Source organism: Bacteroides neonati, assembly GCF_000499785.1.
Taxonomy (GTDB): Bacteria; Bacteroidota; Bacteroidia; order Bacteroidales; family Bacteroidaceae; genus Bacteroides; species Bacteroides neonati.
In genome coordinates this window covers 173,015-215,275 of the sequence record NZ_HG726024.1, presented here as the reverse complement: position 1 = coordinate 215,275, position 42,261 = coordinate 173,015, and the positions used below count along the sequence as shown (strand labels likewise).

The following is a 42,261-nucleotide window of genomic DNA, read 5'->3' as shown; positions in this document are numbered from 1 at the left end:
TATAGTATTATCAATCTCTACTTCCAACTCTTCTACCCTTTTTGTTGTTGTGGTTAGCATCTTCTCTATTCTTTTCAAACGGCTATTGCTTCGCATGTTTCTACTGATCAATAGTGCATCTACGAATAAAGAAACAAACAAAACACCAAGCACAGTGTTTTTAAAAAACGCTCTATCCTCATTGGCCAATTCATCCTTTTCCTTCAGGATACCTTCTAAAATGGAATCAATTAATAATGTGTTGTGTCGTTCAAGTGAATCATTTAATTGGGTGTACTTTTTTAGATACAGCTTGGCTTTATCTAATTCAACATTGTTGTCCAACAAATAGTCACCCAGCTTCTTGTAAAGTTCACACGATACGCTGGTTGCACCTAGAGCAAGACTGTTTTCTAAAGCTTTTTTGTAATACGAGATGGATTTCTCACTGTTTCCTTTTAAAGCCTCTAAGTCGCCACAAATTTGCAACGTATAATATTGATAAGGCGAGTTGTATTTTCTTAGCAGAGATATAGATTTAAGAAGGTATTCTTCGGCTTCATCAAACTTCCCACTGTTTGCATATAGCCTGCCCTTGCTCGCATAGAGTGTGCTGATGTTGAAAAAAGCCTCCTCTTCTTTGAAGTGAATCAATTGGCTTTCTTGTAGATCTTGATATGCTTCTATAGAATCGTTAATGCCTTGCATCGAATAGAGATGCTCTATGTTCTGATAGGCCCAAAGTTGCGAAAGGTTACTCTCTTTAGGATCAGAGATTTTTCTAGATAAATTCAATTGCTTCATGAACTCCTCTTTTGCAAGTGTGTATAGGTGCTGACTTCCGTAAATCTTCCCTTTAAGTCGGTGCACTTCAGTCTCAATCCTTATGTTTTCTGTGTAAAAAGGTTCTATTTGCGCACGCTCTAAATGAATTATAGCTTCCTTGTTAAATCCACACTCTGTTAACACTTTAGCGATATAGATGTAAGAAACCACTTTTCCTTTAGAGTAGTTGGCTTGCACAGATAACTCCTTAGCCTCTTCGGCAAGCCTCAAGGATTCTACAAACTCAAGCTGTCCGAACTTTTGCAATGATGCTTCACTTAAACTATCTACCTTATTCACAGAGCTGTTTTGGGAAGATAGAGGAAAGATGAAAGTCAATTGAATAAGAAAGATCAATGGTAGTGCAACTCTGAATGTCATAATAAGCAGATTAAGGTATTAATAAAAGGTATACCAGATTCAAACTGATAAGTATACCCGTGCTCGCTTAGTGACAAAGATAATAAAAGTAACTTCAACCTGCGTTAGATTCTTTCGTTTTTTTATTTGTTGTCATGTTCCTTTTTTATCTTTATTTTAACATTGTTAATCGCTTTACTCCTTTTACTGCTTCTTTTATGCAAAAATAGGTACTTTTAATAGGAATAATTACGCTAGTTTTACCACCAAGAGTATGCACTTAACACACCTTTAAAATAGCACTTTAGTAAACAAAGAAAAATGAACTTGTATACGCCCGAATATATTGGTGTATCATATTGATATGCAATTGTTTAATTGGTTTTTTGTGCTGTTTTCTTCTTGTGGTTCTCTCTTCTTTTCGCCTTCTTTGGGTTTGGTTATGTGCTCGGCCTTCCAAAGATACTTATGCGTTTGTCAACTTCATCCATTTTAGCCCTATTAGATGAAACTTTACTGCTCTTTGGGCTTAGTTCTGTTGCTTATATAGCCTCTTCTTTCAGATTATCGATGTCTAATTTTCGATTGTTCGCTCTTAAACAGCTCTTTTTAACATTCTGTTACCTGCTTACAATCAGCGATTAAGAAATATGTGATATCTATGTGATATCCTTCGAGAGTGAAATTTCTGCTATTCGTCTAATCTTTTTTTTACCTTTGAATGTTTTATACAATAAAAGAAAACCTGTGTTGTATCAACCGATGCGTTTATTTAAATTCATGAACACACAAAACAACTAAATGGTAATAACAACGCAAAATCGACAGCTGGAGTATTAAAAATAAAAAATAAGATTTAATAATCAAAACACACTTCAAATTATATAATGAGAAAGATTATAACAATTTCATTGATGCTGATGGCAATTTGGGTACCGACGCAAACGGTACACGCACAAAAAGTTGCAGTCAAAACGAATCTAGCCTATTGGGGTGCGGCAGCATCGCCAAACATTGCCCTGGAGTTTGGGCTGAGTAAGAAATTCACGCTAGAAGCAGGCGGCGGATTCAACCTATGGACTTTTGACGACAACAAGAAAGCCAAGCATTGGCTGGTTCAGCCCGAACTGCGCTACTGGTTTTGCGACATTTTCAACGGACACTTCATTGGCCTGCACGCTCATGGAGCTCAGTTTAATGTAGGCAATTGGGACATCCCCATAGGGCGTCTCGATGTGTTGAAAGAGAATCGATACGAAGGATACCTCTATGGTGGTGGCTTGAGTTATGGCTACCAATGGATGCTTGGCAACCGCTGGAACCTGGAGACAAGTATTGGTGGTGGTTATGCGCGCATTCACTACGACAAATACCCTTGTGCAAACTGCGGAACAAAAATAGGCGAAGGAAAAACCAATTACTGGGGCATCACCAAAGCTGCAGTATCTCTTATTTACATCATTAAATAGTTGAGGAAAGAAGTACAATGAAAACAAAATTATACATACTTACCGTTTTACTTTTTTCGGTATCGCAGCTCTTTGCGAACAGCGAGTCTTATCTGAGCCAGATCCACTTTAAAAATGCTTCCATCAAGCGAAGCAAAGAGGCGGTGAAGGTATCTATGGATATCGATGTGAGCGATATGAAGATGGCGTCGAAACATTCGCTTGAGCTAACACCCGTGTTGATATCAAAAGACAAAAAAAGAGTGTTGGAGCTTCCCACCGTGGTCATCAATGGTGCCAATAGAAACAAGGTATATAGACGCGAAATGTCGCTCGACAAAAAAGCAACTCCTTATGGAGACCATGTGTACGAGGTGGTGGCGCGCAGAAACAAGACGCAACAATCGATCAATTACAAACATTCGCTACCTGCAGATGGCTGGATGGACGATGCCGAATTACTGTTGCGCGAATCGGTGACCGGTTGTGCCGAGTGTGGCGTGTTGCAAAACGAACTGGCGCTACTCGAGGTTACGCCTCCTTTTCAACCCAACTATCAGCTGATATACCTCACACCCGAAGCGGAAGTAAAAACCAGAAGTGACCGACACACGGCTACGTTGAACTTTGTGGTGGACAAGTATGCCATGATGCGCGAATACAAAAACAACGCAAGCGAATTGGCTCAAGTAGACAAAGTGATTAGTGAGGTGAAAAAGAATGGCGATCTCAAAATCACGGAGTTTGCTGTGAATGGATACGCATCGCCCGAAGCAAGTGTGCAGCACAATTTAACGCTGTCTAAAAACCGCGCCAACGCCTTTGCCAACTACTTGGCTGTGAATCATGGCATCTCTCGCTCGCTGTTCACCGTAGAGGGTCATGGCGAAGATTGGAACCTGCTCAGAGAGAAAATAGCCCAATCGAATCTTGAAAAGAAGAGCGAACTACTGTCCATCATCGACAGGGTGAAAAACCCCGATGCGCGCGATGCTGAAATTATGAAGCTCGACGGTGGGGTAACCTATAAAGCCCTGTCAGAGCAATATTATCCTGCGTTGCGTAGAACAGAATACATCATTGCCTATGAGGTGCGTCCATTTAATGTAGCCGAAGCCCGTGAGATCATCAAAACCAACCCACGACTGCTCAATTTGAATGAGATGTTCCTAGTGGCACAGTCTTACGATCCGCAAAGCGAACAGTCTAAAGAGGTGTATGATATTGCCGTGCATCTGTATCCCAACGAACCCATTGCCATCATCAACTCCTCGTCGGCAGAGATTGAAGCAGGCAACTATGCCAGAGCCATCAAACGCCTAGAGCGACTGAAAGATGACCCACAAGCATGGAACAACCTGGGTGTAGCATACGCTCGAATGGGCGATGTGGCGCAAGCTACTCGCTACCTGAAGATGGCGGCAGAGCGCAACAACCCACAGAGCATTCACAACAGCAAACAGTTGAAACTGTTTATGGAGGAGTGAACAAAAGCTTAAACAAATTATAAACTAGAATTATTATTTAATCATTAAACAACTACGAAATGAAATTTATTAAAAAATTATTATTTATGGGGGCCATGGTCTGCGGATTGGCGGCCTGTAGCAATGACGAGATTGATGCAGATCAATCAGAAGGTGGGAAAGCGAATACGCATGTAAGTGTATCGTTATCTATGACAGCTCAAGAGGCTGGTGTAAGAGCTTTGTCAGGAGATAACAATCCTATTGGGGAGTGGGAAGGTAAAGACAAGATTAAAACTGTTACTATCTATGTGATTGAAGATGCTAAAGTTACAAAATATCTATTTGATGTTTCTACCGACTATAAGTATCTAGTTAGTCCAGATGGTAAAAATATTGATCTTTTACCCACAGAAGCGGCAGCTATTAAGACAACTGCGGGTGTTAAAACTGTATATGTGGTAGTAAATGAGAATGATAAAATTGCGAACTCGTTAAAACTGGCTAATGCAACTGACTTTAAAGCTTCATATGAAGCTGCATTACTACTTGAAAATTCAGCTGAATCTCAATCTGTTTCTACTTCTGCTTCAAAGATTGCTGAAGTGAAAGATGGTTCTGACGAAATCGTTATGACTAATCTTAAACCATTTGAACTGGCTGTTGTAGAGAATGTTACGGTGATTGGAACTATTGCAGATAAGAAGAATCGCGCCAGTGTTGCGGTTGAAAGATCAGTTGCTCGTGTTATTGTAACTATTGCTAAAGACTTTACCAAGGACCTGAGAGATACAAAAGGCGAAGTAATTGGAACCATTTCTAATCCTGCTTGGGTGTTAGCTCAAGGGGGGAACTCTCTATATGTTCAAAGAAAAGATACATGGGAAACTCCTTACTATAGCTGGGTGCCAACTAAAGATGCAGACTATTGGGCTCCTGGTTTTGCTGGTACTGCTGGTACTACTGCTAAATACGACTACTCTGGTCTATTTGAACATTATGTTGCTGCACCAGGTTTTGGTGGTACCTCCTTAGCTGGTCAAGACAATCCTAACAATGGTACTCTAGATGATGGAAATGCTGGTATTATTGGTAAGGCGAGTTTAGCGGGTAAATTTATTCTTCCAACTACGCACCAACCTAGTGTTGATGTTGCTACATCTAAATACAAAAAAGGTAACACTGCCTATGTGATGGTAAGAGCAAAGTTTGCTCCTAAAGTTTATGCAGATAGTTTTAGTGGTAATGCTGATGGTACTTTTTTCTATGGTGTCTCTAATGGTAAATTCTATACATCTTATTTGAACGCACTTAATCCTGAAAAAAAGGGTGTAGCAGGTCAAAAAGTGGCTAAATATGTTGGCGGTAAAGTCTTGTATTATGCTTGGGTAAATCCTGATAATGTTAATCAAAAGAAATGGCTTAACTCTCCAGTTATTCGCAATAATATCTATCATATCCATATTACAGGATTCGCATCTCTTGGAACTAACTGGAATCCACTGTTCCCAGAAGATCCTGATAAAGAAATTCCGAATAACCCAGACCCAAAACCAAAAAATCCTGGAGAGCCTGTCAACCCAATCGATCCAACTGATCCATTGACTCCGGATGAGACTTGGATGAGTGTCGATGTGAAGATATTACCTTGGAAGGTTCATTCTTACACTATTGATTTGTAACAAAATATCAATTTACTCCCTAGAGGAAGCAATTTCTCTTCCTCTAGGGATCTTTTAAAAGGATAAACGATTAACTGTCTAATCGATTACACGAGCAGACAACAATTAAGATTAGGCGAATAACCGATTAAACCACATAAAATCAGAAGTGATGAATTTAAAAAACAAGATATTGATAACGATAATGTTCGCGTTGGGAACAATTTTATGGAGTTGCGACTCTTTGATCAATGATAAATTGGAAGATTGTCCTCAAGGTGTATATGTGAAATTCTATTCAATGACGCCTTGTGAGAACGATTCTTCATTTATTGGTGAAGCGGCATCGGTTTGGGTTTTCGCATTCGATGAAAACAACAAGCTGGCAGCAGCTGTTTCCGAAGCAAACGTAACGCTTAGCCGCGATTACGAGCTATTGGTGCCGGTGAGCAATGGTAACTATACCTTTGTGGCATGGGCCGGAATAAACGACAACTTTGTTAAACAAAGGTTTGTGATTGGCGAGATGACTAAGAAAGATGTGATGATAACGCTCAATTCCTCGCAAGGAATGGCCGCTGTTCTATCTGCTGCCAATCAATTGTGGCAAGGTGAAAGCCCAATGGTGCACCTGCCCAACCCGGCTGAAGTTGGAACGCTTTACAAGCATACGGCTATAAATATGAAAGAGCTTACCAACAGAATAAATGTACTTATTGAGTTTGATAAACTGACAATGAAAGAGTACACACCCGAGAATTTAAAGGTAGAGATTTCATCGGCAAACGGTACGCTCAACGTAGATGGCTCTATGCCTTACAATACCCCTGTGCTAACATACCCCTCGCTAAAGACTGAATTTACAGACCATAGTGGATCGTGGAGCTTCTCCATGCTCGATTTGGTGACGGGACATCATAACAACCTAAAGGTGACCTACCAAACAAAGGACAAAGTAGAGACTGTGTTTGATGGTGACTTGATTGCTGCCTTGCTACTTAAAGCTGTTGCAGGCGGAGTCAATATGAATTGTGAGAATGACTTTACCATCAAGTTTGTGATCAAAGACTACTGCGTGGAGTGTTGGACACACTTTAGCTGCATGATATACGTGAATAACTGGATGGTGCATAGTTATGACACGGATTTATAAAGAACAATATGAATAAAATCAATTGGATATATACAACCCTTATCGCAACACTGCTTTTATTGGCATCATGCGGCAAGCTGACTGACGAACAAACGGATGAGGAAGACTCAAAACCTGCTGTCTATCTATCGGTGACGCGTGCTGCGCATAGCAATGGAACGGAGTCGATCAACGAAGATAAGATTGACTTTGAAGACAGGGTACACGATATGATGATGCTGGTCTTTGACTCGAACACGGGTGCATTGATCGGCTCATACATCGATAATAACATTCCGATATCGGAAACCAATAAAACATTTGTGGTGAAGCTGACACCCGGACAGAGAGATTTCTATTTCGTGGCCAATATGCCTTTAGGAGGTTTAACGGGTATTAAAACCCGAACGGAAATGGATACCTACTTGAAGCTGTTCAGAGATTTGGACACAGCCCTATATCTTAAAGCAACTGAAACAAAAGGTTTCCCCATGTCGAGGGTCTATACCAACCAAACGATAACGGAGGGTGGACGCATTGATAATCCAACTCCTTTTAAACCAGATAATGAAGAAAGAGTATTGCTTCGTCGTGCAGTGGCACAACTACAAGTAGACCTAGAGGGTTCAGCCGTAACGTTTGGCGTGAAGAGTATCTACTACAAGAATGCTTATCGTCAATTTAGCTTACATTCGCCAAACAATATTTCCTCTACTCCTACTTTTTATGCAGAAGCCAATGGCAACCCCATGAAGAAAGTGGGCAACAGCTATTTCTACTACATGCCCGAGGCATTGATGAATACCCCTGCTTGGGGGGCAGGCGATCACAAGCCCATCAACTACTTTGTGATTGAAACAACGAATGGAACCACCTACGAAGTTCCAATCATTACGCACGAAGGAGCGATAGCAGGTGGCAACTACTTGAAGTTTGCGCGTGGCGAAGAGACTACTAAGCCCGATTGGCAAATCTTCCGCAACCGTCGCTATGTATATACAGTGAAGAACTTACAAAACATAGAGATTGATTACACCATAGACCCTTGGACAGTGGTGCGCAATTCGCTCTACATGGGGTATGGATATAATGTGGAAGTGGGCGAGGATGGGAAAGTTGTTATCAGAAACACCATTGATGCTTGTGCTCCTCACAAGGTAGTGTTGAAAACCGTTGGAGCGTTTAAGTTCGCCGATGGTACAGCAGAAAAGAGCTTTGAAATATTAACTCCAGATGCTTCATCTGATACATATACATTAAACCCCGTGCCAACAGTAGGCAGTGGAGATTATTTGCAGGTATGGTTTAACGGCGAGTTAGTTAAAACATTCAAGAAATAAGAGAACGATTAACCGATTAAACGAATCATCGATTAGACGCTTAAAGACAACAATATGAGAAAAATAAGCTATATCTCGCTTGCGCTAACGTTGAGCTTGCTTTTTGCAGCATGTTCAAAGGAAGAGGAGGTGGTCATTCCGGATCAACAGGTGGAGATCTCCTTTCGAATAGACAACTATTTGAGCAACATAACGACTGCACGCGCCACAACAGACGTGGGCACTACCGACGAGCAACGGATAGACAACCTATACCTCTTCTTGTTTGATAGCAATGGTGCCAATGCGGTGAAGTATACTATTGATGCTGCTGCATTCACCGGCGGCACATGGGAGTCGGCTAACAAAAAAGTGAAACTAAGCATGACACAAGCCGAAGCGGGTACGCGACAAGTGTATGTGGTGGCTAACGTTTCAAACACATTGAAGGCAACGCTTGGTGGAATAACCACGCTTGCAGGACTGCAAGGAGCTATGGAGACGACTGCCACGCCTTGGTCTGCCACATTGAAAACCCCCATATTGATGTCGGGCAGTGCAACGCACAATTTTATTACTTCGGCAGTGTTGAACGCAGTGCCATTGAAGCGTGCACTGGCCAAATTAGAAATAAACATGAAGCTTACTGCTGCTCACCAATCTGTTCCTACAGTTACAGGTGTAGCTCAATATAGATACAAGCTCACGAACTTTGATAAAAATACGTATGTGTTGAAACCAGCTACTAAAACCAACGATTTGGTTAGCAGTGCCAATTGGGTGAATTGGAATGATGCTGTATCATCCTATACATTAGAAAGTGGAAAAGCAACTTCTCTGAAAGTAGTTACTTACTTAAACGAAAGAGACCATGCAGGAACGACCATAGAGATAGAACTGCCTTACAATGGTAGCGGCCCTCTGCCTCCACCGGAGTTTGGCCCCGAAGTGTACAAGTTACACCTACCTGCTAAGATAGAACGCAACCATTGGTATCAATATGATGTTGAAAAATAGATATACATTATGAACAATACAAAGAAAAGAAATAAGATATACACTCGTTTAGTAACGGCTTTGTTGCTGGTTGCAGGGTTGTTGATGGTAACGAATGTGTGGGCGGATGGGTCGAAAGATTTGTATCCTTCGGGGGTGAAGGGTTATCGTTCATACTTATTATCAAATAGCAACCCTGTTTCGAGATCATTGCCTTACGCCAGTCGTGGCACACACTACGTATATGCAAAGGTTGGTGAGAAGATAGCCATTGCATCGAGCGAGTGGGGAACGAATACTGCGCTTAAACTTTATGATCCGACTAATGCTGATGTTACACCCGCACGAGGAACCGTGGGGCGTATTGAAAACAGAAGTCAGGAATTAGCCGGACCTAAACTATCTGCAAGCGACAATACTTCGAACAGGTACACGCCAGTTTATTATACCGTGCAAAAAGAAGGGATTCACAAGGTGGAATTCTTGCCACGCACTAACGTTACTTCAACTTTCTCAAATGCGTCTAGAGACGGTAGTGCTGATGGGGCTTGGAGCAGTTGGAATATAGAAGGTACCGAAAGTAGCTACATCGCAGCTTGGGATGTTACGGTTATCAATAATGCTGGAACAAGCTTTATTCCAGGACGTGTATATGCCAATATGTTGAATATGGGTATATTAGCTGCTACTTCTACTGCTGGAGGGTTTTACGGTAAGATGTATGTTTTAACGAAGGATGGCTATACATACAAGGTAGATAACAATGGCAACAACGGCATCGTATTTTCGTTTTTTGTAAACAACAATGGATTTGTGAAAGGTAAACAAAACAATGGTACAGTTGATTATACGCCACTCTATAAAAGTTTAACTACGATTGATAATGCCGTAACGAATAAACAGGTGTGGGATCCTACCGGACAAGATAATGCGCAGAATATCACTCATAAAATGTTTTACACACTACCGAGTGAAGATTTGCCAAAAAATAAATTAGTCAATGGAGCTGTTCCAGGAGGGACAACATGGCTGAAAAATGACGTCATTGAACCCCAGGTTTTGAATGTCAAAATTCAAGGAGCAGACGATACCGAAGGACAAGTTAGTACCAAAGGGGGCTATATTAAATTCAATACCGAGTCGCAAGGGGCTTATACAATTACAATAGAAAGTAAGGGCTCGCCCGCTTTCGCAACCAGACATTTGTATGGCACTGCAGTAGCTGGAGCAAATAGTGCATATTGGAATGGGAGAGATGGTAATAATGCACCTATACCTGCCGGAACAGCATCCGTAAGAATTAGAGTGCAACTTCAAGGTGCTGAAGTTCATTTTCCTTATTTTGATATGGAAAATAACATTGATGGTATCAAGTTGGAATTGTTAAATCATGCGCTTTTGCCAGGACAACAGGTTACTGCTTCAGATATCGTCTACTGGAATGATGTGGATATACCCGATGCTTCAAATGGTGTTAAATCTAATCCGCAAAACAATAGCCATCTTCCTGCATCTTTAGGTGGAGTAGGTAGCCTAGGACTAAGTAGTGCAGGATTGAACGGACAAACCGCCAATGGGCATAAATGGGGAGGTGGAGGTTTTATTGGAACTTTTGGAGATACCGAATCCATGGACACTTGGACATTTATCAAGGGAGAGGAAAAGACCATTGACACCGAAGTAAATATAAAATCGGCTGATCTTAAAATAACTGAATTAATAGCGGACAAGGGAAGTATACAGATTGGTGATGATATAACCTATACGGTAAAAGCAAAAAATGGTGAACCCAATGATGGAGGTTGTCCTATTGATGGTGCACCTTTCTCTTTTATTCTTCCTCCGGGATTTGTGCCAGCTGAAGGCTTTACACCCGTATTCGCAGGAAACAATTGCGGAACACAATCAGTGGCTTTGACGTATAATGCAACTACTCGTACCTATTCGTCCGCGCTTAATTTACCTAATGGATGCGAAATAACTTATACTTTCAAAGCAAAGGTAACTGATCAGTCGGATCCGGATAATACGAAAGCCACAGCCACCATTATGCGTCCAAAGGACGTAACAGACCCTGATGCAACCAATACGAGTGATCCAGAGAAGCCAAAAGCACCAACAGGTGTTATTGATATAGTTAACTACTACTACCCACCAACAGACCCATTCTTTGAGGTCAAGTATAATGGAAAGGAAGGGGTTTCAAATAATATCAAAGACCGCCCTGTCATATTAGAAAGGCGGAGTGATTTAGCCATAGTCAAAACAGCTAATCCAGAAAAAGAAGTTAAGATTGGAGAAACGGTAACCTTTACGCTTACTGTAAAAAACAATGGTCCGCATGCTGCAATTGGCGTGGTTGTTACTGATACTGTTCCTGCCGGATATACCCTTGGAGTTATAAATAATAGCGGTGTTGCGGCAGGCAACGTGATCACTTGGACCATAGGAAATCTTGCCAATGGGGGATCTGTTGTGCTAACCTTTAAAGCCACAGTTAAAAACCTCGGGCCCTATTTGAATACTGCTTGGGTGAAGGGCGATGTAGTAGATCCTGACCTGACAAACAACAAGTCTTCAATAAACCCCGTGTTGAGTACAAACTACTGGATAGGTGGTGTAGTGGGCAAAGAGAATGATTGGGCAGAGAAAGAGAACTGGACAGCAAGCAGAGTTCCCGATAATAAAGAAGATATTGAATTCGCTACGGAAGCGAATAACCCAACTGTGGGAGGCAAACTCTCTTCCGGTCCGGCCAAAAAAGATTTGCATTTGGATACAGATCGTAACATTGGCGACCTGATTAATAAATCTGACAAAAACTTAATAGTTACGTTAGAGAATGAACTCGTTATTCATGGAAAGGTGCACACTGATAATACAGGTGGCATTGTGGTGCAAGCCGACCCAGCAGATACAAAAGCCGCTGGTACGCTAATCTTTGATAAACCAGGAGATAACAGCAACGTTGACGCTACCGTTCAATTCTACAGCAAAGCCTACGAATGTAAAGATTGTGGATTCTATCGAAACTCATGGCAATATTTTGGTGCTCCTGTGAAAAGTGCAGAATTCCCTTATACTGATGTAGCGGGTACTGAGAAAGTCAACAAATGGACTGAACCATATAACGGAAATAAATGGCAACCAGTATCGAGCGCATTAGATGCGTTTAAAGGTTACCAAATAACCAACAGCTCAACAACACAGCCAACGGGAGTATACAACTTCACTGGAAAACTGTTTGTGGGCAATGCTACTGTTGCACTTACTAAAACAAATGCAGTGAACTACGCTGGTGCAAACTTAGTGGGTAACTCTTACACAGCGGCAATTCCAATTAATGCCACTGTAATGATGTTCCCAACAGGATTTGATCAAACGGTATATCTATTTAATACTGGCACGCGCGATGAGTGGAGAAAGTTGAATGGTAACACCGTAGGTGGATACAGAAGTGGACAATATTTGTCGGTTCCAGTCCATCTTGGTGGGCAAAATAACTTTCCCGATAGAATTCCTTCTACGCATGCGTTTATGATTTTGGCTACAGAGGGTAGCGCAAGTAGTTTAAGTGGCAACTTAGAGATTAAATACAGTGAGCTGACAAAGAACACGAAAGTGAAGTTGGGAGATGGGTCAACAGATATAGTGACTCGCTCCGTATCAAAAGGACCTGAAGCAACGACGACTGAATCTATCGCTTCGCTAATCGTAGATGTGATTGGCGATGAGTGTGCCGACCGTCTTTGGATATTTAGCAACCAGAGTAGCACCCATGGCTTTGACAATGGATGGGATGGACGCAAAATGTTGGAAGAGAACATTGCACAACTCTTTGTGGCGGCTTCGGACAGCAGTAAACTGCAAGTGGCAACCGTTCCGGCGATCAACAAGGTGGTGCTGGGCTTCATTCCCGAAATGGATGGGAAATACACACTCGACTTCGCTCCGTCTGCTCATCTAAAAGGCATGGACATCTACCTGCATGATACAAAGACCGGAACAACGCACCGAGTGAGCAAAGAACAGTCCTACTCGTTTGATGCAAAGCGGGGTGATGCGGTGAATCGCTTTAGTGTATCGTATGCTGCAAATAACAGTGTACTGTCTGAAGACGAAGTGTTGATTGATGTGAATGCCACGAACGAGGGTGAGATAAGCATTGTGAATGGGAGCAGCAATACGTGTACTGCGCTTGTCTCTGATGGTAGTGGTAAGCTATTGCAACGCATCGAAGTGAAAGGCAAGAGCGAATCGGTGATAAAAGATATAGCAAAAGGCGTTTATATGATTCGTTTGCAAAATGCAGGCTTGAATGATGTAAGAAGAGTTGTGGTGAAATAAAAACAGAAAGGAAAGAAAGCATGAGAATTACAAATCTATTAATAGCTGTAGTGGCACTGGCAGCGGTTGTGGTGAGTTGCTCGAAAGATGATTTTGAGGTTCGTGATGGGAACAAACGGCCCACAGACTTGACAAGTGTGGCATCGCTGGTAACCGGGCGAACAGATGGCGTTATCAGTTTGTCGATAGACGCACCTGAACTTAGTCGTGCTGCGGTGTGGATAGACCTTGATGGTGATGGCATACGTGCAGCGGATGAAAGTGAGAATGTGACCGGATTCAATCAATATGTCGATTATAACCTTGCATCGAATGTGACAACCGTTTCTGTTCATGGAGACATCACCTACTTGGGATGTGCTTCAAATGAGTTGACAGCGGTGGATGTGTCGAAAAGCCCTTACTTAATAACGCTCAACGCACCGATAAACAAACTGACCTCGCTAGATGTTTCCAAAAACAGGATGTTAAAGCGCTTGGACTGTTCCGCCAACCGTATAGCGACCTTGAATGTGTCGCAAAACAGTGAGTTGATAACGCTATGGAGTTTTAATAATGAGTTGACTGCGCTAGATGTATCAAGTAATCGGAATTTATCTTTTTTAGATTGTTCCGGAAACAGGTTAACCGCACTGGATGTGTCTAACAACAACGAATTGATGAGACTGTTATGCTATAACAATAAACTCTCTTCATTAGATGTTACACAAAACAGCAAATTAAGCCGTCTTTGGACCTATGGCAATAGCTTTACTCAAAACGAAACAGAGCGTTTGTTGGGAGTGCTGAAAGAGAAGACGGAGGGAGACTTTTGGGTTTCGAACGATTAAGGTTACAACGATATTCCCACCTTTTGGAAGCATTAAAAGGATTAATTTACTACCTTTGCCCCTTGAAATGAACTAAAAAAGGAGCAACGTGCATCGATATTTTATTTACTTAGCCTACGACGGAACAAACTATCACGGATGGCAAATACAGCCCAACAGCATCAGCATACAAGAGTGCTTGATGAAAGCTTTGGCAACCTTTCTGCGCCGCGAAGTAACGGTGATTGGGGCGGGACGAACGGATGCCGGAGTACACGCTTCGCTCATGGTGGCACACTTTGATCACGAAGAGGAGTTGGATACAGCAACCGTTACCGAGAAGTTGAACCGTCTGCTTCCTCCCGATATTTCGGTATATCGTGTGCGCCAAGTCTATTCAGACGTAAATGCTCGCTTTGCCGCTACCGCCCGTACGTACAAGTACTACGTCACTTCGACCAAGCAAGCCTTCAATCGACAATACCGATGGCGCATGTATGGCAAGCTCGATTATGAATTGATGAATGAAGCCGCACAGACATTGTTCGAATATACCGATTTTACCAGCTTCAGTAAACTGCACACTGATGCAAAGACCAACATCTGTCACATCAGTCATGCGGCATGGACACAGGTAGATGAGGAAACCTGGGTGTTCACCATTCGTGCCGATCGTTTTCTTCGCAACATGGTGCGCGCCATTGTGGGCACCTTGGTCGAGGTAGGACGTGGCAAACTCACCGTTGAAGGTTTCCGACGGGTAATCGAACAACAAGATCGGGGCAAGGCAGGTACGTCGGCCCCTGCCAACGGGCTTTTTCTTATCCATGTGGAATATCCCGAAGAGATTTTTGTTCCTCCTCATTCTTACTAAATTATACGTAAACTATGTGGTTACTCCTTGCGTTTCTCTCGGCTGCGTTGCTGGGATTCTATGATGTGTTTAAAAAGAAATCGCTAAAAGACAACGCTGTGCTTCCGGTGCTCTTTCTCAATACACTTTTCTCGAGTTTAATCTTTCTTCCCTTTATTTTAGGTTCAGCCTATATGCCCGAGGTGCTGGGCGGAACGATATTTGATGTTCCCGTTGTGGGCTGGGAAGTGCATCTGTTTATCCTACTTAAATCGTGCATTGTACTCGCTTCGTGGATTTTTGGATACTTTGGCATGAAGCATCTGCCACTAACGATTGTAGGCCCTATCAATGCCACACGCCCCATCATGGTGCTGGTGGGAGCTATGTTGCTGTTTGGCGAACGGCTCAACCTGTATCAGTGGATTGGAGTGTCATTGGGTATTTTTTCCTTCTTTATGCTTAGTCGCTCGGGCAAGAAGGAGGGGATTGACTTCAAACGTAACAAATGGATTTTCTTTATCATACTGGCAGCGATCACCGGATCGATTAGCGGGCTGTATGATAAGTTTCTGATGAAGCAGATCCCTCCGATGGTGGTGCAGGCATGGTACAACGTGTATCAGCTCTTTCTGATGGGCTCCATCGTGCTGTTGCTGTGGTGGCCGCAACGAAGAACAAGCACTCCTTTTCGATGGGATTGGGCCATTGTTTTGATCTCCATCTTTCTCTCAGCTGCCGATTTTGTTTACTTCTACGCGTTGAGTGATCAAGACTCGATGATCTCCATCGTCTCAATGGTGCGCCGCAGCAGTGTGCTGGTGTCGTTCATCTTTGGCGCCATCCTGTTCCGTGAAAAGAATTTAAAAAGTAAGGCTATCGATCTCATCTTAGTATTAATCGGAATGTTCTTCTTATATTTGGGAACAAAATAAGATACTACCCACGTAAAGAAACCAACGTTCGGATATATTCGTATCATCTATATGATTGTTGACCATGAAAAAAATAATCTCTGTTCTCTTAGCCTTAGGCTTATCTCTTTCAGCGAACGCGCAAGAAGCGAAAAGCGTGTTTGTACAGATGCCCGATTCGCTTAGTCCGCTGCTGACGCCCGTGAATAGAGCCGATTGCATTGACTTTCTCGAAAGCAAGATGAAAGCGCAAGTAGAGAATCGCTTCGGCCGAACGAGTGAGATGACCGCATTAAGCAAAGACTACATCCATATGCAGCTCTCGCCGCAAACGACTTGGCAGATGAAGCTGTTGGCTATCAATGATTCTACCAAGGTGATTTGTGTGGTTTCTACTGCTTGTGCTCCGGTTTGCGACAGCGCTGTTCAATTCTATACGACCGATTGGAAAGCGCTCTCTACACGCGATTACCTAACTCTGCCCGTGATGGATGATTTCTTTACCGCTCCCGATTCGACAGCTGCTGAAACGTTCAATCGCACCCGCTTATCGGCCGATATGCTGCTGATGAAAGGTGATTTGTCTAAGAGCGATGCCACGCTTACCTTTACGTTCACCACCCCCGACTATATGGAAAAAGAGACGGCAGATAAACTCAAACCGTTTATCCGCCGTCCCTTAAGCTATGTATGGCAGGGAAATCGTTATTCGCCTGCGTATTGAGTTACTCGCCTCCGCATTGATTTTTTACTTCAAACACTCCTTGATGAACGCCTCCATTTCGGGGGTGTGAGCCTCTACACTCTGCAATAACTTGAACTGAGCCTTGGTACGCACCAAGTTGTGTTCGGGGTATTTGATTTTGTAGTACGTATCGCCGTTGATGTAATCGGCAAGGAACCGAACACACTGCATATAAGGGAAGAGAGCGGCTGCATAAGGCAGATTCTCGATCTCAACGGGCGTAAGGAATGAACGGGCGCCTTCAAGATATCCTTTGGTGAATGCCTTGAATATCTCCATATTAAACTCCACTCGATCCAGGTCTTTGTCGTCTTCATCGCCTTTGTTGGCTCCTGTACGCAGGAAGTCGCCATAATCGGAGAAGATAAAGCTCGGCATCACCGTGTCGAGGTCGATCACACAAAGTACCTTTCCGTCCTCATCAAACATCATGTTGTTTACTTTAGTATCGCAGTGGCAAACGCGTTTGGGTAACTTCCCTTCTCGGCCCATGCGCTCGGCTTTACACATCTCTTCGGCACGCTTCTCAATTTCATCGAGAAAGTATTGCACTTCAGCCACGCGTCCGGCAGCATTGGCTGCTACCGCGTCGCGTAGTTGTTTGAGACGGAACTCCATGTTGTGGAAGTCGGGAATGGTTTCGCCCAGTGACTCGGGGATGTCGGCCAACTTCGCTTGGAAGTCTCCAAAAGCTACACCGGCGTAGTAAGAGTACTCAGGGTTTACGGTTTCGTAGGTTTTGGCACGTGGGATGAAAGTCATCATTCGCCAATAGTTTTCCCCATCAAACCAGTAGGTTTTACCATCTGCTGCAGCAACAAATTGCAACACCTTGCGGTCAACATCGCTCTCGCCCTGTTCCGTAAGTTTCTTACGGATGTGGCGGGTTACTGCTGCTATATTATTCTGAAGCATCTCCACATTTTGAAAAATGGCATGATTGATGCGTTGCAATACATAGTCCGGAGCGTCTGCTTCGAGCGTGTTCACTTTATAGGTGTCGTTGATAAGTCCGGCTCCCAATGGTTTTATTTCGCCGACAGTTCCTTGTGTTTGGAAGTGAGAGACGATTTCCTGTAGATTCTTCATGATCTGTTCTATTATTTATTAAAGGTTGTTCTATGAGTTGGTTTATTGAGGAAGCAGCGTGAATCCCCAGTTGTATTCTCTGTTCGCCGGAATGGTATAGGCCGGTTCGGGGCGTGCTCCCCAACTGTCATATCCTGCCAATCCTTGTTGCTTCATGTCGACACACACCTCTACGAAATCGCGTGGGGTGATGTCATTGACGTGATGCATGCGGCGCAATACATTCTTAGCAGCCTCTTCATTGCGGTTGGCTATCTCCTCGGGGGTGAAGTTGCTCCATTGACGCGGGTGGGGCAGAGCCTCTTCCGAATCGAAATCTTCGATGGAGTTGCGCAAGGCATTGAAGCCGATGGTGCTGTCGGCCAAGATGGTGAGTCCCTTACCTCCTTTGCGGTTGAGGCTCAACCAGCGGGTGTCGGTGTGGTGACCATTCTCTTGCGGGCGCACATAGTTGAAATACATCTTATCGGCTGTGTTGCGGTAGAGTCCGATCATAGTGCCTGCATTGCGGTCTATGTAGTTCTCTTCCGGTCCGCGACCAAAGTATTGCACTTCGTTCATCTCTGCCGGTAGGCGGAAACGTACACCAATACGGGGTACTTCCAGTTTGTTGCTCGCTTTGCGTGCAGCATCGTTGCCCGGTGTAAAGGTAGCCAATCGGGTGGCTTCCGATACCTCAGTCTTACCGGCTTGCATATCTGTTGAGGTGAAGCGTATACCTACTTTCACTGCACCCGAAGGGTGAATGCGGTAGGTTACCATGTAGAGATTGCCGGCAGGCAAGAGGTAGTTTACTGTAAGTACGGCATCTTTACCCTCTAGGGCGAGTGCAGAATCTACGACTTTGAAGTTCTTGCTCGACTGCTTCCATACCTGCTGACGCTTGGGTGCACCGCTACCATAGTCGTTGTCGTTTGGCGCTCTCCAGAAGTTGGGCTGTATGCCGAATCCGTCTTTGAAGTACTCTGTTCCGTTTACACGGTAAGAGGTAACCAATCCGCTCTGTTTGTTGAAGGTAAAGTTTACTTTCGATGAAGTGGCCATCAGTTGATCTCCTGCTGTTTCTATCTTTAACGCCGGTCCGTTAGTAGCATAGGTCTGCTTTAACGGTTCAATGGGCAGGCGGAATTGATCGTAGGCAATCTCATGTCCCACAGGAATCAGTTGCTCGGGTGTTACCGTAGTTACGCTAAAGTTCACGAAATACTCTACTCCGGGTTTAGCTTTCAATCCGTTTACCGGCACGTTGATCTCTTTCGAGCCCTGTGGCTCAATATCCAAAGATACTTTTCCTGTTCGAATCGCTTTTCCACTCTCCATCACCGAGTAGTGAATCATGTACTTCTTTAGGTTCGTAAAGTAGAAACGGTTCTTCACAAGGAATTTGCCTTGTGCGCCATCAATGGCTTCGAAGCCTACATTCTGATGGGTATATTTCACTTCGGTCAGAGCAGGGTGAGGCGTACGATCGGGGAGCACCAGTCCGTTGCACAGGAAGTTTCCGTCGCTTGGCGTGTCTACTCCATAGTCACCTCCGTAAGCCCAGTAAGGACGGCCGTTTTTATCGGTTTCCAGAATGCCTTGGTCTACCCAGTCCCAAATGTATCCCCCTTGCAGGTTCGGGTATTTGTAGATCTCTTTCCATTGGTCCCACAAGTTACCGTTAGAGTTACCCATGGCGTGCGAATACTCGGATGGAACTACCGGGCGATCACTTCCTTTCTGGCCTATCTCTCCCAACCATTCGGCACTGGGGTATTGGGGTACATACATGTCCGTGTTCCACTCCCATAGTGCCCGTTCGTAGTTCACGGGGCGGTTCATTAAATCCTTATCCGCATTTTTCACCCACAGGTAGGTTTGGTAGAAGTTGTATCCGTTTCCAGACTCATTGCCCAGCGACCAGAAGGTGAGCGAAGGGTAGTTCTTGTTATGCTCGAACATGTTGATGGTGCGATCCATGTGAGGCAGCAGCCATTCGGGTCTGTTGCCCATTCCGCCGCCTTTGCTTAGGTTGTAGTACAAGCCATGGCTTTCGATGTTGGCTTCATCATATACATATAGACCATACTCATCGCAAAGCTCGTAGAAACGACGACCTTGCGGATAGTGACACAAGCGCACGCTATTCAGGTTGTGCTGTTTCATCAGCTCAAAGTCGCGACGCATCAACTCCTCGGTTACGTAATGACCCGTTTCGGGGTTGTGCTCGTGGATGTTTACGCCCTTCAACTTTATCGGTTGTCCGTTGATGTATAATAAATTATACGGCTTACCGTTTCCGGCAATTTGGGTTGACTCTTTGATCTCTATCCGACGGAATCCTACGTTAAAGGGGATCACCTCGTTCACTTTTCCATTCTCCTTTACAGTCATCAATATCTTGTAGAGCTTGGGTGCTTCCGAAGTCCAAGTTTGAATATTGGGAAGTGTTTTCTCGAATGATAGGCTGCGCACTTCGCCTGCGGGTACGAAAGCTGTTTTCTCATCGGTAGCCACGACTTTTCCTTGCTTGTCGAGCAGTTCGTATACCAGTGACAGGTTGGTGCCTTCCGAGCGGTGGTTGCTCAGGTCGGTAGAGAGGGCAAAACGTCCGTCCTTGTACGTATCGTCCAGTGTCGATTGAATGCGGAAATCTTTCAGGGCTGCCTTGGGTTGTGCATAGATAAACACATCGCGTTCGATGCCACTGATGCGCCAGAAGTCTTGACACTCTAAGTACGATCCGGTGCTCCAACGAAAGATCTTCAGCGTAAGTACGTTCTTACCCGGTTTAATATACTTGTTGATGAGGAATTCGGCAGCGCTTTTGGAATCTTCGCTGTAGCCCACCTCTTGTCCGTTGAGGTAAACGTATACACCCGATTTGGCTCCTGCCAGGTGCAGGTAAATGTCACGTCCGTCCCAATCGGCCGGAATGTCAATGTCCCGACGATAGACACCCACCGGATTGGCTTCGGGCAATTGCGGAGGTTGTGGGTTTTTGGGTTTAAACTCGAAGCCATGATTGGTGTAGATGGCTACGCCGTGGCCTTGCAGTTCCCAGTTGCCGGGTACTTTAATATCTTTCCACGAAGCCGTGCTTGTGGTAGGGTTGGTAATGTTTTCGGGTAAATCTTTATAAGCCTCAACATAGTAGAACTTCCAAGTCCCGTTGAGCAAACGGTAGTATTTGCTGTTCTCGAACTTGCCGGTCAAAGCTGTTGCCTTGCTGTCGTAAGTCATAAAAGCTGTTCGGGGATACTCTTTGTTGACAGCTACTACCTGTACATCTTGCCAATAAGGTTTCTTAGGGTTATCGATCGCCGTAGCGGTCAGAGTCATGGAAAGGAAAAAGGCTGTTAAACTGCCCCATAGGATAAGTGGTCTCTTTTTTTTCATGTTTTTCTTGTATACTGTTTTATTTTACTTTGATAGGATCAAATCCTTCTCCATAGACCCCTATTACAGCACTTTGCGAAACAAAGGCACTGGGATCTATGTCTTTAATAATTCGAAAAATGATGGTAGATTCGCGTCTTTTAGCCAAAATAAACATCATTTTCTGCTCTCTACCCGTATATAATCCGGTAGCGTTAATCACCGTAACTCCGCGGTGAGGATACTCGTTAATTTGGCGCCCTATTTCCTCATATTTATCAGATATGATAAAAAACTGAACAGACTGGCGGGCACTGTTTACTACTTGGTCGAGTACGAAACTACAAATATATAACGTTACGAATCCATAGACTACTTTTTCCCAGTCTTTTAAGACAAAATAACTGGATGAGATGATAATAAGGTCGCAAATCAGCATCACCCTGCCCAGCGTGATGTCTTTGTACTTGTTGATGATAGCAGCTATGATATCGGTTCCTCCGCTACTACCATTAAATGTAAAGGCCACCCCAATACCTGTGCCACAAAACGAAGCACCCAATACGCAAGCCATGAAGGGTTGATCTTGCAGCAGAGTCACTCCTTTGCTTAGTTCTTGAATGATGGAGAGAAAGAACGTTAGCGTAAATACGGCAAAAATGGTTTTTACACTAAATCTATATCCCATTATCTTGAGTGAAAGCAGTAATAAGAGGGCATTGATGGCAAAGTAGGTATATTGCACCGGAAATCCGGTAGCAAAATAAACGATGGAGGCAATGCCCGGCACGCCACCGGCGGTGATGTCGTTGGGAAGAAGGAACAGAGTCCACCCGATTCCATAAAGAATCATTCCCAAGGCAATCATCAGGTAATCTTTTGTTTCTCTGATGGCATCTTGTTTCGATGGTTTTGTGATAATCTTTTTCATGAATTTGGCAGGTGGTTATATGTCAGACACGGATTACACGTCCGGTATGCCTCTGTTGTAGGGGGGAGGCAATGTCCGTTCGTGTAACCCGTGTCTAGTTTAATGCTTATTTTTTTACTGTGCAAAAGCGTGTTTATATCCTTTTACTTTGTTCCATCCACCACGTGTGAAATCGGGGATAGCTACTGCATTCGAATTGTTTTCAATAGAGATGCGAGTCAACTCAGCCATTGAACACCATTCGGCCAGGTCATAAACGTCCATGTCAAGAGGCAATCCGTTGCGCAGACAGTATACCAAGCGATAATCCATGATATAGTCCATTCCACCGTGTCCGCCTACTTTCTTGGCTGTCTCTTCCAGTTCAACATGAATAGGGTGTTTGTATTTCTCCATCAAGGCCTTTTTAACCTCTTGGGGTACCGATCCGTGTGCGTTCAACTTTTCGTGGTCGGGTGCTACCTCGCTTGATACTTTAGAAGGACGCAGGCAATACTCCTCAATCGGGTATTTGCTGGCATAACCATCCGTACCGGTTACTTGATACATGCGGCTGTAAGGACGTGGAGTCATTACGTTGTGTTGGATCAACATCGTTTTACCGTTTTCTGTGCGAATCAACGTTGACGTTTGATCACCGTTTTGGAAATCTTTTACCTCTTCGCCTGTTTTGCTTTTGATGTAAGCCGGGCCATTAACCGCTTTGGTGTCCATAGCTACCAACGTTTTCAAACGGTCGCCACGGTGAATATCGAGCAGCTGACAAGCCGGTCCGATGCCGTGTGTGGCATATACGTCGCCACGGTATTTCCGGTTGTAATCCATGCGCCAGTTGTTCCAGTATGAAGGCCAAAACTCTTCAAGGTTGTGGATGTAAGCACCTTCTACGTGAAGTACTTCGCCAAAGATGCCCTGTTGAGCCATGTTCAGTGAGGTTAGTTCGAAGAAGTCATACACACAGTTTTCGAGTTGCATGCAGTGTTTACGTGTTCTCTCTGAGGTGTTAATGAGCTTCCAAATTTCGTCCAGCGTCATTGCCGCAGGCACTTCGATGGCTACGTGCTTGCCCTTTTCCATGGCGTATACGCCCATGTCGGCATGGTGTTTCCAGTCGGTAGCAATGTACACCAAGTCAATATCGTCGCGATCGCAAAGTTGTTTCCATGCGTCTTCCGTTCCGCTATAAGATGCTGCTTCCGGCAGTCCCGCTTTCTTCAATATCTGCTGAGTTTTTTCTACACTTTCGGGGCGGATGTCGCACAAGGCTACTACCTGTGTCCCGGGTATCTTAGTGAAACGTGCTACTGCACCGGGGCCGCGCATGCCGAGGCCGATGAACCCAACACGTACCGTTTCCAGTTTCGGAGTAACTAAATTAATCACATCTTTCTGTCCGACAGGGCGGGCAGGTGTTTTTACAGTAATAGGGGCTACTTTTTTGATTGTAGCTTTTCCTTTGTTTTGAGCATAACCCGTTTGATAGGTTAGCAGAGTAAGACCAATCAGTAAGGTACTTAATAGTTTACGCATAATAATTAGATTAGTAAATAAAAAATAAATTTGTATTTTAACGTTCAAAATGAATGTACACACTATAAATACACATAAATAGGGTGTACCCCCACTTTATGGTTGTTTTTTTTAGTTCCTTTAACTCCTTGAAATCCTTCTGTAGAACAAAAATACGATATAAACTTTAATTAGTAAACATGAAAACAGATATTAATTCATCCGTTCAATGAAAGATGCTGTAGGGTTGCAAGAGTACGTACTCTTATATATCAATAGTATGTACTCCTTAAAGTGTTGATTGTCAGGTGATATTTTCCAAAAGCTAATCTTTTCCAAAAGCTAGTCGGTTAATAGCGTTATATCTTCGGCCGGTTTCGGATATTTCTTATCGGCAATGTACGTTTTCACCTCATTGCTCATCTCAGGTGTGACGGTAAAGTTGTACTGTGCATAATCTTTGATTTGAAAGTCTCCCTCTTTAAAGAATCCCCGTCTCCATCGCGAAACATATAGTAGTTGTAGTTGACCCGTGCCAAAATTCGTTTTTGAGGGATACAGTTGTATTTCACTGCGCCCATAAAGGTATATTGCTGATACATGATTTGATCGTAGTTCTCCATGAGCTCGATTCCTTTTCCGTAGGCAAACTGCTTGAGATACTGTACGGGATAAACCGTTTGTATGTATTTCCCACGAGCGTCCATGACTGGGCTTACGGCATTGTCTAACAGTCGATTCCACTCTTCGTTACTGTGAATGGATGAGTCAAAGTAGCCGTTAACAAGACCTGTTGGGAAGTGGATACTGATTTCGGGAGCCGTTTCCGGATCGTCTGCAAAATAATCTAGGTACACATTGCCCCCTTGTTGAACATGGATTACATTAACACCTTCGCGCAAAGGAATCTCCTGGCATTTTATTCCCCAACCATTTGGATCTTTAGTCGGTGCATAGTCGGGAGTGGGTTGCCGATTCCAATCAGGGATAAGCAGTTGGATGTTTCTTCCGTGCAAATCGCCAGTTAAAAATATAACGGCACTAATTGATTCTTTCGGTTAGACATACAGCTTTTGGAGATAATTACTCTGGTTTATTTATGCGAATCAGCAATAGAAAAGTTTATTTGTTTACATTTTTCAACGATATCATTTTTTTTATTCATTCAACACCTAATTTTATACCATGAAAGTAAAACTGTTTTTCCTGATGTGCTTCTTATGCACAACGTGTGTGCTGAAAGCAGCAGATAAACCAATTATCAAGATTACCACAAACCAAGTGAGTCTCATTTATAAGGTGGCTGATAATGGACGTTTGTACCAGAGTTATCTGGGCAAGCGTTTGAATCATGATTCGGACATATCCTTTTTGTCAACGGGTACCGAAGCTTATATTACGCATGGGCTCGAAGATTACTTTGAGCCGGCTATCCACTTGTTGCATAATGATGGCAATCCCTCTTTACTACTGAAGTACGCGTCTCACTCTGTGAATCGCGTATCGCCGGGAGTCGAAGAGACGATTATCACGTTGCAGGACGATAAATACCCCGTGACCGTGCTCCTGCATTATGTTGCCTATGAGAAGGAGAATCTGATCAAGACTTATACTGAAATCAGCCACAAAGAGAAGAAACCGGTGGTGTTAGAAAAGTATGCCTCGTCTATGCTTCATCTCAATCGAAACAACTATCTTCTGACAGAGTTCTCCGGCGACTGGGCAAGTGAGGTACGCTTGAAAGAGGTTCCGTTGGAATTTGGGAAGAAGGTTTTAGATAGCAAACTAGGCAGTCGAGCCAATATGTTCTGCTCGCCTTTTTTTCAGTTGGCACTAGATGGCAAGGCTGATGAGAATAACGGTGAAGTCATTGTTGGTACCATCGGATGGACGGGTAACTTCAGCTTTGTGTTCGAGATTGACAATAAGAACCAACTTCGCATCCTCTCGGGCATCAACCCTTATGCTTCGGCCTACCATCTAAAACCCAATGAAGTATTTCGCACCCCGATTTCTACTTCACTTACAGCTTCAACGGAAAGGGAGAAGCCAGTCGAAATTTCCATGATTGGGCACGTGCTTATCAGGTGAAAGACTGAGACAAAGACCGCATGACGTTGCTCAACAACTGGGAAGCCACCTATTTCAATTTTGACGAGAAGAAACTCGAAACTCTCATGGACGATGCCGTGGAGTTGGGTGTGGATATGTTCTTGCTCGACGACGGATGGTTTGCTAACAAATATCCTCGCAGCAGTGATCGCCAAGGATTGGGCGACTGGGAAGTTACTGCCGATAAACTGCCCAACGGCATTACCCACCTCACCCAAGTTGCCAAAGGCAAACGCGTGAAATTCGGACTGTGGATAGAGCCCGAAATGGTGAACCCCAAGAGTGAACTTTACGAAAAACACAAAGATTGGGTGATTCACCTGCCCAACCGTGATGAGTACTACTTCCGCAATCAGATGGTACTCGATTTGAGTAACCCCAAAGTACAGGATTTTGTATTCGGAGTAGTCGACAACTTGATGACTAACTCTCCCGATATCGCCTTCTTTAAGTGGGATTGCAACAGCCCCATCACCAACATCTATTCGGCTAACCTCAAAGAAAAACAATCACATCTTTATATTGATCCTCAAATCCGCAGCTAATTTATAACTGATTCAAATAGCGATTTAATTCACCTAATAGTTCCTACTCGTAGCTTTTCCCCCTGCTTTTCTCCTTGATTTCAGGTTATAGGGCATAGCTTCCCCTTTCCCCAGTTAGCTGAAGGCATAAGTAATCCCACGAAAAGTTGTTTTTACGGACTCCAAAGCAACTTGTATGGTTTGTCGGAATAAATATTGAGTACCCATTGTCTGCCTGTCTTTACCCATTTCGCAGGAACTGTAATGAATCGAAAGATAAATCGTTTGACTCGGCTTACCGGTTCAATATCTTCAAACACGGCTGCAACCTTCTCAATAAGGTAAGCATAAAAGTTTTTAGCCATGGCTGTAAGTAGCAGGAATACTGTATTCTCTTTGAGGAATGAACAGGGAAGATGACTCCACCCGAAATCGTTATTCATCATGTCGAATGTTCTTTCACAGGCTCCACGAGCATTGTAGAAGAGTACAATGTCTTTTTCAGAACTTTCATGGTCATTGGTTAAGATGCACCGATAGGTGTATTCACCATCAAATAGGTCCAATTGGTTGTCCTTACGCTTTTGCCTTTGAATAACAAGTCGGTAGTTTTCTTCTTGCAAAAAGGAAGTAAAAGGTATGGAGGTCACTTCATAATTCTCGAAGTTGATTTCTTCTTTTTTCCAATCTGTGATTTTCGTCATTTCTTCATACAGAGACTGACATTTGCCGGCTCGTATGTAGAACTTGTTGCAGTAGCCATGTGTCATACGGATAATCTCTTCCGAATAAGAACCACAGTCCATCCGGCAACGGTCTATGAATATTCCCCTATCGGCCAAACGACGAAAAGTCCGTTGGAGCGTATCCGCTTGACGAAAACGGACATTTGCGTTTGCGGCCCGATTTTCCACACCAACAATGTTACCACCAATAGTTGCCGTGCCGGGGAAATAACCACGTTTTTTCTTGTAAGAATACTGAGTGTCATACTTTTCTGTGGGAATAAACTGGTGGTCGAAGTCCAAGTTATAAAGCGTGTTTGGCTTGAGTTGTTCTGTTTGAAGGAGCATATCGAGCATCAAACTATTAAGCTGTTCCGCCTTATTGAAAGCATAGCTTGCTCCTTTTTGGGAAGTATAGTGGATATCCAATTCTGCGAGTTCTTTTATGCCTCTCAATAAAGTATCCGGACTGGGGATTTCAGTATCCGGGCGTAATTCAAGATGTTTGCCAAGGTGTTTGCCGATATCTTCGATGTGGTCACCGCCGCAATAGTAGATCCAAAATAGGCTCGAAATAATTTCGCTATATTGGTAACCGGCGTAGGAAGAACGTAATCCTAAAGATTTATCGATCACGGAATTCAGTCCTAAACGAGAAAATTCATCCATTGCGTAAAATATACCCCCAAAAGGAGTGATATTATCTGATTTTATGGCTATTTTTGTTGTCATATGCACAAGTACCTTTATGGTTTGTTTGGTAGCACTAATTTAGGTGAATCTTGTGACATAACCAAACCTTGAGGATGTTATTCATCCTCAAGTGTTTGGATTCTCTGAAAATAATATGACTGCGGATTTAAGGTATGATTAAAATCTGATGAAAATGAATACAGCAATAATAAATACGCAAAAGGAGTTATTAACAATCGAGTTTCGCTATCATGACCAACCAGAAGATGTAACTAACAGTGTATGTCGTAATAAGACAATTACGATTGGCATCTTTGATACGTTGGAAGAAGCGATTGAGAAAGGCAACAAAGCATTGGAAATCTTATCTAAACACTTCCAAGTTCGCCCAGACGATAAATTCCAACTCCATTATCTTTTTGGCAATCCTTGTAGACTAGTAACCAATTGTTGCTATCCTACAAATGGAATACAGTATTTTGCTAAGATAACACCTTTGAGGTTTGACGATTTATCAAATACTATCAAAGAAACATTTGATGCATATGGAAGATATAAATTGTCAAAAGAAGAGGATATGTAATAATGAATATAGAATCCCACTCCCGCCCAGACTTTCGTATGGGCGGGAGTCTTGCACCAGCCGTACCCTCTTATACCAGCTTTCTGCCCTTCGGGTTATCCATTTATATCTGTTCCCATTCGCAAATTGCGACCATGCCACTTTCTAGAAATATAGAAAGCCATTCCTGAATGGATTTCTCTTGCATCATCTTTTCATGGGAGGTAATAATCGTCAAGCCCATTACAAGATGTTTTTGTATCACGATCCAGTCTCCATTATGACCTCATATATGCAATATCATCTGTCCATCAATAGACAGATGCGCCATTAGAAAGCCGTTCATGCAACCACCACATCCGGCTGATAGTGGGTTTCTTTGCTGTATAGGCTATCGTTTGACCACAAGTAGATTTTTCACTTGTCGATATGAGCGGATAGCACTCCTTTATCAACCCCCACTACAATATTTCAAGCCTGCCTCACCACTGCATTTTTGAGCGAAGTCACATCATTTTTCTTAATGCAAAGCTATAATGCAGCACCGCTGATACGGTTACGGGACATTTCATTCTGACCAATGGCGTATCGGCACAATCTTCCTTTTTTTTCTGATGCTCAGAATAAAAAGAGTATTGAACCGCTATCCTTGGTGCTGCCCTATGACTGCAATATCTTGGTGCATTATAAAAATTGATTGTATAACTTCTAAAAATTATCGTTATGAAGAAGATTGAAAATTCTTTCGCAGTTACAGGTTTCATAGGTAAAGATGCTCAGATCCATCAATTCACTACCGCAAGTGTTGCAAAATTCTCCTTGGCAGTCGGTCGAACAGAGACCGTTGGCGAAGAAACCAAAAGGGTATCAACTTTTATGTTTGTGGAGGTTTGGCGCAAAAACGAAAGCGCATCCTTTGAACTATTGAAAAAGGGACAAATGATAACCGTTCGCGGCTATTTCAAACCTGAAGAATGGAGTGATGACAAAGGCAAACACAATCGTATGGTAATGGTTGCCACCGAGTTTTTTGCTACTCCTGAAAAAGAGGAAGCTCCTGCAGAGCAGAAATCCACATCAAAGAAAGCCAAGAAATAATTCTTGGTTCTCTCTAATAAAAGCGACTTTCGAGTCGCTTTTATTTTTGCTCATTACATTCTTCTCTTCCTGTTATAACTGCTACTCATCCCTTTTTACCTATTATCAAATTCCTCCATTTATAACCGCAAAATCAAATCTTGTGTTCGCTAAACGCCAATAGGCATATTTTTCTTTTGGAAAGCAAAATGGAATTTTAATGCGCCTCTCTGTTTTCCTGCCGCAAAGTAATGTCCGCTACATTTCCACCAATGAATCATGGATGTTTTTTAATCCTGTGGATAAAAACGTCAATGAACCCTTGGCTTGAAAATATTTCAGCGAACAGATGGGAGCAGCGTAAAAAGGAGGCTTGAATATTAAAATCCTCCCATTGTTTAACTTTAAAACTTTCGATTATGCCAAATTGGTGTTCAACAGATTATCAGATTGTAGGGAAACAACAGAATGTTGAAAATCTCTTTAAAGGATTGCAAAAAGTTCTCAGTACAGACAGAAGCGAGAATAAGAAAGATTCATTTTTGCCTGACGCTTCGTGGCTCGGATATGTCGCTAGTGACATTTTGGACATCGACCCTGAAAAAGAATGCGTTCCATGCAGGGGTAGCATTAGTTATATGGATGAAGAAATGGATGATGATGAAAACTTGGCAAGTTTCACTTTATCTACAGAAACCGCCTGGTCAGACTGCCGGAAGTTGTTTTATCTGCTTTCTGTCAAGTTTGACGTAGAAATTTTATTCTACACAGAGGAATTGGGGTGCGACATTCATGAAACCAATGACGAAGAAGGACGTTATTTTGATACACGATATTTATTGGATGACTCCGAAGACGAAATGAGTTATTACAGTTCTTTTGGCGAGTTTGCGAAAGATATTGAAGATATGACAGGTGAAAAGCCAGATAAGTTCGAGGATGTTGATGATATTCTTGAAAGACATGAGTTATCAGAAACCATGAATGCACATCGGATTGACATTGTGTCTTTGCAGGACTTCTAATACATTTTTAGCAACCGATAAGCTAATCCCGATTATTACAATAGTCAGGATTGGCTTATTCCTCCAACAATACCTGTCACTTCCTTTTCTAAACTGGTTTGGCAACCCCCTTCTTGAACATCCTCCTTTTATACATTTATACAAAGCTTCGCTTCAACTGTCATATAACGCTAACCGCCTTACCCATTATAGGGTTAGATACTTTTATACAGGACTTCGTTTTTGAAGAAAGTCCAGACACAGGCATAAACAGAAAGCCCCTCCCTGCTTACTCCTTTTATATGAATAGAAAGCCATCTTCCTAACCCTGCCGACGGGCTATTTTTCAGCAAAGGTATCAAGTGCCATTCCAAATATCAAATCCAATGAAGCACAAGTGCCTGTGAAAATCTTCCTCGTATGAATACGAGCGTATTTTCATCATGGGATTTGCCTTATTGGTGCCACTTCCTTTGCAAAGCCGAAAAATCTCCCTCAGCAGGTTGAAAAGCCTGAATGAAAGGGAAAAATAAATTTTAAATTATGGCAAAAGTTGATAGCACCACTAAAAGATTTTGGAACAAGGCAATTGTAAGTTTTCTCAAGTATTATCCAGTCCGAATTAAGAATGTAGGATTAGAGCAAGAAGTTGCACGCAGAATAGTATGGGACTTCAAGGACGGCAAAGCGCATGAAGAAGTCGCTCAAATGACTGCAAAATATTTGAAAGATATGTTCGGCGATAAAGTAAAAGACATCGTTTTTTCTTGTGTTCCTGCATCATCAATCGAAAAGAATGAACTTCGGTATAAGAATTTCAGCGCACGGGTATGCGAATTGTCCGGTGCAGTCAATGGCTATCAGCACGTAAGTATTACAGGTGAACGGCTGGCGGTGCATGAACATCGGAAAGATAAAGAAAAGACTGTCAGCAAAGTCACGATAATTGATTTTGACGAAGCTTTTTTCAAGGGCAAAGATGTCCTGTGCTTCGACGATATTTTGACCACAGGCAACAGTTGGGCGGAATATGGCAGCCAGTTAGAACAACTTGGAGCTAATATTGTAGGTGGATTTTTTCTTGGCAAAACAACTTATAAGATGATATAATATGGAAAATCTATTTTTGAAAAAAGAGCAATCCGTTACTTTTACAGGACACCGCTTTATTCCCTATGGTAAGTTATCAATGCTGAAAGTAGCATTGAAGAGCATCATTCTTGAACTGTATGCAAAGGGTTACAACAATTACTATTGTGGCATGGCTATGGGATTTGACTTGCTTTCGGCAGAAGTCGTTTTATCATTGAAAGCCGAATATAAAGAATTAAGACTTATTGCAGTAGTGCCATATCGCAACCAAGACGAACGTTTTTCTTTTGCTGATAAAAAGCGATACCAATCAATTTTGAGCAGAGCCGATGAAACCATTCTTTTGTGTGAAAATTATCATCAAGGATGCCTATTAAGGCGTAATGACTATATGTTGGCTCATTCAAGTCAAGTTATAGCCTACTTCGATGGAGAAAATAAAGGTGGAACTTTCTATACTTGCAGAAACGCACAAGCGAAAGATCTGCCGGTCACAAATCTTTTCTGATTTCTGATCACACGTTTCAACAAAATTTGCTGTTTAGGCATGTATAATCATACTAAACAACCCAACATATAACGGTACAAATTTAAGAACACTCAATTATGACAGAAGAAATCAGACAAAAAGGAAAGACCATTCTTTCCAGTGACGACGGATGTAGCATCCCGGTGATATTCAATAATCTCATAGGGAGAAACATGAAGCAGGATGAATATAAAATTTATCTGCGTTGTGTCGCATTCAAGAATATGGGTTTCAGTGCAGGTACAATAGACTATTATCAGAATGGTTCTTTGTTGAAAAGCGGTGTAATTCCTTGTTTGTAAATTTAAGCCCGATACGTTTTGGAAATAGCCAAAGTGTATCGGGTTCATTCTTTTCCTGTTTTTAGGCTCTAATGTAACCTTTTCAGGCTCTTCCTTTTATATTCTCCTATCTTCCTTTTATAAAAAAAAGGCTCTCCCAGCCCAAAAGTGGTAGGAATGTCTGTTTCTAAATACCACTTCCCTTTGGTCAGTCATATTCAGAAAAGGGCAAACAGCGGCACATTCCTTGCATCATAGCGCAGGAGTTTCGATGAATCGAAACAACCCAGCCCGTCGATGCCGGAATAAACCGTTTTTCTTGTTTGTCCCGGCAGACTTCATTGTTTACCCACCCAAGCCTTATCTCCTCCCATTATAGCAAATCATTTCAAATGATTTCTCATCTTCCACTTATATGCTCCGATAATTCATCCTCCTGTTCTATAAAGCCATAGCGATATTTACCTGTCCGAACTGCTTGTGAATCATTTTTCAGCAAAGGTAACTCACTGAATCCAACCTTGTCAATGCCGGCTGATAGCCGCGAGTGATTGTGCGAAATCTTCCTCTCACAAAGTTCGAGCGTATTTCACACATCAGCCTTGACCATTTGTCTTCTGCTCCCTCAGAAAGCAGAAAAATAATCTCTCGCAGATCGGAAAAGACCCGATAGTAGGGAAAAAATTAAAGGTTAAATATTATGAGTTACAAGAAATTAACATCATTAACGGCTAACATTGAAGCCATTGAAACTGCCGCCAAACTCTTTCCACTTAGCAGAACGGCAACAGAAGCGGAGAAACAAATATTATCCAAATACACAGGATTTGGAGGTATTAAAGAGGTATTGAACATCGGAACAAGCCAGCCAGTACCCGACAACATGAAAAAGTCTTTCATAAGACTGCAAGACATATTGCATACCCGTTCCATTGGTAACGAGCAGCTTTACAATTCAATGCTGAACAGTATCAAATCATCTGTCTTAACCGCATTCTACACCCCGACCTTTTTTGTTCAGACCGTAGCCACACAGATACAGGCGGCATTCAGAAACAATGGCTTACAAATGAAAACCTTTCTTGAACCATCGGCAGGAATAGGCGGCTTTCTTCCGATAGCAACCCCGGCAACCTATACTTATGCTTTTGAGAAAGACAATGTGACAGGATTGGTTCTGTCTGCTTTGCAAGATAACACACGGGTAATCATTGATGGCTTTGAAACCATTGACGAACAAGACATCGACCATAAGACATTTGATGTGGTAGCATCCAATATACCTTTCGGAAATTTCAAAGTCTTTGACTATGATTTTTACAACAAAGATTCTGTACACGCGCAGTCTACAAAGTCCATTCACTGTTATTTTATCATGAAAGGTATAGACTTGCTCAACGAGGGCGGTATCATTGCCTTTATTGCGCCAAGAGGCGTGGCAGATGCACCAGCTAATAAATTCCTGCGCAACTATATTGTGCATAATACCAATATGATAACAGCACTCCGTTTGCCCGATACCCTTTTCATGCAAACAGGCGGTATCGAAGTCGGCTGTGACTTCTTTATTTTCCAAAAACATAGCCATAAAGCTATGCTTACGTCAAAGGAACAGCTTTTCCTACAGGTAGCGAAAGAGGGTGTACCTGATACGAATTGTACTACCGAATACTTTAACCGAATATTCACATTACCTAAAACGGTTGTGGCTACCATAAGCCAAATTCAAAAAAATCAGTTTGGGAAATATGTACGCAAGTATCAATGGCAAGATACAGAAGATTCAATGTCACAGCATCTCTCTAATTTATTAAAATCTGACTTTGAACGTTATTTCAGAAAAGGGCTGTTTGAAGCACAGGGGAAAGAGGTAAAATTTACACAACTGTCTCTTTTTGATTCTTTCGGAATAGAGCCGACCGAAACACTATCCAAACCGGATAAAGGCAAACGCCCCTATACTGATACACTACAATGGTGGATGAAAGACGGCACAATGGTTCTGTTTGAAGGGCAGTTAGGGAAGCTACAATATAAGAAGAGAGATTCATTAGAAAACCGTACACCTACATTTTTTCCACTTAATATGCAGGATATGAATATAAGCCGTGCCAACGACTATTTTTCTGTGCGTGAAACGTATTTTGAACTTTCAAGCAAGGAGGATAAGGATAAAACCGAATATCCGCAGTTAAGGGAACTGTTAAACAGCCGATATGAAAGCTATGTTCAAAAATGGGGATTTTTCCACCACAACGACAATAAAGAATTTATTTTGATAGATTCTTTGGGGCTGGAAGTTTTCAGTATTGAAATGCAGATTAACGGTACTATAATGAAAGCGGACATCATGAATGAACCTGTTGCATTTATTAGAATAGACACTGCAATAAAGCTAACTCCGACAGAAGCACTGGTAAGTAGCCTTAACTATTACGGTAAAGTAGATATGAATTATCTTACCCAAACGACCGACCAAGCGGAAACTGAATTGATAGAAACTTTGAGCAGTGAGATTTTTTATAATCCGATAACTGGAAGTTGGGAGCATAAAGGTAAATTCCTTGCAGGAAATGTAGTAAGCAAATGCAAGGAAATTCGCACAATGATTGCTGAACTGACCGGAAACGCAAAGGATTGGGCAGAAACGGCAGTAAGGGCTTTAGATAATGTCATTCCTGAAATTATCTCTTATGAAGAGTTGACATTTAATTTCGGTGAAAGATGGATGGATGCCAAGATGTTTTCAGACTTCGCCACGGAATTATTTCAGGCTGAGACAGAAATTATCTATTTTGATGTAAACGACACGTATGTTGTTGCTCTGCATGGCTATTCACCCATAGCCTATAATATGTATTCAGTTCGTAATTACAACGGGGAGGACTTGATGGTTCATGCTTTGCAGGACACAGTACCCGAAATAACCAAAGAAATATCACGGAATGGTGAGCGTGTAAGAGTGCCTGATGATGAAGCCATACAAGAAGCATCCGGCAAGATACAGGATATCAGAAGTAAGTTTAATGTATGGCTTGACAATCAGCCCATCGCTGTACGTGATGAATTGGTTAGTCTGTATAACGAGCGTTTCAATTGTTATGTCAGACCTCATTATGACGGTTCGGCACAGACTTTTCCCAATCTGTCTTTTGAACAATTCCCTTACAACGACCTCTACCCCTCACAGAAAGATGCTGTTTGGATGATTAAGCAGAATGGTGGTGGTGTGTGTTGGCATGAGGTAGGCGCAGGCAAGACAATGATTATGTGTGTGGCGGCTTATGAAATGAAGCGTTTAGGATTGGTACAGAAACCGCTTATCATCGCACTTAAAGCCAATGTTCATGAGATTGCCGACTGTTTTAGAAAGGCATATCCGACAGCCAAGCTGCTCTATCCAGGCAAAGAGGACTTTACACCTGCAAACAGACAGGAACTTTTTTCCAAAATAAAGAATAGTAACTGGGATTGTATCATTCTGACACACGACCAGTTTTCCAAGATACCGCAGTCAGATGAAACGATGATGGAAATGTTCAATCAAGAACTAAATGATGTAGAGCGTTCTTTACAGGCTTTGGAAGATTCAGGCATGAAATGGCGCAGCAGAAAGATGCTTAAAGGGCTTGAAATCAGACAACAGAATTTGAAAGCCAGTCTATCCATGCTACGGTCAAAGATTGAAAGCAAGAAAGATGAAAGTATGGATTTTCATTCAATGGGTATCGATCACATTTTTGTTGATGAATGTCAAGTTTTTAAAAATGCCATGTTTCAGACCCGGCATACAAGAGTAGCAGGCATTGGAAATACCCAAGGCTCACAACGGGCAATGAATCTGATGGTAGCTATACGAGACATTCAAAACCGCACAGGCAAGGATTTAGGGGCTACATTTCTTTCCGGCACGGTTATAGTAAATGCCTTAACCGAACTTTATGTTCTTTTCAAATATTTGAGACCGCAGGAACTCCAACGGCAAAAAATTAGTTGTTTTGATGCTTGGGCAGCCATATTTACCCAAAAGACAACAGATTATGAGTTGACTGTTACAGGTTCTATCAGGCGCAAGGAGCGTTTCCGCACTTACATCAAAGTACCGGAATTGGCTGCATTCCTCCGAGAAATCACAGATTATCGCACGGCAGAAATGATGAATCTTGATGTCCCCGAAAAGAACGTGAGATTCTTATCCAATGCCCCCACCATAGAGCAAGAAGAAATGATTGGACGTTTGCTTTCATTCGCAAACAGCGGAAACTGGGCGGATTTGGGACTGAATTATCCTGCACCTGAAAATTTAGATCAAGCCAAAATGTTGATTGCTACGGATGTCGCAAGAAAAATGGCTCTTGATATGCGCTTGTTGGGAGACAAATTCAGTGACGACCCTGCAAACAAAGCTTCACGCTGTGCAGCGACCATCTACGATTATTATATGCGCTCAATGAAAAATCGTGGTACTCAATTCATATTCAGCGATTTAAGTGCATATAAACCTAATCAATGGAACATCTATTCGGATATTAAGGAGAAACTAATAGGATTGGGCATACCTGCCAGTGAGATACAATTTATTCAGACCGCCAAGACTGAAAAGGCAAGAAAGCGGATGATTGAGGACATGAACAACGGGACGATACGGGTTCTTTTTGGCTCTACTTCCATGTTGGGTACTGGCGTAAATGCGCAAAAAAGGGCTGTGGCAGTCCATAATATTGATGTACCTTGGAGACCCGCTGATTTGGAGCAGCGCACCGGTAGGGCTGTCCGCAAGGGTAACACCGTAAAATTGTGGGGAAACAACATTGTCGATGTAATCATTTATGGTACGGAAAAAACGCTTGATGCTTACAAGTTCAATCTTTTAAAGAACAAGCAAATGTTTATCAATCAGATAAACAACGGTACAGTAGCCATCCGCAAGATTGACGAGGATAGCATGGACGAAAATAGCGGAATGAACTTTGCAGAGTTTGTAGCCCTCTTATCCGGAAATACAGACTTGCTAAACAAAACAAAGTTGGATAATAAGATTATGCAACTAGAAAAAGAGCAGGCAATATTCAACAAAGAGCGTTACAGGGCTGAACGAAAGATCGCTCAAAACTTGCAAGATATTGAAGAAGCCGAAGAGAACAAGCGGAGAATGTCCGAAGATTGGCATTATATCACTGAATATAAAGAAGTACGGGAAATTTCTATCATCGGTATGCAGCAAGCTACATCGAAAGAAATAGGTCAGGAGTTACACATCATTGCAAAACGTTACAGAGGTGAGGACTGGAAGACTATCGGGCATTACATGGGACTGAATTTATCAGTACGCAGCGAATACAATTTTTCCGGCTCTTTTGATAGAAATACTTTCTATGTTGAAGGTTTAAGCGGATTGAAATATAAATGTGGTTTATCGGGTGCTTTACCACTTAGTTTTACAGAATCAGCCGACTATCCAAAGACAACCCTTGAAAAAATACCTGCATTGATTAGCCGTCAACAACAGCAGATCGACAAATTAGCAAACGAATTGCCGACACTACAACAGATTGCGGCAAGACAATGGAACAAGTCAGGTGAACTTTCTGCATTGAAACAGGAATGTTCAGAGTTGCAGAATAGGATTGACGAATCCTTGAAACAAGTCGATCAACAGCCGATACCGGCTGTTGATGATGCAGCCTAATTTAACTCACAGATATATTTGACCTTTTCCCTTGTTCTGTCGTGAGACAGGGCGAGGGATTTTTCTCCCTACGGGACAAGCCAATGCCCGGCTCTTCCTTTTATATTCTCCTATCTTCCTTTTATAAAAAGGCTCTCCCAACCCAAAAGTGGTAGGAATGTCTGTTCCTAAATACCACTTCCCTTTGGTCAGTCGTATTCAGAAAAGGGCAAACAGCGGCACATTCCTTGCATCATAGCGCAGGAGTTCCGATGAATCGAAACAACCCAGCCCGTCGATGCCGGAACAAGCCGCTTTTCTTGTTTGCCCCGGCAGACTTCATTGTTTACCCGCCCAAGCCTTTTTCATCCTGTTATAGATCTTCCCTTTATAGGTGATTCTTCCTTTTATACCGTTTCAGTCATATCAGAATATTCGATCTATCCGATGGACTTTACCAGATGCGAAGGTCTGTCACCCAACTTTAAAGCTCGGTTTAAAATGTATTTCTTTCGGATTCTTCCTCCTATGGAGAGTAATCGTCAAGAAAAACCGGCTTCAAAAGTACGGTTGGTGACAGTTGAATTGCACTGTTAAATTCCCAATCGGCTTCGATAAGAAAAGTCTGAGGTAAGGGGAAAATAAATGTTTTATTTAACACGATTTGAATATGGAAAATTATCAGAACATCGAGCAGACAAAAGAGTACCAACTGGCTAAGTCTGTTGAAGGCGCATTAAACGATTATTGTTTCAATGCCGAGAACTTTGCAGCAGCAATCCCAGTGATGCATCCAACATTGCAACAGTCTCTTTATCGTCTAATCCGCGAATGCCTAAAGGTCATGGCGGATGACAACCGCCGTTACGATGACCGTAACCGTGCTTCCCATGAAGATGCAAAAGCAATGCTGGAATACCTTCAAGAGAAAGGACAACCGATACCATTTATTTAATTCTAAATACTTACAGTTATGGACAAAGAGTATGTTTTGCAGGTGGCAGAGACCGCCAAAAATCAGTTATTGGCAACAACCCCGATGAATGTTGTTCTTTCTTGGGGAGTAGAAAAATTTATAGCCACAGTGTTCAAGGAAATGCCGGCACTTAAATTCAACGTAAACGGACGCTTGTTTAAGGGGTTTGTGGTAGTAGCTCTCAATGGCAGTGACTACTACGAGATCTACTTGATAAATTATCAAGAAACCAAATGTGTCACCGATGAAGCTTTTTTTGATCAGGTAGGTGAAATCATTGACAAAGCCATCGAAAGTGGTACAAATAAGGCTGAATACGAACAGTTCTGCCGACAACAACGGTATAAGCTATTGATGGGATAGCTTCCATTAGTCATCTTTTAGTCCATATCAGATACACTTGTATTCATATATGGACTAAAAGGAATGTATTCTGATATGAGTAAATAAGATTATATAAAATCTTTAATATGCTTTATATCAATAAATACTACATATAGTAACTACTAAATAAAGTAAAATAGTAATCGTATTAAATACTAATAATAGTATATACTAATATAATTATTACCTTTGTATTCTAATGTAAAAACAGAATAAAATATGCCCAGTATTATAGCTATTCTAAATCACAAAGGAGGTGTCGGGAAGACGACTACAACCATCAACCTTGCCGCTGCCCTGCAACAAAAGGGTAAGAGAATTCTTGTTATAGACCTTGACGGACAAGCAAACCTTACCGAATCCTTCGGTTACTCTATTGAGGAGCCGAACACGGTATATGGAGCGATGAAAGGTGAGTATCCTCTTCCTCTTATAAAGACAGAAAGCGGCATTACTTTGATTCCTTCCTGTCTTGATTTGTCGGCAGCAGAATCAGAACTTATCAATGAACCGGGACGGGAAATGATTTTGAAGCAACTGATTGGTAAACTGCCTAAAGAGAATAAATTTGATTACATCCTTATTGACTGCCCCCCTTCATTGGGATTACTTACCTTAAACGCATTAACGGCAGCCAATTTCCTGATTATACCGGTACAGGCTCAATTCTTGGCAATGCGAGGTATGGCTAAAATTATGAACGTTATCAGTATTGTTCAAGAACGTCTCAACTCCAATTTGAAGATTGGAGGAATTGTCATCACCCAATATGACAAGCGCAAGACGCTGAACAAGAGCGTTACGGAAATTATCCATGATTCTTTCTGCGATAAGGTGTTCAAGACAATTATCCGTGACAATGTGGCTTTGGCTGAAGCACCGATTAATGGAAAGAATATCTACGAGTATAACAAGAATAGTAACGGAGCTAAAGACTACATGGCTTTAGCCGGAGAAGTCCTAAAACTAAAGTAAATCAATATGGGTAAAAGTAATTTATTAAAAGATAGTATGAAAGGTGGTCTTAATGGCCTCCTTTCATCAACCACTCCCTCTTCTACAGAGGATAAACCCGCAAAAGTTGCGACGGAGAAAGAAAAAGAGGCAGTTGTACACTGCAACTTCCTTATCAACAAAAGTGTTCATACCAGAATGAAATACCTGGCAATAGACAAAAATATGTCCTTAAAAGACATTGTGAATGAGGCCATGAAGGAGTATTTGGACAAGCACGAAAAGGAGTAATTCATGGGGAGAACAATCATAGTGACCGGTGGAGCCAATGGCATTGGTCGTTGCATAACGGAACACTTCGCATCAGAGGGTGACACTGTATATATCTTAGATAAGGAAGCCAAGCAGACCGTCTTAGTAGCCAATGAGATGCAACACAAAGGATGGAATGTCATTGGCTATATCGGAGACATAGCCGACAAACAAACCCTTATAGACTTTGCGGGACAAGTCCTTTCCGAGCATCCCGAAGGCATCCATTGCATCATAAATAATGCCTGCCTGATGCAGGGAGGTGTGCTGGACGGTTGCGAGTATGAAGATTTTCTTTACGTCCAACGGGTAGGTGTAGCTGCTCCTTTTATGTTGGCAAAGCTTTTCAAACACCATTTCGTCGGTCTGGGTTCTATCGTGAACATCTCTTCCACGCGAGCGTTCCAGTCACAACCCAACACGGAAAGCTATACGGCCGCCAAAGGCGGCATTACAGCCTTAACCCATGCGCTTGCCGTCAGTTTGTCCGGTATAGCACGTGTTAATTCCATTGCACCGGGATGGATAGAGACGGGTACACATCAGGAGGCAGCATTTGTACCTTCAAATGAAAGTGATTACCTACAGCATCCTTCCCAAAGAGTCGGTAATTCCGATGACATAGCCCGTGCGGTCGTTTTCTTGTGTGATGAGCGTAACTCATTCATCAACGGTGAGAATATTACAATCGACGGTGGTATGAACAAACTGATGGTTTACCACAATGATTGCGGATGGGAATACAAAACCCAATAATCAAGAATAAGAAAAAGACAAATGATAAAGCTCCGTTGCGTAGTAGAACGCATTACCTATCAGAATCCCGACAATGGCTATTCGGTGATGAAAGTCAATGTAAAAGGTTATAATGACCCTGTTACTTTGGTGGGTAACCTGCTGGAAGTTCCGGTGGGCAGTGTCTTGCTATGTGATGGTAATTGGAAAGTTGATAAGAAATACGGAAGTCAGTTTGTTGCAGAATCATGGGAAGAAGTCATGCCTGCCACCATTTATGGCATTGAGAAGTATTTAGGTAGCGGATTGGTGAAAGGTATCGGCCCAAAGTTCGCCAAGCTGATTGTGACTAAGTTTGGGCTGGAAACCATTGATGTAATAGAAAGCAACATCGAACGCCTGTATGAAGTGCCCGGCATCGGCAAAAAGCGTGTAGAGAAGATCGGTGAAAGTTGGGAAAAGCAGAAGGAGATCAAGAACGTGATGCTTTTTCTGCAAGGCTATGGAGTAAGTACCGCATACGCTGCCAAAATCTATCGGCAGTACGGCAAAGAAAGTATAGACAAGGTGAAGGACAATCCGTATCGCTTGGCGGATGATATATGGGGTATCGGCTTCAAGACCGCCGACGGTATCGCTGCCAAGATGGGTTATGAGAAAAGTGACTTACGCCGTTGTCGGAGTGGAATCCTTTACACGTTAAGCCAATTGTCCAATGACGGTCATGTATATGCGGAAGAGGAACAACTGATAAAATCCGCTATGCAGTTGCTTGAAGTCGAGGAAGAACCCGTAAAGCAGGCTATGACACAAATGATTGAGGCCAAAGATTTGGAACTGGATCAGGAAGCCATCTACCTTCCCCCTTTTTATTATGCAGAATGTGGTGC

The 42,261-nt window shown here is 42.6% G+C and carries 31 protein-coding genes and 1 pseudogene (1 of these 32 running past the window's edge); 25 read left to right on the top strand and 7 right to left on the bottom strand.

What is annotated here, in order from left to right:
• The coding region (locus tag TY03_RS22235; protein WP_195892826.1) for a tetratricopeptide repeat protein at positions 1-1,104 on the bottom strand (1,104 nt) is incomplete at its 3' end.
• A 947-nt stretch (positions 1,105-2,051) separates the two neighbouring features.
• Between TY03_RS22235 and TY03_RS15965 the strand changes: the two genes are divergently transcribed.
• The 11 genes from TY03_RS15965 to TY03_RS15910 all read left to right on the top strand — a co-directional run bounded on the left by TY03_RS15965 (position 2,052) and on the right by TY03_RS15910 (position 16,833).
• Positions 2,052-2,633, top strand: a complete 582-nt coding sequence (locus TY03_RS15965; RefSeq protein WP_042371730.1) for a DUF3575 domain-containing protein — start codon at positions 2,052-2,054, stop codon at positions 2,631-2,633.
• A gap of 17 nt (positions 2,634-2,650) precedes the next feature.
• Complete coding sequence (locus TY03_RS15960; protein ID WP_042371729.1) at positions 2,651-4,099, top strand: DUF3868 domain-containing protein; 1,449 nt, start codon at positions 2,651-2,653, stop codon at positions 4,097-4,099.
• A 59-nt stretch (positions 4,100-4,158) separates the two neighbouring features.
• On the top strand, positions 4,159-5,760 hold the full coding sequence (locus TY03_RS15955; protein ID WP_042371728.1) for an Mfa1 family fimbria major subunit: 1,602 nt from the start codon (positions 4,159-4,161) through the stop codon (positions 5,758-5,760).
• A 151-nt stretch (positions 5,761-5,911) separates the two neighbouring features.
• Positions 5,912-6,892, top strand: coding sequence for a FimB/Mfa2 family fimbrial subunit (locus TY03_RS15950; protein ID WP_042371727.1), 981 nt, complete (start codon positions 5,912-5,914; stop codon positions 6,890-6,892).
• A gap of 8 nt (positions 6,893-6,900) precedes the next feature.
• Complete coding sequence (locus tag TY03_RS15945) at positions 6,901-8,211, top strand: fimbrial protein (protein ID WP_042371726.1); 1,311 nt, start codon at positions 6,901-6,903, stop codon at positions 8,209-8,211.
• A gap of 54 nt (positions 8,212-8,265) precedes the next feature.
• Positions 8,266-9,207: a fimbrial protein gene (locus TY03_RS15940; RefSeq protein ID WP_042371725.1), complete on the top strand. Its 942-nt coding sequence runs from the start codon at positions 8,266-8,268 to the stop codon at positions 9,205-9,207.
• A 9-nt stretch (positions 9,208-9,216) separates the two neighbouring features.
• Positions 9,217-13,533, top strand: a complete 4,317-nt coding sequence (locus TY03_RS21575) for a T9SS type A sorting domain-containing protein (protein WP_052332518.1) — start codon at positions 9,217-9,219, stop codon at positions 13,531-13,533.
• A 20-nt stretch (positions 13,534-13,553) separates the two neighbouring features.
• On the top strand, positions 13,554-14,363 hold the full coding sequence (locus tag TY03_RS21570) for a leucine-rich repeat domain-containing protein (RefSeq protein ID WP_052332517.1): 810 nt from the start codon (positions 13,554-13,556) through the stop codon (positions 14,361-14,363).
• Positions 14,364-14,451: 88 nt separating this feature from the next.
• A complete protein-coding gene (gene truA, locus TY03_RS15920) occupies positions 14,452-15,216 on the top strand; it encodes a tRNA pseudouridine(38-40) synthase TruA (protein WP_042371723.1) in 765 nt (254 codons plus the stop codon).
• A 14-nt stretch (positions 15,217-15,230) separates the two neighbouring features.
• The gene (locus TY03_RS15915) at positions 15,231-16,130 is read left to right on the top strand and encodes a DMT family transporter (RefSeq protein ID WP_042371721.1); all 900 of its coding nucleotides are present in this window, start codon (positions 15,231-15,233) and stop codon (positions 16,128-16,130) included.
• Positions 16,131-16,194: 64 nt separating this feature from the next.
• Positions 16,195-16,833 carry a DUF3256 family protein gene (locus TY03_RS15910; protein ID WP_042371720.1) on the top strand — a complete coding sequence of 213 codons (639 nt, stop codon included), beginning with the start codon at positions 16,195-16,197 and terminating at the stop codon, positions 16,831-16,833.
• A gap of 24 nt (positions 16,834-16,857) precedes the next feature.
• Here the strand turns inward: TY03_RS15910 and TY03_RS15905 are convergent, their stop codons facing one another.
• From TY03_RS15905 to TY03_RS15885, 5 genes are all read right to left on the bottom strand, one after another.
• A complete protein-coding gene (locus TY03_RS15905; RefSeq protein WP_042371718.1) occupies positions 16,858-17,943 on the bottom strand; it encodes a phosphotransferase enzyme family protein in 1,086 nt (361 codons plus the stop codon).
• Positions 17,944-17,985: 42 nt separating this feature from the next.
• Positions 17,986-21,267 (bottom strand): glycoside hydrolase family 2 TIM barrel-domain containing protein, encoded by a 3,282-nt coding sequence (locus TY03_RS15900; RefSeq protein WP_230201992.1) that lies wholly within the window; start codon positions 21,265-21,267, stop codon positions 17,986-17,988.
• Positions 21,268-21,343: 76 nt separating this feature from the next.
• Positions 21,344-22,234: a YitT family protein gene (locus tag TY03_RS15895; RefSeq protein ID WP_042371716.1), complete on the bottom strand. Its 891-nt coding sequence runs from the start codon at positions 22,232-22,234 to the stop codon at positions 21,344-21,346.
• A 114-nt stretch (positions 22,235-22,348) separates the two neighbouring features.
• Positions 22,349-23,764 (bottom strand): Gfo/Idh/MocA family protein, encoded by a 1,416-nt coding sequence (locus TY03_RS15890; protein WP_042371715.1) that lies wholly within the window; start codon positions 23,762-23,764, stop codon positions 22,349-22,351.
• A 398-nt stretch (positions 23,765-24,162) separates the two neighbouring features.
• Entirely contained in the window at positions 24,163-24,759 is a 597-nt protein-coding gene (locus TY03_RS15885) for a M60 family metallopeptidase (RefSeq protein ID WP_052332516.1), read from the bottom strand.
• A gap of 169 nt (positions 24,760-24,928) precedes the next feature.
• Here TY03_RS15885 and TY03_RS15880 point away from each other — a divergent pair.
• Positions 24,929-26,382 (top strand): annotated as a pseudogene (locus tag TY03_RS15880) (alpha-galactosidase); the annotation flags it as partial.
• 170 nt (positions 26,383-26,552) lie between these two features.
• On the opposite strand, the gene TY03_RS15875 reads toward TY03_RS15880, so the two are convergent.
• Complete coding sequence (locus TY03_RS15875) at positions 26,553-27,836, bottom strand: IS1380 family transposase (RefSeq protein ID WP_042366226.1); 1,284 nt, start codon at positions 27,834-27,836, stop codon at positions 26,553-26,555.
• A 154-nt stretch (positions 27,837-27,990) separates the two neighbouring features.
• On the opposite strand from TY03_RS15875, the gene TY03_RS15870 reads away from it, so the two are divergent.
• The 13 genes from TY03_RS15870 to recD2 all read left to right on the top strand — a co-directional run.
• Positions 27,991-28,380 carry a hypothetical protein gene (locus TY03_RS15870; RefSeq protein ID WP_042371848.1) on the top strand — a complete coding sequence of 130 codons (390 nt, stop codon included), beginning with the start codon at positions 27,991-27,993 and terminating at the stop codon, positions 28,378-28,380.
• A gap of 702 nt (positions 28,381-29,082) precedes the next feature.
• On the top strand, positions 29,083-29,457 hold the full coding sequence (locus tag TY03_RS15865; RefSeq protein ID WP_042371714.1) for a single-stranded DNA-binding protein: 375 nt from the start codon (positions 29,083-29,085) through the stop codon (positions 29,455-29,457).
• 398 nt (positions 29,458-29,855) lie between these two features.
• Entirely contained in the window at positions 29,856-30,461 is a 606-nt protein-coding gene (locus tag TY03_RS21565; RefSeq protein ID WP_052332515.1) for a hypothetical protein, read from the top strand.
• Positions 30,462-30,983: 522 nt separating this feature from the next.
• Positions 30,984-31,550, top strand: a complete 567-nt coding sequence (locus TY03_RS15855; RefSeq protein ID WP_042371713.1) for a phosphoribosyltransferase — start codon at positions 30,984-30,986, stop codon at positions 31,548-31,550.
• Position 31,551: 1 nt separating this feature from the next.
• Entirely contained in the window at positions 31,552-32,040 is a 489-nt protein-coding gene (locus TY03_RS15850; RefSeq protein ID WP_042371711.1) for an SLOG family protein, read from the top strand.
• A 98-nt stretch (positions 32,041-32,138) separates the two neighbouring features.
• The gene (locus tag TY03_RS15845; protein ID WP_042371709.1) at positions 32,139-32,363 is read left to right on the top strand and encodes a DUF7688 family protein; all 225 of its coding nucleotides are present in this window, start codon (positions 32,139-32,141) and stop codon (positions 32,361-32,363) included.
• Positions 32,364-33,042: 679 nt separating this feature from the next.
• Positions 33,043-38,031: a helicase-related protein gene (locus TY03_RS15840; RefSeq protein WP_042371707.1), complete on the top strand. Its 4,989-nt coding sequence runs from the start codon at positions 33,043-33,045 to the stop codon at positions 38,029-38,031.
• 649 nt (positions 38,032-38,680) lie between these two features.
• Entirely contained in the window at positions 38,681-38,965 is a 285-nt protein-coding gene (locus TY03_RS15835) for a hypothetical protein (protein WP_042371705.1), read from the top strand.
• Positions 38,966-38,983: 18 nt separating this feature from the next.
• On the top strand, positions 38,984-39,349 hold the full coding sequence (locus tag TY03_RS15830) for a hypothetical protein (protein WP_042371702.1): 366 nt from the start codon (positions 38,984-38,986) through the stop codon (positions 39,347-39,349).
• Positions 39,350-39,589: 240 nt separating this feature from the next.
• Positions 39,590-40,345 (top strand): ParA family protein, encoded by a 756-nt coding sequence (locus tag TY03_RS15825; protein WP_042371700.1) that lies wholly within the window; start codon positions 39,590-39,592, stop codon positions 40,343-40,345.
• 6 nt (positions 40,346-40,351) lie between these two features.
• Positions 40,352-40,615 (top strand): hypothetical protein, encoded by a 264-nt coding sequence (locus tag TY03_RS15820; protein WP_042371698.1) that lies wholly within the window; start codon positions 40,352-40,354, stop codon positions 40,613-40,615.
• Positions 40,616-40,618: 3 nt separating this feature from the next.
• Positions 40,619-41,392, top strand: a complete 774-nt coding sequence (locus TY03_RS15815; protein ID WP_042371697.1) for an SDR family oxidoreductase — start codon at positions 40,619-40,621, stop codon at positions 41,390-41,392.
• A 21-nt stretch (positions 41,393-41,413) separates the two neighbouring features.
• On the top strand, positions 41,414-42,261 hold the start of the coding sequence (gene recD2 / locus TY03_RS15810; RefSeq protein ID WP_042371696.1) for an SF1B family DNA helicase RecD2. 1,399 nt of this gene lie beyond the right edge of the window; only the first 848 of its 2,247 coding nucleotides appear in the window; its start codon is at positions 41,414-41,416; the stop codon falls past the right edge of the window.

What these genes read in the sequence shown, in the direction of transcription:
- TY03_RS15965 (WP_042371730.1), top strand. Translation starts at nt 2,052, where the DNA reads ATGAGAAAGATTATAACAATTTCATTGATGCTGATGGCAATTTGGGTA.
- TY03_RS15960 (WP_042371729.1), top strand. Translation starts at nt 2,651, where the DNA reads ATGAAAACAAAATTATACATACTTACCGTTTTACTTTTTTCGGTATCG.
- TY03_RS15955 (WP_042371728.1), top strand. Translation starts at nt 4,159, where the DNA reads ATGAAATTTATTAAAAAATTATTATTTATGGGGGCCATGGTCTGCGGA.
- TY03_RS15950 (WP_042371727.1), top strand. Translation starts at nt 5,912, where the DNA reads ATGAATTTAAAAAACAAGATATTGATAACGATAATGTTCGCGTTGGGA.
- TY03_RS15945 (WP_042371726.1), top strand. Translation starts at nt 6,901, where the DNA reads ATGAATAAAATCAATTGGATATATACAACCCTTATCGCAACACTGCTT.
- TY03_RS15940 (WP_042371725.1), top strand. Translation starts at nt 8,266, where the DNA reads ATGAGAAAAATAAGCTATATCTCGCTTGCGCTAACGTTGAGCTTGCTT.
- TY03_RS21575 (WP_052332518.1), top strand. Translation starts at nt 9,217, where the DNA reads ATGAACAATACAAAGAAAAGAAATAAGATATACACTCGTTTAGTAACG.
- TY03_RS21570 (WP_052332517.1), top strand. Translation starts at nt 13,554, where the DNA reads ATGAGAATTACAAATCTATTAATAGCTGTAGTGGCACTGGCAGCGGTT.
- TY03_RS15915 (WP_042371721.1), top strand. Translation starts at nt 15,231, where the DNA reads ATGTGGTTACTCCTTGCGTTTCTCTCGGCTGCGTTGCTGGGATTCTAT.
- TY03_RS15910 (WP_042371720.1), top strand. Translation starts at nt 16,195, where the DNA reads ATGAAAAAAATAATCTCTGTTCTCTTAGCCTTAGGCTTATCTCTTTCA.
- TY03_RS15905 (WP_042371718.1), bottom strand. Translation starts at nt 17,943, where the DNA reads ATGAAGAATCTACAGGAAATCGTCTCTCACTTCCAAACACAAGGAACT.
- TY03_RS15900 (WP_230201992.1), bottom strand. Translation starts at nt 21,267, where the DNA reads ATGACTCTGACCGCTACGGCGATCGATAACCCTAAGAAACCTTATTGG.
- TY03_RS15895 (WP_042371716.1), bottom strand. Translation starts at nt 22,234, where the DNA reads ATGAAAAAGATTATCACAAAACCATCGAAACAAGATGCCATCAGAGAA.
- TY03_RS15890 (WP_042371715.1), bottom strand. Translation starts at nt 23,764, where the DNA reads ATGCGTAAACTATTAAGTACCTTACTGATTGGTCTTACTCTGCTAACC.
- TY03_RS15875 (WP_042366226.1), bottom strand. Translation starts at nt 27,836, where the DNA reads ATGACAACAAAAATAGCCATAAAATCAGATAATATCACTCCTTTTGGG.
- TY03_RS15870 (WP_042371848.1), top strand. Translation starts at nt 27,991, where the DNA reads ATGAATACAGCAATAATAAATACGCAAAAGGAGTTATTAACAATCGAG.
- TY03_RS15865 (WP_042371714.1), top strand. Translation starts at nt 29,083, where the DNA reads ATGAAGAAGATTGAAAATTCTTTCGCAGTTACAGGTTTCATAGGTAAA.
- TY03_RS21565 (WP_052332515.1), top strand. Translation starts at nt 29,856, where the DNA reads ATGCCAAATTGGTGTTCAACAGATTATCAGATTGTAGGGAAACAACAG.
- TY03_RS15855 (WP_042371713.1), top strand. Translation starts at nt 30,984, where the DNA reads ATGGCAAAAGTTGATAGCACCACTAAAAGATTTTGGAACAAGGCAATT.
- TY03_RS15850 (WP_042371711.1), top strand. Translation starts at nt 31,552, where the DNA reads ATGGAAAATCTATTTTTGAAAAAAGAGCAATCCGTTACTTTTACAGGA.
- TY03_RS15845 (WP_042371709.1), top strand. Translation starts at nt 32,139, where the DNA reads ATGACAGAAGAAATCAGACAAAAAGGAAAGACCATTCTTTCCAGTGAC.
- TY03_RS15840 (WP_042371707.1), top strand. Translation starts at nt 33,043, where the DNA reads ATGAGTTACAAGAAATTAACATCATTAACGGCTAACATTGAAGCCATT.
- TY03_RS15835 (WP_042371705.1), top strand. Translation starts at nt 38,681, where the DNA reads ATGGAAAATTATCAGAACATCGAGCAGACAAAAGAGTACCAACTGGCT.
- TY03_RS15830 (WP_042371702.1), top strand. Translation starts at nt 38,984, where the DNA reads ATGGACAAAGAGTATGTTTTGCAGGTGGCAGAGACCGCCAAAAATCAG.
- TY03_RS15825 (WP_042371700.1), top strand. Translation starts at nt 39,590, where the DNA reads ATGCCCAGTATTATAGCTATTCTAAATCACAAAGGAGGTGTCGGGAAG.
- TY03_RS15820 (WP_042371698.1), top strand. Translation starts at nt 40,352, where the DNA reads ATGGGTAAAAGTAATTTATTAAAAGATAGTATGAAAGGTGGTCTTAAT.
- TY03_RS15815 (WP_042371697.1), top strand. Translation starts at nt 40,619, where the DNA reads ATGGGGAGAACAATCATAGTGACCGGTGGAGCCAATGGCATTGGTCGT.